Origin of the sequence: Empedobacter sp. GD03797 (genome assembly GCF_029842105.1) — a bacterium.
GTDB classification, from domain to species: domain Bacteria; phylum Bacteroidota; class Bacteroidia; order Flavobacteriales; family Weeksellaceae; genus Empedobacter; species Empedobacter falsenii_C.
Genome location: NZ_JAOCFS010000001.1, coordinates 227,615 through 285,285, shown reverse-complemented (window position 1 = coordinate 285,285; position 57,671 = coordinate 227,615). Strand labels below are relative to the sequence as shown.

Sequence of the window (57,671 nt, the reverse complement as noted above, 5' to 3'; positions counted from 1 at the left end):
TTTTTCCAAACTTTTTTTCATCACCGATATGCATCACATGCAATGTTTACGATGTCAAGAGCTTGGGAAAAAATCTTTCACGTTTTAGCGTGGATTTTTCAAGGTTCATCTTATCTAAGTCCCTACACATACGGGGTTATGCACAGACATCACCACGCGTATGCCGACACAGAAAAAGATCCACATTCGCCACAATATGATCCAAATTTCTTTGCGATGATGTGGAGAACTCGTATTGTTTACAATGAAATCGATCACGATAAAACACAAGTTTTAGAAAAATTCAAAAAAGGCGTTCCTTCTTGGCGTTCTTGGGATAGATTTGCAGGAAATAATGCTGTACGTTTAGCTTGGGTAATCATTTACATATTAATTTATGTTGCTGTTGATGCACCACTATGGACGTATTTTGTATTCATCCCGATGCAAGTTTTAATGAGCCCTCTACATGGTGTAATCATCAACTGGTTTTCACACAAATTAGGTTATCGCAATTACGATGTTGGAGATACTTCGACAAACTTAATGCCGATTGACTGGTTAATGTGGGGAGAATGTTTACATAACAATCACCATAAATTTGGTGGACGTCCTAATTTCGCGGTTAAGAAATGGGAATTCGATCCAATGTATCCATGCATTTGGGCAATGAATAAACTGAATATTATTCAGTTCAAAAAAGGTAAATTAGACACCGATTATATGTAAAATGAAAGCGATTCAAATTATTGAATCGCTTTTTTTATTTCTTTTGATAAACAATACTTTCTATATATTTCTTGAAAAAGAATTTATGTTCGACGATTTTCAAATACAACATAAAACTTTGTTTCATTTTAGGTAACTGAGAAATATCCAAACCAATAACAATTCTAAAGAAGCTCAACATCACATTCGTTACACTTTTTTGCCAACCTTTCTGATTTTGTACAAAATCAACATAAAACCACAATCCTCCTATTTTCAAATACGAATTTAATTGGTTAAATAATTCTTCTGCTTTAGGTTGATTAAAATGATCAAACAAAAAAGTTGTCATCACCACATCATATTTTTTATCCGTTTCGAAATCAAAAATATCTGCAACAATAAAATTGATGTTTAAATTCGACGTCTTTTCTTTTTGGGCTAAATCAATCATTTTCGAAGAAAAATCAACATAATCTATGTCCAATTTTAGATTTAATTTTTCTATTTCAGCGATAAATTTTCCTGCTCCTCCTCCAACCCACAAGATTTTATCATTCTCTTTCAAATGTTTCAAAATCACAAAATGAGCCTGATGTTGACGATTCAAAAAAATCAACTGGCTCAACGAATGATAATATGGCGCGATAAAATTGTAGTTCATTATTCGAATAAAATTACGCTTAAAATTCCACAAATTGCTTTCAATAAAATCATTCCATCGATTGCAATTAAATAATATAAAATGGCTTTTGGACGATTGAGTTTAAAGGCAAAAATAGCTAAACAAACAATCGGAATTAACATAAACAAAATGCGGTGAAGCGGCAATCCATACCATATTCCGAAGATTACAAAACTCAAAAATCCTAGAAATATTAAAGGTAAAATAATGCGGTTCAACGTAAAATGATAACCATATTTTACAACAAAGGTTTTTAAGTTTCGGTTACTATCATCTTCATAATCTTTCAAATCAAACAAAATCGCATTCACAACGCAATACATAAAGGTTTGAGAAAATAGAAAATAGAATTTTGCATCAATCACATAATGCGTTTCATTCTTCAACATCAAAAATAAAACAGGTAAAAAAACGGTTGTAATTGCCCAAGTCCAGCCAATTAAAAATGGCTTTAACAACATCGTTTTACGCAACGAAATACCTAATTTGAAATCATAATAGCCAAAAGATAAAACTGTCGTAAAAAATAAGACAGTCAACCATTTCCAAGTTAATATTTCGTAATTCGGTAAACAATTTATCGCTAAAATAATTCCAGAAATTAAAGCGATTACAGCTAAAATAAAGGTATAAATACGAACAGATTTACGATGCGTAATGTAAAACTGAGTTCTGGGATTACTAGATGATTTTAAAGATTTTGGAATTCTGTAGGCGTACAAATAAAACAATACAGTAATGGTGCTAATAAAAGCATAATACGCAATCGAATTAAAAGGTAAACCAATTTTGATATTCGTCTCGATATTGAGCGCAATAGAAAGTAGAATTAAAAAAAAATTGGAAAAAAAAATGTTTACGATAAATCGACTAATCACTTTTTTTTCCATTTTCCTAACAACTTAAACTTTGAAAAACTCTAGAATGACATTTTTATACGTTTCGCCAATCGGAATTTCTTCGTCTTTCAAATATAAGACTTTATTTTGAATTGATATCACTTTTTTTATCGAAACAATATAAGATCGATGAACACGCACAAAAAGTTGATCGGGCAGTTTTTCTAAGATAGATTTCATCGATATTCGAGCTGTAATTCGTTTGCCGTTTTCGAGATGAATTTTTACATAATCGTCCAAACCTTCGATAAAATCAATTTCATCGTAGGCGATTTTATTCAGTTTATAATCAGCTCGAATCGTCAAAAACTCTTTGTCTTCATTCAGTTTTTTATCCACTAAAATCAACACCGCTTTGTTTACTGATTCCTCAAATCTATCGTAATCTATTGGCTTCAACAAATAATCAATCGCCGCAACATTGAAACCATCAACCGCATATTCGGCAAAAGCTGTGGTAAAAATAACGGGAATTTTCTTCTCCATATTTTTGTAAAATTCCATTCCATTTGTACGCGAAATTTGAATATCCAAAAACATCAAATCGATCGGAAATTGATTGATATATTTCTGTGCATCTTTCAAATTGGAGAAAGTTTTCACTAACTCAACATGTTCATTTCTCGAACAATAATTTTCGATGACCATCAATGCCAACGGCTCATCATCTATTGCAATTACTTTAATCATTCAAGAAAATTTTTAGTTCAACACTAAATTTAGATAAATCATTGTAAAGAGCTAATTTATAATGATTTGTATAAAAATATTCTAATCTCTTTTTCGTGTTTTTCAAACCAATTTCACTTTTTTCAGTTTCAGGATTTACCTCTTTCGAAATGGTATTTTCTACGTTCAAAAATAATGTTTGTTGCTCAACTTTTATCGAAATAATAACAGGATCCGAGGCTTCATCAATCACACCATATTTGAACGCATTTTCGATAAAATTAATTAAAATTAATGGCGAAATTCTTAAATCCGCAGGATTTCCTTCAACCTCAAAAATAACAGATTCTTTGTGCGTTAATCTCAATTTTTGCAACTCAATATAATTCTTGATATAATCTAAATCTTGTTGCAATGGCACAAAATCTTTGGAAGAATCTGAAACCACAAATCGCATCATTTTAGATAATTTCATTACCGCATCTGAAGCAGAATCTGACTTTTGAAGCGTTAAAGCATAAATATTATTCAACGTATTGAACAAAAAATGTGGATTAATTTGCGCTCTCAAATAAGCAATTTCCGACAATTGTTTCTCATTTTTCATTTCCTGAAAACGTTTATTTTGTCGAATAAAAAGCGAAACAATCGCCATCATCGAGAACATAATAATTTTCGGGCTCCACATCATAAAATCACGAGGCGGTTTTCGAGGCTCAAAACGATCAAAAGGTGGCTTTTTCGGAGGCATTTTATTAAAATGAAATGCCCATTCTGGAAATTTGTACACCACAAAAAAGAAAATGATGAGAATAATGATGTAGAAAAAATAACGTTTCTGAAAATATAATTTTGGAATTAACACAAAATAATTCACCAAAAAGAACACTAACAACAAGATATTTTCGAAAAGCATTCGCTTGAAAAAACCAGTTTTGAAAATAGATTGATCGCTCGAAAAATTTGGCGCAGCAATAAATGGAATCAATAGAAATATGATTGAAACTATGCTGAAAATAACGATTTCTCTCTTTGTAATTTTTACTTTATTCATTTTCTAATTCAATTGAAACAATAGAAAAATGTTGTCTATTTGGAATCATCAATGTTTTGATATTAGTTTTTAATTCTTCATCCGAAGAAATTAAATAATGATTGTTCACTTCTCCAAAATAAAAATATTGTTTGGTATAAAACGTAAGCGCAACCTTGTGATTTGCGTGATTTTGATTAGATGAATTTAGAATATCCAACTCGAAATCTACAAAATTAAGGTGGGTTTTGTTCAAATTATCTGTGATTTGATACAAATTTCCTTCCAATTGTTCGATATACGGAATCGCCGCCATTCCCACCAAATAATGCAATTGCCCAGCTTTTTTATTTTGGCGCATCAATTCTCGAAAAGTTTCTACTTTATTCGTTTCTTGCTGATAAAGTTGCTCTTGCAAATAATACTCTTTGTACGTCGCATCAAAAACATATTTCTCCCAAATTGACGTTGTCGAAGCATCAATCACTAAACGATAAGCAAACTGAACTTTTTTAATTGTTTTCATCTTTTGGTTTTCTATCAAAAGGAGGCATTCCATCTGGAGGTGGTGGCATTCCTGGTCCTCCGCCCATTGGCTCTTTTGCTTCCTCTATATTTTCTGTAGAAATTACAATATTTGCTTCAATTGTATATCCTTTTTCTAAACTTCCGCTCACTTTTGCCAATTGATTTCCGTCTGTATCATCCGAAAAAACATTATCATTCTCATTGTACGTATAACCTGTCAAACCTTTTGTATAACCATATTCTTTAGCTGAATTTACAATTTTTACAGCAGAATTTTCACCTTCAGGAAAAGCAATTTGCGTTACTTTTAATGATTTTCCTTTCTGATCGTAAATATGAACATGGATATGCGTTGCACGACTTTCGTACCAACCTGGGAAAATAGAATTGAATTCAACATTTCCATTTTCATCGGTTACTTGCCTACCTCTCAAAAATTTATACGATTTATAATCGGTTGGTTGCATTCGCATTCCGCCATATTGCGAATAATTTCCATCTTTATCACAATGCCAAATATCAACAATCGCGCCTATTAATTGTTGGCAACTTTCATCAACATTGGTTACATTAATTTTGATTGTCGCCTCTACTCCTGTTCGATCGCCTTTTATATTTTTTGATAAAAAATCTTCTGGCTTTTTTGTAGGAAATGGACCTTCTGTTTCAGAGGCCCATACTTCACAATCATTTACAACATTAGAGTCTTTGCAACTCATCAACACTTTTGGAACAATTAAACTTGCTCCTAATAATCCTAAACTATTTTTTATAAAATCTTTTCTTTCCATTTTCTTTTAAATTGCAACTTTAATATTGGATGAAATGGTGTATCCAGCACTCAAACTTCCTGAAACAGTTGCTATTTGTAACCCTTCTTTATCATCACTAAAAACATTATCCTTTGCATTATATGTATAACCCGTCAAGCCTTTTGTATAACCATAAGACGAAGCCGAATTCACCGTTGCAACTGCACTACTTGTACCTTCTGGAAAAGCGATTTGTGTCACTTTTATCGAAACGCCATTTGCGTTGTAAATATGCACATGAATATGCGTTGCACGACCTGAATACCATCCCGGAAAAATACTTGTAAATTTCACTTTTCCTTCAGAATCGGTGATTTGTCTACCTCTCAAGAAATTATAGGATTGATAATTGGTTTGTTGCATTTGCGTTCCTCCATATTGAGAATAATTTCCATCTTTGTCGCAATGCCAAATATCAACGATAATTCCTTCTACAGCAGAACAATTATTGCTCGCATTTTGCACCACAATTTCTATCGTCGCATCAACACCCGTTCGGTCGCCTTTTACATCACTTCTCATATAACTCGACGGAGTTTTTGTCGGAAAAGGTCCTTCTGTTTCGGTTGGCCAAACGGTACAAGACTGATTGGTTCCACCTTCTGTTGTTGAAGTCGAAACATCATTTATTGCATCATCGCTCGAACAAGACGATATAACTTTCGGAACAATTAAACTTGCGCCCAATAAACCCAAACTATTTTTGATAAAATCTTTTCTTTTCATTTTGTTATATATTTATAGCATTAGTAATCAATTACCATTAACAAAGAATTTTCGCTCAACGATTCAAATTCGACGTGTTCATCTGACTTAATTTCCAATAAATCTCTCGATTCGATTAAACGATTATGAATCTCAAAAATCCCTGTTAACGAAATAACTAACCAATTTCTTTCAACTTTTTTCATTGGTATTTCTGATTCTCTTCTCAAATCAAATTTTCCTAAAAAGACATTAAACAAATCATGGCGAATAATTTTCTCTAATCTATTTTCTCGTTCAAAATCAATTGGAACAATCATTTTAGCAATTTGCTGTTTTTCTTTCACTAAAAACAACGAATAGAAATACGAATAATCGTTACTGTATTCGCCTTCGATATCGATAATGGTTCCTTTTTCTAAATAATAAATAAACGATTGATTGACTTCAATTTTCCAATTAAAACCATTCATATTCAAGCGAATATTATTCATCAAAGGTAACAAAATCAAATAACCGCTTTCCTTGATCACTTTTTGATAAGTACCTTGACCATTCACAGCAACATCATCAATAAAAGCAAAATCAGAAATAGAATTATCATCATTTAATGCATTAATTCTGATATATTTATTCTCAAATAAATTTCGATTCTCGGCTTTACACAACTTTATCATACTTCATATTATCTTGAAACAAATGTAATTTATCATGTTAATTCAACTAAATTTTAGAGGTTAACCCAAGATTTTTGTAGGTTAATTGAATTATGATTCGATTTTATTTATCTTTAGCAATAGAATTTATACGATCAAACACAACAAAAATGATAAACAAAAAAGTAAACAGCATCGAAGAAGCACTACAAGGTGTCGAAAGCGGAATGACGCTGGCTGTTGGAGGCTTTGGACTTTCTGGAATTCCCGAAAATCTTATTCAAGGTTTAGTGGACAAAAAAATCAATAATCTTACGTGTATCAGTAATAATGCTGGTGTAGATGATTTTGGTTTAGGATTATTATTACAAGGACGACAAATCAAAAAAATGATTTCTTCTTATGTTGGAGAAAATGCAGAATTTGAACGTCAAATGCTTTCGGGTGAATTAGAAGTTGAATTGATTCCGCAAGGAACTTTAGCTACTCGTTTGATGGCTGCTGGTTATGGGATGCCTGCAATTTATACGCCTGCTGGAGTTGGAACTGAAGTCGCTGAAGGAAAAGAAATCAGAAAATTTACCTTTCACGGAATCGAAAAAGAATATTTGTTAGAATATGCTTTCGAGCCTGATTTTGCAATTGTAAAAGCGTGGAAAGGTGATACTGCAGGGAATTTAGTTTTCCGTGGTGCAACTGCAAATTTCAATCATCCGGCTGCTATGTGCGGAAAAATTACAATTGCCGAAGTGGAAGAATTGGTAGAAATTGGAGAATTAGATCCAAATCAAATTCATACGCCTGGCGTTTATGTCAATCGAATTATTCAAGGTGCGAAATACGAAAAACGTATCGAAAATAGAACTGTTCAACCTAAATCATAAGAAAAAATGTTAGATAAAAATGGAATTGCAAAACGTATTGCAAAAGAAGTACAAGACGGATTTTATGTGAATTTAGGGATTGGAATTCCGACGTTGGTTGCCAATTATATTCCCGAAAATGTAAACGTTGTATTACAATCAGAGAATGGATTATTAGGAATGGGACCTTTTCCTGTCGAAGGTGAAGAGGATCCTGATTTTATCAATGCGGGTAAACAAACGATTACAACTTTACCAGGTTCAGTTTTCTTTGATTCGGCAATGAGTTTTGGAATGATTCGCGCACGAAAAATCAATTTAACAATTCTTGGTGCAATGGAAGTTTCGGAAAATGGTGATATTGCCAACTGGAAAATTCCTGGAAAAATGGTGAAAGGAATGGGAGGCGCAATGGATTTGGTTGCTTCGGCTGATAATATTATTGTAGCGATGCAACATGTGAACAAAGCTGGAGAATCTAAACTTCTGAAAGAATGTACACTTCCTTTGACTGGAATAAAATGTGTCAAAAAAATCGTGACTGAATTAGCTGTTTTAGAAGTCTTACCAGAAGGTGGTTTCAAATTATTGGAACGAGCACCTGGAATTTCTGTGGAAGACATCAAAAATGCAACCGAAGGAAAATTAATTATTGAAGGAGAAATTCCAGAAATGATTTTATAAAAAATAAAGATTAGAAAGGAAAGTTGAAAAGCTTTCCTTTTTTTATGCTCGATTTGTTTAACTTTATTCAAATTAATACTTAAAAATCGATGCAAACAAAATTAGTAATCGCTCTACTTTCATTCAATTCTCTTGCTTTTGCACAGCAACCGAATTTAGTGAAATACGTCAATCCTATGATTGGAACAGAAAAAATGGGACACACTTTCCCTGGCGCAACTGTTCCTTTTGGCGCTGTACAATTAAGCCCCGAAACGGATTCTATTCCTTATGCTGTCAATCACAAATACAATCCAAAAGTTTATGATTATTGTGCGGGTTACCGTTTTGAAGATAAAACAATAACTGGATTTAGTCATACACATTTTAATGGAACAGGACATTCTGATTTGGGTGATTTTTTGATTATGCCTACCGTTGGAAAATTAAAACTGAATCCCGGAACTGCTCAAAATCCTGAGAGTGGTTATCGTTCTAGATTTTCACATCAAAATGAAACTGCCGAAGCGGGATATTACAAAGTGAAATTGAATGATTACAATATTTGGGCAGAAATGACCGCTTCTACTCGAGTTGGTTTTCATCAATATACATTTCCAAAATCGGTTGATTCACATATTATTTTGGATTTGAATGCTGGAATTTATAATTACGATGACAAAAATACATGGACATATGTTCGCGTGGTGAATGATACATTGATTACAGGTTATAGACAAACACGTGGTTGGGCAAGAAATAGAACAGTTTATTTTGCGATGACTTTTTCAAAACCATTCAAAAATTATGGACAAAAAAATGAAGACGGACAAGTTGATTATAAAGGCTTTTGGCGTAAATGGAACGAAACGCAGAATTTTCCTTTAATTGAAGGAAAAAAGATCAAAATGTATTTTGATTTTGATACAGAAAAAGATGAAAAAGTAAAGATTAAATTTGCGATTTCTCCAGTCAGTCAAACCAATGCGTTAGAAAATTTGACAACAGAAATTCCACATTGGAATTTTGAACAAGTGCGTAATGAAGCAAAAGAAAATTGGAACAAAGAATTAAATCGAATTCAGATTAAAGCTTCAGAAAATGATAAAATAAATTTCTACACAGCGATGTATCATACCTTCATCAATCCGACAACTTATATGGATGTGAATGGGCAATACAAAGGTTTGGATCAAGAAATTCATCAAGCCAAAGATTTTACAAATTACACCACTTTTTCGCTTTGGGATACCTATCGTGCATTGCATCCGTTGTTCAATATCATTCAGCCAAAACGCAACAATGATATGGTAAAATCGATGATGAAACATTATGAGCAAAATCCAATCAAAATGTTGCCAATTTGGTCGCATTATGCCAACGAAAACTGGTGTATGAGTGGCTACCATTCGGTTACGGTAATTTCAGATGCGATTGTAAAAGGCGTTTACAACGGAGATACAAATGCAGCTTTGGATGCGTGCATTGTCACAGCAAATAAACGTGATTATGAAGGAATTGGCGATTATATCGACAAAGGCTATATTCCAGCAGAGAAAAATGGAACATCAATTTCGAATACGTTAGAATATGCTTTCGATGATTGGTCGATTGCGCAAGCGGCTAAAAAATTGAATCGAATGGATGTATACGAAACATTTATGAAGCGTTCTGAAAATTGGAAAAACAATTACGATTCTTCGGTTGGATTTATGCGTCCTCGTTTAGCGGATGGAAGTTTCAAGAAAGAATTTGATCCATTAAATACACATGGACAAGGTTTTATTGAAGGAAATTCGTGGAATTTTAGCTTTTTTGTTCCTCAAAATCCAAATGGATTAATTGAAGCAATGGGTGGAAAAAAGAAGTTTGGAGCAAAATTGGACGAATTATTTACGATGCATTTACCTGACGAATATTTTGCAGATACAGAAGATATTACGCGTGAAGGTATAATCGGAGGTTATGTTCATGGAAATGAGCCGGCACACCATGTTGCATATTTATATAATTGGGCGGGACAAGCGTGGAAGACTCAAGAAAAAATCAGAATGATTTTGGATATGCAATACAAGCCAACGCCTGATGGTTTGGGCGGAAATGATGATACAGGACAAATGAGTGCGTGGTATATTTTTAGTGCTTTAGGTTTTTATCCCGTTCAACAAGGATCGACAGATTACGCAATTGGAAGTCCGTTAGTTGATCACGCTATATTGAATTTGGAAAATGGAAAACAATTTGAAATTGACGTGAAAAATCAATCGAAGAAGAATGTTTACATCCAAAAAATTGAGTTAAATGGAAAAACTTATTCATCTTTTAATTTGAATCATTTTGACATTGTAAGCGGTGGAAAAATAACGTTCTACATGGGCGATAAACCTAAAAAATAAACGTTAAATATTTTATAATTAAGCAAATATGTTTGACTACTTAAGGAATAATGATTAATTTAAATCAAATTTAAAACCAAGAAAAATGGCTAAAAAGGCAAAAAAAGAAGAAAATCATTTACAAGTTTTAGTGGATAAATTAAAAGATCCAAGACATAAACAATTAGTTCAAACGAATCGTTTAAAGAAAAAACGTCGCAATAACGCAAAAAATTAAGCATAAAAAAAACCACTTCATTAGAAGTGGTTTTTTGTTATATTTAAATTTGATTAATCAATTACTTTTCCAATTAAATCGAATTCGTAAGCTTCGATAATTTCTACATTTACAAAATCACCAACTGGTAAATAGGTATCAATTGCAGAAATCAAAACTTCGTTATCAACGTCTGGTGAATCATATTCTGTACGTCCAATAAAATTCTCTCCTTCTTTGCGATCAATCATTACTCTAAATTGTTTTCCAATTTTTTCTTGATTCAAATCGTATGAAATCTGAGATTGAATTTCCATAATTTCTTCAACACGTTGTTGTTTCACTTCTTCAGGAACATCATCTTCCAAATTATAAGCATGTGTATTTTCTTCATGAGAATATGTAAAACATCCCAAACGATCAAATTTTTGTTCTTGTACCCACGCTTTCATTTCTTGGAAATCCTCTTCCGTTTCACCTGGATAACCGCAAATTAACGTTGTACGAATCGCCATATCTGGAACTTTTGTACGCATTGCAGCTAACAAAGCATTCGTTTTTTCGTGTGTTGTTCCACGACGCATTGATTTTAATAATTTTGTTGAAATATGTTGTAACGGAATATCGATATAATTACAAACTTTTGGTTCTTCACGAATTACATCCAAAACATCTTCTGGGAAACCAGCTGGAAATGCGTAATGCAAACGAATCCATTCGATTCCTTCAATTTTCACTAACTCTTTTAATAAAGTTGCTAATTCACGTTTTTTATAAATATCTAATCCATAATACGTTAAATCTTGCGCAATCAAAATCAATTCTTTCGTTCCATTTTTTGCCAATTTAGTAGCTTCTGTAACTAAATCTTCGATTGGACGAGAAACATTTCCTCCACGCATCAAAGGAATTGCACAGAAAGAGCAAGGGCGATCACAACCTTCTGCAATTTTAAGATAAGCATAATGACGAGGAGTTGTTGTTAAACGTTCTCCAACCAATTCGTGCTTATAATCTGCTCCTAAAGCTTTTAACAATAACGGTAACTCGCGCGTACCAAAATATTGGTCAACATTTGGAATTTGCTCAATTAAATCTGGTTTGTATCGCTCTGACAAACATCCTGTCACGAAAACTTTTTCCACCAAACCATCTTCCTTACGTTGCACGTAATCTAAAATTGTATCAACACTTTCCTCCTTTGCATTATCAATGAAACCACAAGTATTAATCACCACAATTTCTCCAGATTGTTCATGTACAACCTCTTTCCCATTGGCTTTCAGCTGTCCCATTAACACCTCAGAATCGTATACATTTTTAGAACATCCTAACGTAATTACATTAATTTTCTTTTTTCCAGTCGATTTTGTACGCATTACTCTAATTTAAGTTTGCAAAATTACGAAATATTTGAGAGAACTGACCGAAAAGATTGAATGGAACAAGTATAAATAGTTAAAATAAAAAATTTTAAACCTAAATAACTTTAAATAGAATAGATTTCTACACAACTAACTATTTTAGAAAATTAATCAACTATTACTTTATTATCATTAATAATAATTATTAAAATTAATTTTAACTAATTGATTAACAAAATATAACAAATTATTTATAGTTTAATTTCAACAATAAATGTTAAATTTGAGCTTATTAGTATTTTAAGTTAGATGTCAAAGCAATGCTTTGAAATTAAGAAGGTCAAGAGAAATCTTGACCTTTATTTTTTATATTTAATCGATATGATAATGACTCGGAAAAGCCTTTTTAGGATTTTGTTTAAGAATATTCAACTTGAATTGACTTTCTAAAAATCCGTAACCATAATTGAAAAATTGAATTAAAGTTGTTTGAATTGATAATAAACCAACTACCGCAGAATTGAAACGAATTGTAGAGAAAATAAAAATCAAAAACATATAAATTAACCACAAAACAAATGGAATTTGTAGAATAAATTGATGTTTTGGAAGAATAAAACTCAACAATAGAAATAGAAACGCAACTAAAGTTCCGACAAAAAATAAACTTGGAAACCAAAAAGTAGGTTTGATATAATTAGGATGACGTTGATTAAGAATTGGGCGCGCAACTCCAAATTGATAGACTTGTTTTGCAAATTTCTTTAACGAAGTTCTACGTTTATGAATCACTTTCGAATCTTGAAATAATCGTGTTTCAAAACCATTTTCCCATAAACGCATCGATAAATCTGGATCTTCTCCAACGCGTAAATCCGCAAAACCATCCGTTTTTTCGTACGCTTTTCGAGAAATTCCCATGTTGAAACTGCGCGGCTGAAATTTACCAATTTGCTTTTTTCCACCTCTGATTCCTCCTGTTGTCAAAAAAGAAGTCATCGAAAAAGTAATTGCTTTTTGCAAATCTGTAAACGAATCATCTGCATCATCTGGACCACCAAAAGCATCAACAAAATTGCTTGTCAATTCTTTTTTAACCGATTCAATATAAGTCGAAGGAATAATCGTATCAGAATCTAAGAAAATGAAATAATTTCCATTCGCTTTTTCCATTCCAAAATTTCTAGATTTTCCTGGACCTGAATTTGTTTTGTAATAATAATGAAGATCTAATTGAGTTTCAAATTTAGCACAAACTATATCCAATTTATTTTGAGAACCATCGTCTACAATAATAATTTCGAATAACTTATCCGTTTGTTTCGCTAAACTTGACAATAATTCTGTCAATTCATCTTGACGTTCGTAAACGGCAATAATTATCGAAAGTTGCAAATCTTCTTTTTCCAAAATATATTATTGATTGAATGATTCTTTCAACTCTAATGTCACTTTCTGAATTTCATCTAAACTCTTAAAATGATTCAATTTGAAAGTCGATTTTGATTGTTTCAATTCGTGAACAATTGCCAAAATAGTATCCAATGGACTTTGCTCCTCTCCTTTCGAAGTTTCGTCAAAATTAATTCCGACCAAAGAAACTTCTTCAATCATTCCGAACAACCATTCTTCTAAAAAAGTATTCAAATCAATCGAATCAATAGTATGATTTGCCCATTGATTTTGTTTCGATTTTTCAGCTAAATCTGTATTCGACCAAAAGCAAATTACCTCTAAATTAGAGCCATCTTCGTACTCAAATTCTTCCGAATACGAAATAGCAAAACCTTCTTCAGAAGTTAAAAGATATACTTTTTGATCTTGACAAATTTCTTTTATAAATTGACTCACTTCTCTTAATTTTGATTTTTAGTTTTTTTACTTCCTTCGTACATTTCGTATTGTAAAAAGTCGCATTCTAACTTACCGTTAAACACTTTTACCTTTTTCGAAGGACGCAAACCGACATATTTTTTGGCTTGTAAATCTGATGTGATAAACCACGCCAATGTATTTGGATAACTCGATTTTAACGTGTCACCAATTTGTTTGTAAAATTCTTGGTTATTGTTTTCGATACGCTCATCATAAGGCGGATTGAACACCAATAATACTGGGAATAATTCCTTTTTAGATGTAAAGAAATCTTGATTTCTCACTTCAATGAAATCTTCTAAATCAGCAGATTTTATATTCATCTGCGCGATTTTTACCATCATTGGAGAAATTTCGTATCCAACAATTTTATATTCAGATTCTTTGATTCGATTTAGACGCGTATTACGAATTTGTGTAAACAATGTTTCGTCATAATCTGGCCAATTCTGAAAAGCAAAATGCTTACGATGAATTTGCGGCGGAATATTATTCGCAATCATCGCCGCTTCAATCAACATTGTTCCCGAACCACACATCGGATCAAGGTAATTTCCTTTTCCATCATAACCCGCTTGCAACAACAAACCTGCTGCTAAAACCTCGTTAATTGGAGCTGGACCAGTTTCTTCACGATAACCGCGTTTGTGCAACGATTCTCCCGAAGAATCTAACGACAACGTAATTTTATCGTGCGAAATATGTAAGTTGAAACGTACATCTGGAAAATCTTTATCGATACTTGGACGACGACCATTTTTTTCTTTGAATCGATCTACAATAGCATCTTTTACTTTAAGCGCTGCGTAATGCGAATGCGTAAAATAATCTGAATGTACAGTTGGATCAATCATAAAAGTTTGATCAACATTCAGATAATTTTCCCAATGGAATTTCTTGAATTTCTCGTACAATTGATGATCATTTTTCGCAGAAAACGAAAGAATTGGCTTCTGTATACGAAGTGCAGTACGCAAGCTGTAATTTGCTTTGTACATGAAACCTAAATCGCCATTAAATTCAACCATTCGGTTCTGAATTTTAACATCTGCCGCACCCAACGCTTTTAATTCTTGCGCTAATATTTCTTCGAAACCAAAAAAGGTTTTCGCAATCATTCTGAAATTTTCCAAGGAAATAAAATTTTTACAAAAGTACGGGAAATAAAGGAAATTGAGAAGTTAGAATAAACTATATTTGATTTTTAATATTCACAAATATGAAATTAATCTTTACACTATTATTTTTAGGAAATGTAATGCTTGTTAAAGCTCAGACAAAATTATCTCAGGATAGTGTAAATTATTATGTAAATCAAACAAAAGAAATACTAAATAAGAATTTCAAGATTGAAGATACTTCTACCTTTTTTAAGAATTATACTCCTATTTCAAATGAGCAGCTGACTTCTTTAAATTTTAATGAAATAAAAAAAGCTTTAGACTATTCGGAAAAACTAATTGAATCTAACCCTAATAGAATAGATTATTTTACAACGATTACCTTTATTTATTTTTATATTAATAGCTATGAAAATTTTATAAATACTTCTGATAGATTATTAAAACAAACTAAAAAAAATAACAATATTTGGTATAATCTTAATGATTCAAATAAAACAGATGAAAATATATTGTTAAGAGTTTATTATCCATATATCAAACATATGTTACCTTTTAAGAATAAAGAAAATGAATTTTATGTAAAACAAATTTCAGAACAATTTGATAAATATTTTCCAAATTCATCTGATCGATATTTGTTAAAATCTTGGGTAGAAAATAAATTAGGAAATGGACAATTTGCAATTAAGATTTTAGAAGAAGGTAGAAAAAAATATCCTAATAATCTTGATCTACTCTTTCAGCTATACGAATTCTACTTCTCAACAAAAAATAATGAGAAAATGAATAAACTAAAACAAGAAGTAGCGAATTCTGATAACCAAATATTAAAAAATCAATTTAATGAAATGGTTAAAACCACAAAATAATTAAAAACATTATAAATATCATATTTATAATGCTTTTGTTTAATATAAAACCTCTATTCTTCGTACCTTTCGGCTATTAAAGTTTAATTTTTTAGAATTCGATATAAAATGGAAAAAATCACAGATCGTCTTTCAGCTTTGAGAGAGGTTATGAAACAAAATGGAGTTAGCGCAACAATTATTCCTGGAACAGATCCTCATGGAAGCGAATATTTACCAAATCGTTGGAAAGAGCGTACATGGATTTCAGGTTTCAATGGATCGGCTGGAACTGCAGTTGTTACATTAGAAAAAGCGGCTGTTTGGACAGATTCGAGATATTTTATTCAGGCAGAAGATCAATTAAAAGACACAACTTTTGAGTTGATGAAAATGAGAATGCCAGAAACTCCTTCAATTAATGAATGGATTATTTCTCAATTAAAAGAGGGAGAAGTTGTAGGACTTAATCCTCAAATGTTTGCACACAATGCTTTTGCAGAAAATTTTAATGAGTTTTCATTCAATCAACTTTCAGTAAAAAATATTGATTTAATTGATTTAGCTTGGCAAGATCGTCCTGCTTTACCAGAGAATCCATTCTATATTTATGATGTTAAATTTGCTGGAAAATCTGCTTCAGAAAAAATTTCGGAAGTACGCAATGAGATGAAAAAAGCGAATACAAATGTGTATATCATGAATTCGTTGGATGAAATTGCATGGTTATTTAACATTCGTGGAAATGATGTCAACTATAATCCATTGACCATTTCGTATGCTGTTGTAGATACAGAAAATGCGTATTTATTTATAGATGAAGCAAAAGTAACTCCAGAAACAAAAACTGCTTTAGTAAATGAAGGAATTACAATTCAACCTTATTTAGCGATATATGATTATTTAAAAAATCAGAACGAAAAATCACATGTATTGGTAGATGGAAATCGAATCAATCAGTCATTATACGAAGCAATTTCAGCTTCGTCAACAATTAATTTAGTTGCTTCTCCAGTAACAAACTTAAAATCTGTTAAAAATGAAATCGAGCAAGAAGGTTTCAGAAATGCTATGGTAAAAGATGGTGTTGCTTTAACTAAATTTTTCATGTGGTTAGAAGAAAATATCGAAAATAATATTAACGAAGTTACAGTCGACGAGCAATTGAAATTTTTCCGTTTGCAACAGGAAAATTGTAAAGGTGCAAGTTTCGGAACAATCTGTGGTTACGCAGACCACGGCGCAATGAACCACTACTCTGCTTCACCTGAAACTGCTTATACATTAGGATGTAAAGAAATGTTGTTAATCGATTCTGGAGCTCAGTTTTTGGAAGGAACAACAGATATTACGCGTACATTGATGTTAGGAGAACCAACGGCGCAACAAAAAACAGATTATACTTTAGTTCTAAAAGGAAATATTGGTTTATCGGAAGCTATTTTTCCTGTTAATTCTCGTGGTTCTTTATTAGATGTTTTGTCGCGTAAAGCACTTTGGGATAATGGTTTCAATTATGGTCACGGAACTGGTCACGGAGTTGGTCATTTCTTATGTGTGCACGAAGGTCCCCAAAGTATTCGTTTAGAGGAGAATTTAACGCCACTTAAAGCTGGAATGGTGCTTTCTAACGAGCCTGGTTTGTATCGCGATGGAGAATACGGAATTAGAATCGAGAATCTAATGATTGTTCAACCAGCGATGTCTACTCAATTTGGTGATTTCTTGAAGTTTGAAATTATTACAGTTTCCCCAATTGAGAAAAATTTGATTGATGTTAATTTAATGACAAACGAAGAAATTTCTTGGTTAAATAACTATCATCAATTTGTTTTCGAGAAAATTTCTCCATTCTTAGACGAAAAAGAAACGGCTTGGTTGAAAGAAAAATGTGAAGCGATTTCTAAATAAATCAATTTTATTCAACAAAAATTCATTCTGAACTTGTTTCAAAATTAGAAATAAAAATATAGAAGCTAAAAATAAATTCTGCCTTACAAAAAAAATCCTATTCACTTTCGAATAGGATTTTTTATTTCACATAAAATTTGTATTATTGCAACATATTTGCATTAAGAAATGAAAAGACGAAATACACCAACCAAACAAGCGGTTATTGATTTGTTCAATTCGTGTACGACTGCATTAAATCAGGAACAAATTGAAACGCAATTGCAAGGAAAAATGGACAGAGCAACGATTTATCGTATTCTGAATAATTTTTGCGAAGACGGAATGATGCATAAAGTTGTGGGAGATGATGGCGTAAATTATTTTGCGATGTGCAAGACGTGTTGTGAGCATACACAGCATCACCACGATCATTTTCATTTTCGTTGCACGACTTGTAATCAACTTATTTGCTTAAAAGAAGAAATAAAAATTAATTTACCCGAAGGATTTTCGATGCAAGATTGCAATTGCGTCATCACAGGAACTTGCCCAAATTGCCAAAAATAACAACAATGGATTTACAATGGTTTGTAAAATGGTTTAACTCGCCATATTATCATATTTTATACAAGAACAGAAGTCTTACAGAAGCTGAAGATTTTATTCAAAAAATCACGAATTATTTACAACTTCCACAAAAAGCAAAAGTATTAGATTTAGCATGTGGAAAGGGGCGACACGCTATTACGTTGAATAAATTAGGTTTTGATGTTTTAGGTATCGATTTATCTGAAGAAAGTATCAAGTACGCCAAACAATTTGAAAATGAATATTTAAAATTTGAAAAACATGATATGCGCGAGGTGTATCATCCAAACGAATTTGATGCAGTTTTCAATCTTTTTACAAGTTTTGGTTATTTTGAGAATTATGAAGATAATTTTAAAGTTTTTGAAGCTGTAAAACAACAAATCAAATCGCACGGAATCTTTGTTTTGGATTATCTGAATGCAGAAAAAGTAGTTTCGACAATGATTCCTTATGAAGAAAAACTGATTGATGGTATTTTATTCAAAATCACAAAATCTGTCGAAAATGGTTTTATCAAAAAAGAAATAGATTTCAGAGATAAAGGTGAAATATTTCATTTTGAAGAATTTGTTCGTTTAATTTATTTCAACGATTTCAAAAAAATATACGAAACAGAAGGTTTTATTTTAGATAAAGTATTTGGAAATTATAATCTTGATGCTTTTGATGAACAAACTTCTGACCGATTAATTTTAGTTTTAAACAAATGAAAGAAAGTTTAATCTTAATTTCAAGTGTGTTAATTGGAGTTTTATTTTCTCGAATATTACTCAAAAATAAACACAACTCAAAACTGCTGCTAACCTTTAGTGGTGCGTATTTCTTGGCGATGACTGTTTTAGAAATCTTACCTCAAGTCTATGGACATCCATCTGAAAATCATAGCGATCATTCGATTGGATTGTTTGTTTTATTAGGTGTTGTTGTGCAATATATTTTAGAAACGATCAGTAAAGGCGTTGAGCACGGACATATTCATTTGCACAAAAAAGAGCAATTTCCTTTCGGAATTTTTGGAGGATTATTTTTGCATTCAATTATCGAAGGAATTCCTGTTGCGAACGCAGAATCTCACAATTTTATGTGGGCAATTTTTGTTCATAATATTCCGGTTTCGATGATTTTATTTAGCGCATTATGTCAACATACAGAATCTAACGCAAAACGTTTTCTGTTTATGACTTTGTTTGCTCTAGCTGCTCCAATGGGATATTTCTTAGGAAAACATACGATTATTTCTAATTATTCTTTGGAAATGAGCGCAATTGTTTCGGGAATATTTTTACATATTTCAACCGTAATTTTGTTCGAAAGTAATGAAGGGCACAAATTTAATCTGAAAAAATTCGGTTCTATCTTAGTAGGGTTTATTCTCGCTTATCTCACCGTTTCTATGCATGTGCATTCACATTAAAAATATAAAAGCAACTTATTAAAGTTGCTTTTTTTCATTTTAATCGTTTATATTTAGATAATTAACATCAAAATATGCGATTAATTATATTCTTCATTTTTCTAATAAGTATTATTAGTTGTAAAAATTCGTTTGATAAAGAAATAAAGGAACATTTACAAGGCGATTGGTCAAAAGAATTTTATGACAAAACAAATAATGACCCAAACAAATTACCATCAATCTTTTTCAATATAAATAACATATATAAATTCTCATCAGATACTATTTATGACTCGAATCATTTTTCAATTTATAATGAAAAAACAAATGATTTTGAATATTTGGGTTACAAGACTAACTTTAAAATTAAAAATTCTGTAGTTTCTTGGTATAATACTGCGAGTAAAAAAAATATTGAATTTGGTAAAGTTGAAAAATTATCAAAAGATACCATTTACTTTGCGCATTTTATGTTAGTTCGCGACAAAGTAAAGCAGCAATTCAACAATGCTTTTGATGCTATTATTGTTACAAGTAGTGGCTGTTATGGTTCTTGTCCAATATATAATTATAGGTTAGAATCTAATGGTGATATAATTTATGCTGGAGAAAAATTTACGCAAATAAACGGAGTTTATGCTGGACAAATTAATAAAGAATATTTCAATTATTTTAAAAACAAGTTAAATCAGATAGACCTTTATCAAACAGATGATCAATATACTAATAATACAACTGATGGATATTTTGAAGAAATTGTTTTTATAAAAAATAATAAAATCACTAAAAGAATTTCATTTTATATAAATGATGGTCCTCCAAAAGTAAAACAATTATTAGACATTTTGCGTGCTATGCATTATTATATTGAGGATAAAAAACCATATCATTATAAAGATTATTTTTCTATTATAAATCCATTTACAAATGCTAAAGAAGTTAATTTAGAAGAATTTAGTGATTACCAATCATTTTATTTATGGACAGAATTAATGAAACATCCTTCAAAACCATTTCAGTTTAAACAAAAAACGTTCAAAATAAATAAATTTATATCTAAATTTTGGGATTCTAAGTATGAAGAATTTTCTCCTAAATCATTACAAACAATTGAAACAGATGGTCAACAATTTCAAATAAAATTTAAAGACTCTCCTATCCAATATTATGATTTAGGATATAATTTTTTAGAAAATAATGATTTAACATATGAATAAAAAAGAAGTTCAATTTTGAACTTCTTTTTTGTTTATTATAACATTTTTCGATGATCTAAAACTAAAATTTCTCCATTCGAAACAAATTTCCATTTTTGATCTTTCTTACATTCAGAATTTGGTGTTGCAGATTTTATATCAAATTCAACTTCTTTGTTTTTCATCGAAATTGAAGTATGATAATCGCATTCGCCAAGTTTTACATTAGTTGAAACATTATCATTTGCCAATAAATCCGTTTCTGGGATAGATTTTATTACTTCATTTATAATATTCAAATCTAATTCATTGTAAATCAAATCAAAATTATCTGTGACTAAATTTGTCGATAATCGAAACGAATTTGCTTCAACATCTGTCCTAATCGCAGTATTTTTGGTATTCAAATCTAATTCTTCGATACGTTTTGGACAATCCAAATAATCTGGAATTTTTTGTGCTTGTTTACTTTGTAAATCTTTCTGAAAAGCTTTAAGTTCAGAAAATAATTGTTTTTTTTCGGGTGAAGCTTCTTTAAATTCTGTTGTTTCTGTTAATTCTTGTTGAGTAAGCTTTTTGATTTCAGGTTTATTTTCTGAACAATTAAATAAAAGAAATAAAGTAAAAAATGAGTAAAAATAATGTTTCATAAGCAAGAGTTTTTGGTCTTACAATTTTACGAAATATTATTCTCAATTTCAATTATTTAACGTCTGAATTTTAAATTTTATATAAATGATAAATTGAAAAACATTAATTAAGATTATTTATATTTTTCTAAATCCAAACCAAGAATATCTCCAACTTTAGAAAATTCTTCATTTATCTTAGCATTCAAAATTAGTTGTTCATTTGTTATTGGATGATTAAATACCAATTGATGAGCATGAAGCATCATTCCTTTCAATCCAAAATTTTCTAACCACAATTTATTTTGTTTGTTACATCCATGCGGACGACTTCCCAAAATTGGGTGAAAAATATGACGAAAATGCTTACGTAATTGATGCATACGACCAGTTTCGGGAATTGCTTCTACCAAACAATAACGCGAAGTCGGATGATTGTTATATTCTAAATCAATTTCTGCGGTTTGCAAACGATGAAAATAGGTAATTGCATTTTGCTTTACACCATCGTCATTCGTCAAATCATAGTCTATCGTCATTTCTTCAGGCGCCCAACCACGCAAAATAGCCAAGTATTTTTTCTCAACTTCGCGTGTTGCAAAACGATCATTCATAATTTTTAAACTTTCTTTATCTAAAGCAAAAAGTAAAACTCCTGAAGTTTTGCGATCCAAACGATGAATAGGATAAACATGTTGCCCACCGATTTGATTGCGTAATTCTTGAACCGCAAAAACAGATGCATCACGCGCATAAAAAGATTTGTGAACCAACAATCCGCTCGGTTTGTTAATAGCAATAATATATTCGTCTTGATAAAGAATTTCTAACATTTGGCAAAAATAGAAAGTTATTTTCGGTTAGAAAATAGAACAGTCTTATATTTATTGCTTAATAAAATTGAATGAAAAAAGGATTGATTATTGGAAAAGGTTGGTTGGGATCAAGATTAGAAAAGTATTTAGGAAAGCAATTTTTGATCGAAACCACGAAACGAATTTCGGATGCAGAAAATTGTTTTTCAATCGATTTTGATAATTATAAATCTGAGAAAATATCAACGAATTATGACTTTGTTATTGTGACAATTCCATTTGGAAGAAGAAATAATTTAGAAGATTTACAACAACGGTTTCAGCACTTGATTGACTTTTTAGGAGATTATAACAATCAACTTATTTTGTTAAGTTCAACAGCTATTTATCTTGAAAATAATGAAATTATTTCTGAAAATTCAATTGAAACTATTTATTTAAATAATCCTTTTTATTCAATTGAAAATCAATTAAAAGAAAAATTTAATCAATTGATTATTTTACGCTTAGGCGGATTAATGGGAGACGATAGATTTCTTTCTAAATATATAGATTTAAATAGTCAAAATCTATCTCAAATGGTGAATCATATACATTATCTAGATATTTGCCAAGTGATTGAAAAATTGATTAATTCAAATAAAAATTCATCCATTTATAATGTCGTTACACCAGAACATCCTACCAAAGAAGAAGTGTTAGAATATCAATTAAACAAGAAAATTATTTCCGCTACAAATCGAGAAGGAAAAATAATTTCAAGTCAAAAAATACAAGATGAATTTAATTATGAATTCATTTATCCAAATCCTATTTATTTTTAAGGAAAACTAATTTCTTCTCTTTCGTTCTTTTGCTTTAAACACAAAAAAGAAAATTATTATTGATAAAACAGTAATTAATATTGTATCCCAATTTTTCTGAAAGAATTTTTTTAACGAACTTTCTTCATTACTATTAGATGATGAATAAGATTTTATTGATTTTGATTCCTCTATTCTTCTGTCAATTAATTCGTTTGAAAATCCGTATTGTTTGGCTATTTCATAAACATCTTTTGCTTCCTTCTCTCCTAATAATAAAAGAATATTACCATAATCAAATAATAATTGAGCCATTATTTCATCTTTTGGTTGAATAAAGGAACGTCTTTCATTCAATTGAAAATAAAGCTGATTTTTTAGACTATTCAAATCTTCTTTACTTAATGTTGAAACTGGAAAATCTTCATTTCCAAAATCTCTATTAATCAAACTTTCACTTGATAATTGTAATTGTTTCAACCTAATTTTTAGAATATTTTGATGAATCCATTCTGATTTATTATGCGAATCTGGATTTAAAACCAAAGCTTTAGAAATCCATTTTAAAGCATTTTCATTATCACCAATCAGTTCATAAGCCGTTCCAATATTAGAAGCTGTAGAATATCTGTTTGGATATTTTTTCTCAACTTCTAAATACAAATCTATCGCTTGTTGATATTTTCTTTGCAAAATCAAAATCAAACCTTTATCACTAAGTAAATCAGCGTCAGGTTTTACAGCAAACAAACTATCAATTTTCTTTAAATCATTATCCAAATTCTCTGTATAAAACGTGTGTCCATGCGGAATATTACCTTCTCTATCTTCATAAATATAAGAATCTGTAGAAAGTATTTTACTCTCTCCATTTAAACAAGCTAAAGAAAATGTAGAAGCAGTAAGAGAAATCAGAACAAATAGACTTTTTAAATATTTCATTTTTTGGAATTAATGCTTAAAAATAACAAAAAAAGCTGCTCTTACGAACAGCTTTTTAGAATTTATCTTAAATCTATTGATTAAGCGTGAATTGGGCGATTGTCTGTAGCAGCTAAAGCAGCTTCTTTGATCGCTTCTGAAAATGTTGGGTGAGCATGAGACATTCTTGTTAAATCCTCTGCAGATGCACGGAATTCCATTGCTACAACTCCTTCTGCAATTAAATCTGCAGCACGAGCACCAATAATATGCATTCCTAAGATTTCATCTGTGTTTTTATCAGCTAAAATTTTAGCAAAACCATCTGTATCCATAGATGCACGAGCACGTCCTAAAGCTTTGAATGGGAAAGAACCAACTTTGTATTCTACTCCTTCTTCTTTTAATTGCTCTTCTGTTTTACCAACTCCTGCAACTTCTGGCCAAGTATAAACAACACCAGGAATTAAGTTATAGTTGATATGAGGTTTTTGACCTGCTAATTGCTCAGCAACTAAAACACCTTCTTCTTCTGCTTTGTGTGCTAACATTGCACCAGCAACAACGTCACCGATAGCATAAATGTTAGAAACATTCGTTTGTAAGTGATCGTTTGTTTTGATACGACCTCTTTCGTCGACCTCTACTCCTACGTTTTCTAAACCTAAAGATCCTGTGAAAGCACGACGACCAACAGCTACTAAAGCGTAATCTCCGTTAATTTCAATTTCTTCTCCTTTTTTAGAAGTTGCTTTTAATGTAACATCGTTTCCGTTATTTACAACAGAAGTTACACCTGTAGAAGTGTGGAATTTCATTCCTTGTTTTTTCAATACTTTTGTCAATTCTTTAGACAAAGCACCGTCCATTCCTGGAATAACGCGGTCTGCATATTCTACAACTGTTACTTGAGAACCTAAACGTAAGTAAACAGATCCTAACTCTAATCCGATAACACCACCACCGATAACGATTAAGTGTTTTGGAACTTCTGTTAAAGCTAATGCTTCTGTAGAAGTGATGATACGAGTTTTATCTGTTGGCGCAAATGGTAATTCAGATGAAACTGATCCTGTTGCAATAATTGTATTTTTAGCTTCAATTTCTTGAGTAGAACCGTCTTTAGCAGTTACAACAATATGAGTTGCGTCTTTAAAAGCACCTGTTCCTTCTAAAACATCAATATTATTTTTACTCATCAAGTATTTGATACCAGCTACGTTAGTATCTACAACACCTACCTTGCGAGCAATCATTTGAGTGAAGTTTACCTTTGGAGCATCGATTTCGATTCCGTGCTCTTTAAAGTGATTTACAGCATCGTAATAGTGGTGAGAAGAATCTAATAAAGCTTTTGACGGAATACATCCTACGTTAAGACATGTACCTCCTAAACTTTCTTTCTCGATAATTGCTGTTTTAAATCCTAATTGCGCTGCGCGAATAGCTGCAACATATCCTCCAGGTCCAGCACCAATTACGGCTACATCATAAGAACTCATATAGTTTTATTTTGATTTATTATTATAATTAATTTAAACTCTACAAATATAACCAATATCGAATAGATTTTCGTTATAAAATTGTAATGAATTTTGTTAGGAAATTGGGAAAAGTATTGATACAATTATTATAGTTTTCAGTTCTTAATTTTTTTAAAAAAACTTATAAATTTTTACCGATCTGATAAAGTATGTTTATACGGCAATGAATTCAGGAAGTTTTTCCATTCTATTAAAATGTCAATAAAATCTAATAGAGGAATATTTATAAACCCACCATTAGTATCATGAAATGCAACTTTTGCTGAAGGAGAACTAATTATTATTATTTCTTCTGCACTTCCTTGAACAACATAGTTAGTTACAACATTATTCATAACATAATCAGGATTAATATCATATATCATTTCATCCACTAATTCTGGTCCTAAAAATTCAATATATTCCTTTAGATTCTGAGCTATTTCCGATTTATCTGTATTAATAATAATTGGATTTTTTTTATTTCCACTATCATTAATAACATTAAATTGTATTCCGTAATCTACCGCTTTAGACATAGTTGTAGTTTTTTTTAAAAAACAAAACCTCAGAATGAATCCGAGATTTAATTTTGAATTTAATAATTGATATCCATATTGTAATTGGTGGATTCCCATGTTCCTTGTAACATTTGTATGAGTGCGTCTATTACTTTGATTAACTCTGACGTTGGAAAGGGATATCTACCATAAAATCGTTTGAAATCTTTATCTTCTGTAGGAATGGTTTGCAGCTCTGCTACAGAAATATATGCTCCTTTACTTTGTAAAGCTGTTTTAACATTTTGCAAAACTTGTAACATAGTTTGTTCATCAGATTGATTTACTAAATCATCGTGCCACATTAATACTAAATAGCCATTTATGTCGTCTTGTAAACTTTCCAAAATTTCTTGTTTATTAGAAAAAATATATTGTGACTTTTTTGCTTCCTGATAAATGTAACAAAATGCTAACTGGATATAAACTTCATTAATCTCAAAACCTTTTCCTTCTTTATAGTCTATGAATGTTCGTGCCATAATTTTAATAATTTATTTTAATTAAATAAGTGCTAATCAATAATAGGTTTCAAATACGACTTCTTATTAACAAATTATCATTTATAATATATTGCGTATGATCACTTCCTAATAAATTAATAACTTCGACAAACACCGAATATTTCAAAATTTTAGATTTCTCGATTACTATTTATATTCATAATGCTAAGACATTTTAGTGCCATTTAGTGGTGGCGTAAGTAAAAAATCTCTCCAACCAATCACGATTTCTTTGAAATCTTGGGTAGGCAACTCCGAAACAAAATCATAATCTGAATTATAAAATTCTACAACATTATTATATATATGAATATTTATTGTTTCACTACCATTTATTATTTTTTCACTTGGATTAGCCATCGCTTCATCAAAATCTAGTAATAGTAATTCATTAATTTTTGGAGCCGTCCAGTCATTTAAAAAAGTGGTTAACTCTCCATTATTGGTACTTATCGATTTATAAATTTCTTTACCTGTTTCAAAATCGAAAACTTTATTTTCGAATCTTATTTGATATTTATCAATTATATTTTGGTTCATATTTTACTTTATACATTCTTTCCATTCTACTTTTGAAATAGATTCAACCAAAAAAGTTTCATAACTCCCTCTACATTCTTTCATAAAACTATAGTTAACAATCAAATATACCAATAAAAACAATCAATACCCATTATTGTAATAACTACAATTCTACAAATTACCTCCCACTTTCGTTCGTGTTTTCTTCGACCGTTCTTCGACGAGAATGCCGTTTTTCCGAAGATTCGTCGAACAATGGTCGAACGATGGTCGAACAAGCTAAAAATCGACCAAAAACACGAATCTTATCTACCTATGATGAATAGAGGTTTAGCGAGGTTTTTATTTTACTACAATACTATTATTGAATAAAAAGCAACCGGACAAAAGTGGACAAATGTGGACAGAAGCGGACAAATGCGGACACAAAATGGAGTTTTTGTAAATGATGTTGTTTCTATTGCTAACTTTATGAATATTAAAAATAAAAACTTCCAGTTATGGCAGAAATTAAAAAAGGAATCCTTGGTGGATTCTCAGGAAAAGTGGGAACTGTAGTAGGCGTTAATTGGCGGGGTAGGGACATTATCAATAGTTTACCAAAAAAATCGAAAAGACGATCTACTGATTTTTAGTAAATTAAATTCCAGTAGTGGTTGGTATTAATGGTTCAATTTCTTTGAAATAAGGATGATCTTTAAAAAAATCTGGAAACCACTTCACAAATTTATCATCTGTAATTAATCTGATTTCATCTGTTGATTGGTATTTATCTTCAACAGTATAGGCCCCATATCCTGGTTTAGGATTTATCCTATAATTAAAAATAAACACCAAATTTTCATATCCTAAACTATTGGTGTCATCATAAAATTTCTTATTTACAGTTATTAATTCACCACTTACTAGATCAAAGCCGCAATGCATTATTACCCTATTTCTTGAATCAAAAACATCTGTACCTTTATATGATAATGTCTTATCATAACCAAATGCCTCATAATCCCACGCCATAAAACCATTTACATTTTTTTTATTTTCATAAATCATACAGCTTATTTTTTCTGAAATACTGGAATATTTAGACAAAATTGCATTTTTATCCTGATTATCATCAAGAAAATAGGTTACCATCTTAGAAGAGGTTCCATCTTTTCTATTAATATGTAATTCTTCCATTTTCAAAATGCCATCTACAAATGTTTTTATTCTATATTCTTTCATTGTACCCAACTGCTGTTGAGAAATAGGTTTATTAAACCAATCAGTATATTTTATTTCTGTACTCATAGTTTTATTATTTTACAAATTCTATCCATTCTTCTAATAACTGTTTTAGATTTATCAAGGATATTTGATGCTTAAAAATTCCGCCACCATCATAAACAATTGCATTATTTGCAGAAAATTCAATCCAAGTACTAGAATTCTGGTCAAATAGATAGTCTTCTTCATCATTTGTACAAACAATAGCATACTCAATTTCTTCTAATAAAGTCTCAGCTTCGTCACTAGCCGCAGTTTGTAATAGATGAGACAATATTATTGAACCTTCTATATTAGTATTTCCATCACATGAATAAAAAATACTATTATTATTGTTTCTAATTTTTGAAAATCGTAAACTATATTTTTCTTTTATAGCCATTGTTTCAGTTAAAACTTCATTGTTGTAAATAATCTCGCCAGGCTTCTACAATTTCTTTAAAATCCAATGTTGGTAATTATTCAACTTTAAATCAATCAAATATAACCAAAAAACCCTTCACTTTTCAGTGAAGGGTTTTTCTATATTCTAAATTCGTAAATCTAATTTCTAACTTATGTTTACCAGTTCATCAAAACAGAACCCCATGTAAATCCAGCTCCAAAAGCAGTCATCATTACTAAGTCTCCTTTTTTGATTTTACCTTCTTTTTTTGCTTCACTCAATGCAATCGGAATAGACGCTGCCGTTGTATTTCCGTAACGCATAATGTTGTTGTAAACTTTTTCGTCTGGCAATCCCAATTGTTTTTGTACAAATTGAGAAATACGCAAATTCGCTTGATGCGGAATAAATAAATCTAAATCTTCTGGCTTTTTATTCGCAGCCGATAAAGCTTCGATAATTGATTCAGGAAAACGAGTTACCGCATGTTTGAAAACATAGTTCCCATTCATATATGGATAAATTTCTTTTTTAGTTAAAGTGTTTCCTTCTTTCAATAATTCGTCCGACCAACCTGTTTTTGTTCCTGGGAAAGTAACTGCTAATTCTTCCGCAAATTCTCCTTCAGAATGTAAATTAGTCGATAAAATTCCACGTCCTTCTTCTTCCGATGCCGAAACAATTACCGCTCCTGCTCCATCTCCAAAAATTACTGAAACACCACGACCTTCATCCGACATATCCAATCCGAATGAATGCACTTCTGCTCCAATCACCAAAATATTTTTGTAAACTCCAGCCTTAATAAAAGCATCGGCAGTTGATAACGCATATACAAAACCAGAACATTGGTTGCGAATATCCATTGCCCCAATCGTACGACAACCTAACTCTTTTTGTACCAACACACCATTTCCAGGGAAATAGTAATCGGGAGATAAAGTAGCAAATAAGATAAAATCGATATCTTGAGCAGTGATTCCTGCATCTTCTAACGCATTTTTAGCCGCAATAACACCCAAATCTGTAGACGAAATCTTAGAATCTGGCTCGATATGTCTTCTTTCGACAATCCCTGTACGTTCCTGAATCCATTCGTCATTGGTGTCCATCACCTCAGCTAAATCAAAGTTTGTAACAACTCTTTCGGGAACATAATGCCCAACACCTGTAATAATAGAGTGTATCATGTGATTATGGTTTACTTTTCAATTGAAGCAAAGATATTAAATGATAAGCATTCTTTAAAACAAATACGTCTTTTTGACAATAAATTATTTAGAAAATCTTGTTTTTAATATTCCGTTCATAATGATAGAAAGTACCATTACCCCTGTAGCAATGTAAAATATAGGATTCATATGTTCTGAATCTCCAAAAATAAGACTTGCCAAAATGATGCCATAAACGGGTTCTAAATTTACGTTCAGCATCAACGTAAAAGCACTTACATGTTTCAGCAAATCAACTGATTCTATTTGTGCAAAAGCTGTAAAAATGACACCAAGCAACGTCAACCATCCTAAGTTTGACCAACTTATATTTACAACTTCGGAAATAGCTTCTGGTTGAAAAAGAATCATTACCACCGAAAGTGTGATCACTCCACCAATCATTTCGTATAAAGTAACTTTAGTTGGTTTGATTGATTTTGGTAATCTCGAATTAAGAACTGCAAACAATGCAGAAAGAAAACTACACAAAATACCGATGATAATTCCCAATTTATAATCCTCTGGCGATGCATTAAAAATAACAGCTACACAAGCAGAAACAATTATGGCAAGAATAATTTCGAGCAGATTAATTTTTCGTTTAAAGAAAATAGGTTCTAAAATCGCACTGAAAAGGGCACCCATCGATAATGTACTCAACGCAATTGAAATATTAGAAAGTTTGATTGACAAATAAAATGTAAACCAATGTATTCCGACAATTCCACCGATAGCAAGTAATCTCAATAATTCATTTTTGGTCACTTTGAAATCCATTTTTCTGAATTTCATGTAAATAAAAACCGCAATAGCCGCAATAAGAACACGATACCAAACCATTGGCAATGCACTCATTGTAACTAATTTTCCGAAAACTCCTGTAAATCCCCAAAGAAGTACGAGAAACTGCAACCGAAGTTGAACCTTTGAAATCATTCTAAGCCTTTTTCGCAAAAGTAGAGTTTAATTCTATATTGCTAAAACGATTTAATTGATTTAATTGATTTAATTGATTTAATCTGTAAATAATTTTGTATAAGTTCTAATGTTAAATTAACATCAAATAATTATTACTCAAACTTTAATTGTTATTCTTAGTTGTATTTTCGAAACTTCAAAATTTATCGATGGATTTTAGTATTTTTTTACAACCAGATGCATTAGTTGCATTATTTACATTAACAATGTTAGAAATCGTTTTAGGGATTGATAATATTGTTTTTATCTCTATTTTGTCAGGAAAATTGCCTGCACATCAGCAAAAGAAAGCGCAACAACTTGGTTTATTTTTAGCCATGTTTACACGTGTAATCCTTTTATTCTCGTTAAGTTGGGTGATGAGTCTTACCACTCCTCTATTCAATATCGGCGAATGGATTGGCATTACTTCAACCGAATGGTTAGAAAAATTAGCAATCTCTGGTCGAGATTTAATTTTATTAATCGGAGGATTATTCTTGATTTATAAGTCTACTGTAGAAATTCACCACAAAATAGAAGGTGTTGAAGAAACTGAAGGAAAAGTGAAAGTACATTCTTTTGCAGGAACTATTGTACAAATCTTAATTTTAGACATTGTTTTCTCATTAGATTCTGTGATTACAGCAGTTGGTATGGCAGAACATATCGAAGTTATGATTGCGGCTGTAATTATTGCTGTTGCAGTTATGATGCTTTCAGCAAGTGCGGTTTCTAAATTTGTGAACGATCATCCAACGGTTAAAATGTTAGCTTTATCATTCTTATTATTAATCGGTGTTTCGTTATTAGCAGAAGGATTTGATCAACACATTTCGAAAGGATACATTTATTTCGCTATGGGGTTCTCTGTTTTAGTCGAATTCTTGAATTTGAAAATGAAGAAAAAGCATTCGAATCCAGGAATTGTCCGAAATATGGTTGGCGACGCAGAAGAACAAAACAAAAATTTATAACTAACTTTAAGGTCTCAATTATGAGACCTTTTTTATTTAAGAAAAAATCAATGCAAAATATAAAATTAATCGTGACAGATATGGACGGAACTTTGTTGCGTTCTGATCATTCATTAAGTCCAGAATTCAATAAAATTTACGAAGAATTAAAAGAAAACAACATCACATTTGTGCCTGCAAGTGGTCGTCAATACTATAGTATCATTTCTTATTTTGAAAATATAAAAGATGAATTGGCAATTATTGCTGAAAACGGAACTTATGTTACCTACAAAGGCGAAGAAATTTTTGTTGACGAATTAGATTGGTCTGTTGTAAAAGAAATCGTAGAAGAAGTGCGTAAAATAGAAGGCGCAAATATCGTTTTGGCTGGCAAAAATGCCGCTTATGTGGAATCGAAAGATGAAACTTTTTTAGAATATTTTAAAAATTATTACGATAAAAATATTTGGGTTGATGATTTAACTAAAATCGAAAATGAACAATTTATTAAAATTGCAGTAAATCACGCTGATGGAACAGAATTTAATGTATTTCCAAAATTAGTTGATTTTGAAAAATATGGATTAAAAGTTGTGGTTTCTGGCGAAGTTTGGTTAGATGTTATGAATAAAAAATCGAACAAAGGAGTTGCATTACAAGCTTTGATGAATAAATTGGATATTTCTTCTGAAGAAATCATTGTTTTTGGGGATTTTATGAATGATTTGGAGATGTTACATTTGGCAAAATATAGTTTTGCAATGGAAAATGCGCATCAAAATGTAAAAGAAATAGCGAATTTTAAAGCGCCTTCTAACGATGAAGATGGTGTAATTCAAGTTATTAAGCAATATTTACAACAATTAAAAACCGTAAATACTTAATAATCTGATAAATAACATCAATCATTTAACATTTCAAATCAGATTAAATTATTAATTTCGCACAAAACCTAAACAATCAATGTTCACTATCAACAAACATCTAAAAAGTGTTCTTGCAATTGGAACTTTACTTTTTGTTTTTTCTTGTAAAAACGAAAATAATCCAATTCAAAATCAAACAACAACTTCTTCTGAGCCAAAAGAAATTTTGCAGAATGATGTTGATTCTATTTATACGGTAAAAGTTGATTCATCAGCTTTGCAATTAGATACTATTGCAAAAGAAGAAAAGCAAAATCCTATTGATTCGACAAAACAATATGTTTACCTAACTTTTGATGATGGTCCATATAAAGGAAGTAAAAATATCAATAAAATATTAACCGAAGAAAATGTAAAAGGAACGGTTTTCTTAGTTGGTTTTAATGCTTTTACAAAAGATTTGAAACAACATGTAGAAGATTATAAAGCTAATCCAAATGTAGAAATTGCTAACCATACTTTTTCGCATGCTCGCAACAAATACAAAGCTTTTTACAGTGTTCCAGAACATGTTTACGAAGATATTCGCAAAAATGAGGTGGTATTAGATATACATTCTCGTTGGGTGCGTTTGCCTGCGCGTAACACATGGCGTTTGAACAAACGTAAAAAAGACGATCCAGTAAAAAATGCAATTCCAGCAGCTGATTTATTGGCTAAAAATCAATATTATATTTACGGTTGGGATTATGAATGGGAAAGAAGTGGAAAAAAATCTGCAAATCATCAACTTTCTTCGCCTGAAAAAATTTACGAAGGAATTGTACATCGTTTGGATCAAAATAAAACATTCGAAAAAAATCATTTGGTAATTTTAATGCACGATGATATGTTTAATGAAGATTATAACGCAGAAAAATTAAGACAATTAATTGTTTTATTGAAACGTAATCCGAAAATTGTAATCGAAGGAATTTCTGGCTATCCAACCAGGATTAGCTAGATAAAATATTAAGATAAAAAAATCCACTTCAAATGAAGTGGATTTTTTTATTAAATAAACTCTATCGTTGTTTCTATCTCGTGACCTTTTTCTAGCACTTTGTGCACAGGACAAGAATTTGCAACTTTCAGTAATCTTGCTTGTTGTTTCTCATCGAAATCGCCTTCTATGATAACATGACGTTGAAAAGTGATTGGCTCAGTTGTAATCATATCAAAATTGACATCTACCTCAACTTTTTTGTAAGCAAATTCTTTGTGATTCATATACATTTGCAAAGTAATCGAAGTACAAGAAGCCAATGCAGCTCCCAATAATTCGCTTGGTTTTGCAGCCGTATCTAAACCTCCTTTATCTAAAGGTTCATCTACATTAAATTCGTGTTTTCCTGCTTTAATATTCGAAATATAATTTTTATCCGTCGAAGTTGACGTTACATTAATATCACTCATTATCAATTTATTTTTCGTTTTCTTTTACTTTAGATTTTTGTTGTGCTTGCGGAATTGGAACATAATCGTCATCACCAGGAACTTTAGGAAAACGATGATTAATCCAATTTTCCTTCGCCGTTTCAATCGTTTCTCTTGAAGAACTTACAAAATTCCAAAAGATAAAATGTTCTTCTGGTAATTCTTCTCCTCCAAAAATATAAACGGTAGAACCTGCCGCAATTTCGAACTCACACAAAGTAGCTTCTTTCGCTACTAATAATTGTTTTGTTCCGTAAGTCTCTCCTCCATCTTTGATAGAACCTTCTAATACATACAAAGCAGATTCTCCATACAAATCTTTACCTAAAGAAACTTTGAAATCATTTTTAGCTTTAATCTCAATAAAATATAAAGGAGAATAAACAGGTACGCCAGAAGTATGTTCACCAAACTTACCTGCAATCAATTTATAATCTGCATTTTCGTCTGACCAATTTGGTAATTTATCTGCTTCAACGTGAACAAAACTTGGTTCCATATTTTCTAATTCTTTTGGCAAAGCCACCCAAATTTGTAATCCATGCAATGTTTTTTCAGTTGTACGTAAATATTCGGGAGTTCGCTCAGAATGTACAACACCTTTACCGGCAGTCATCCAATTCACAGCTCCAGGCTGAATTTCTAATTCAGTTCCCAAACTATCGCGATGCATAATCGCTCCTTCAAATAAATAAGTCAAAGTTGATAAACCAATATGTGGGTGCGGTCCAACATCAAGATTTTGATAATCTTTCATTTTTGTTGGTCCCATATGGTCGATAAATACAAATGGTCCGACATGTCTTTTTTGACGAAATGGTAACAATCTACCTACCAAAAAATTTCCTATATCAGCAGCTTTTTCTTCTAAAATTAATCCAACGTTAGACATAATTAGTTTAGTTTTTTAATTGATGTAAAATTAGTTTTAACTATTAATTTAAAACTTGATTTAAGTTAATAAATAAAAAAAGGCTAACCAAAAGGTTAGCCAATTATAACTTAATCTTAACGATTTCTAGTAATCGTAATTATTTTGTGTTTCTCCTCCAAAATTCCAAGCAATACCGAAACGTAATGTGTTTTCTAAAGCATTGTTTGTATCTGACATTGGAATTAAATAAGACGCATTAAATGCAAACGCATTGTATTTCAGTCCTAAACCTAATGTCAAATGTTGACGATCTCCTTTCATTGGACTTTCGTGAAAATAACCTGCACGAATAAATAAAGCATCATTATAAGAATACTCTGCACCTACAGAATACATAATTTCTTTTAACTCCTCTTTTCCTCCTCCAGGAGCATCTCCAAATGAACTAAAAATTCCAGACATTACTCCTTTATTAGGAATATATCCTGTACCAGGAATTGGATTTCCATTTTCATCTTTCTCATATGTTGGAGTTGGAACTAATAATTTAGAAAATTCTGTTGTAATTCCTACTTTATTGTAATCATCAAATTTGAAATCATATCCAACACCTAAACGTAATGTTGTTGGTAAATATGATGCATTATCTTCTGAGTTTGAATAATCTAATTTTGGACCAATATTAGAGATTTGGAAACCTCCACGTAATTTACCTTCAAAATTGTTGGTATCCATTGTTTCTGATTGATAATAACCTGCTAAATCAACTGCAAATGTATTTGCTGGCTGAACTGTACCATCGCTTACTCCATTGAATAAATCTGAACGAATGAAACGACCAGTTACCGCCATCGAGTAGTTATCAGTTAAACGTAAACCATATGATAAATCGATAGAGAATTCATTTGGTTTTGCTTTTCCCATCGAAACAATATCAGTTCCTTGTAATTGGTTAAGTTCTATTTCTCCCATATTGAAATAATAGATACTTGCTCCTAATGTACTACGCTCATCTTGTCCTAAGAAAGTGTAATAAGTTGCATTTAATAAGAAAACATCATTCACCAAAGATCCCATATATGGAGTATAAGTAAATGCTACTCCTGAATAATCTGGTGCAAAAGCATATTTTGCCGCATTCCAGTATTGTGAATAATTATCTGTTGATGTGGCTACACCTTGATCTCCTAAACCACCTGCACGTGCATCTGGAGAAATTCTTAAAAATGGAGCTCCAGTTAAAATTGGATTAGATTTTGTATAATCGTTCCCAGTATCATTTCCTCCTGTATCTTGAGCAAACGTAAATCCTGATGCTAAAATCAATAAGCTTGCGGTAATTTTTTTCATTCGTGTTATATTGATTATATTTTTTCTTTTTATTTATTATTTTAATATGACAAGTTTTTCAACTGCTGCGGCTGATCCTTTACAAACTGTATCATCAACACCTTTTACATTGACCTTGTAAATATAAACACCTTTTCCTATTTTATCGCCAAAATCGTCCAAACCATCCCATTCTATTGCATATTTACCTGTTCGATATCCTTCTCTAAAAGGTTCTGCCGAAACAGTTTTTCGGATTGTTTTGACTAATTTTCCTGAAATTGTAAATATCTGAACCATTACATCTAACTCAGAATCACAATTATGTTCAAAATGGAAAAACGTATTCTTAGTAAATGGATTTGGCCAGTTTAACAATTTATCAATATGCAATTGTCCTGTTCCATTTTCCATTACTACAAAGTCTAACGTTGCAGTATTCGAATTATTGTTGATATCCCAAAATTTTAAATTCACAGTATGTTGACCAAGTTCAAGATTTTTTAATTGATACATTACTTGTCCTTTCTGGTAATCCTCGAAATTCTTATTTACACAAGGATTTGCATCACCTCCATCATAATATTCATTCAACACATAAGCATCTTGTACTTTTCCATCAAGGGTTGCTACAATATCGTGCCCAATACTTGATCCTGTTGCATTGATACCCGAATTATCAGTTAAACACCCTACCAAATAAGGCGAACGATCTGTAATTCCTCCATTCGCAAAATGAAGATTATTCATATATAATTTTCCTTGCGGACGCTCATCATCATTCAATCCTTCTTCGTTAATTCCTTCAATCGTAATTGTTTTTAAAGTCGATGCATCTTTACCATCTTTCTCATCCCAAGCATAAAATTTTATTTTACGATTTCCTAGCTCATAATTGATATCTTTCGGAACATAAAATTGAATCGTAAATTCGCCGTTTTCTACTTTTCCTGTTCCTTTATAAATTGTTTTATTTTCTATTTCGAAAGTTTTTCCAGCCCAATCAGACTCCGATAAAATGGTTTTCGTTTCAGGTTTTTCATACAAACTAATCGCAATTTTCCCATTGAAATTATTATCAATTGTAGTGTTAGATAATTGATTTACTTTACCTGTAATCGTTATAAAATCTAACGCTTGCATCTTACCCCCTGCAAGAGCATCTACATCTTTTTTATTTTTGATGCTGATGATTTCAATATCTTGTTGCGGACGATGAATTGACAACATTGGATCTCCAAGAATACTTACACTTTTATTATTTGTGTGACCTGCAGAATGTTTAATTTTCGCTTGATTAAGTGCTTTTCCAATTGTTTGATTTTCTTCTAATATATCTTTCTTAAAAAATTCTTCAATCAAAAAATTATTCATAGAATCTCCATAACCAGTTCCAATCGGACGATTAGTCGTAATCATAGATAACGCTCCACCATTTGCATTTTTCAACATAGCTTCTCCAGCAGAATTATATTGCGGTAAATCCCAAATTGTAAAATCACACGTCACAGTTGTAACAATAGGTAAACGTGAATAGGCTGCATTAAAATTAGATAAATTTGTTAATTCTTCTGCTGTTATAATTCGTTCTTGCGCCCAACTACGAGGACCACCATGACCATAATACATTAAGAAGTTTGAACCTAATTCGATTCCATTCAGAATTGCTTGATTTACGGTTGGGTATCGAACTCCAGCAGAAGTACTTTCGGGTTGATGAGCTCCTGAATATATTTTATTAATCGTATAAATTTGATTCTCAGGCTTAGAAAATTCGGTATCAATTTTGGCATTTAAACCTGGAGTATTTACATTATTATCATTATCCGTAACAGCAACAATTTTTGTTCGCCAATCGCCATACGATGTTCCTTTTCCTTGAACTTTATCGTAATATGAAATTATTTTATCAACCAAAACCTTTGCTTCAGCAGAGTTAGAAGCAGAAATTCGTCCTACAGCTATTTCAAACCAATTGGCATCGTAACTATAAACTCCATCTACACTATTCGATAACATTTCGACATTATCAGATAGCATTGCAAAATAATCGTCGGTTGCAATCGCACCATCAATATTAAGAGAAGGTTCGTCTGTAAAAGTTGGAAGATAATTTGTAAAATCTTTTACTCTGTTTTTCGGATCATAGGTTGTTGCTCCAAACAAAACGCCATATTCTAAATTTGGACTTGACCCATCTTTTAAGAATTTAAAGAAATCACGAATCGCAATAGGATCTTGACTCCCAGAAGAAAAATCGTTGTAAACTTGTTCCGTTGTAACAACTGCAACATTTATTTTATCATGATTTTTTCTGAAATCTGCTAATCGTTGAGCATCTGCTAAATATTTTGGATGCGTAACAATTATATAATTTATATCAGTTAAACTACGAATATCTTGATTTGCTACTTTCCCTACATATTTTGCATCTATAAAAGCATTTTCATCCTTAAAAGCGACAAACTGATTCAGATGATTTGTACTAAATTTATACAAATTACTTTGTGGAACAATTGAAGAAATTGAATGAATATCAGAAACATTCCAAACAGAAACATTTGCAGCATTATTCAATGAAAAAGCATTCACACTTCCATTATTAATATCTTCTAAAAACTGAAAAGTGAATTGCTCATTGTTATAGGTTAAACCATCTTTGAAACGCAATTGTAAATAATCTAAATATGCTAATCCAGAAGGATTTGTTCCGCTAGAAGAAACCGCAATATCGATCGTATTAGAACTTAATGAAATTGTTTTATCTTGAACACTTCTATCAAATAAAGAGTTTCCTAAAGAATGAGTAAAAGTTTGTCCATTTACATTGACGTTATAAGAAGTATTGTTTGCACTTTTTCCAACCACCGCATAACGCAAATAGGCTTCTCCACCATTTACAGTATTCGCTTTGAACGTTTTCTTGAAACCTCCATTTAAACCAATATTTTCTCCAACCCAAATTTGCCCAAGACCATTTAAGTTAATCGAATCTTTTTCATGAAACTGTAAATTATCAAAAGTCGAAAAAGTTTTTACAGGACTTGCAGTAAGCGTTTGCTCACCTACTCGCTTGCCATCTTCTCCATTAAAACTGATAAAATAGTAAGCAAAATCATCATATAAATTATAGCGAACTTTTGCATCTTGTAATGTTGTCGTATTATTTCTATACCATTGATGTGGACCTTTCGCATAAAACAAAACATAATCTGAATTATCAAAAGAATTGTCTTCTCCTCCAACAAATTTTATTGGAATTTCATTCAAAGCGCCAGTTCTATCTTCCGTCAAATTTTCCATCAAACGCCCTTCACCATTTCCATAGATTTTTAGCGATTTTGGATTAAAATTAGTCGGAATTCCATTTTTAGTAAAGAAACTTTTATCTAATTTGAAAACGCCATCTTTCGAAACTTTTATTTTGTACCAATCTCCCGTTTTCAAAACACTTGTAGTCGAATTATCAATTAATTTTCGAGAAGATATTTTTCGAGATTGTATTGATTTCAGAACAATTGAGAAAGATTCTATTTTTAAAATCTTTTCATTTTTTTTGACAAATGGTACAACTTTAACAATCAGTTTTTGCTGACCATTTTTATCAATAATATTATATGAAGAAAAATTAATTTTATCTGTAATCGAAGAGGTATTCAAATCAGCCAATTCATTCTGTACTTCTCTAAATTGAACATTTGACAATTCAACTTCTTGATTTGTAGAATTTAACTCAACGACAAATTCTGGAAGAAAATATCCTCCAACAAAATAATTATCTTTATTCGAAAAAAACGGCACATTTACCTTATTTCCATTCGTTAAAGAAATTGTTTGATTATTCTCCCAATTTATTTTGTAATTTTGACTAAACAATTGAGGAAATTGAAGCAAAGTTGCAACTAAAATAAAATATTTCTTCATGTCTGAATAACGCTATTTTGACAAATATATTTTCAATCGTAAAATAAAAAAATAATTCTTACGTTTGATACAAGAAATAAAGCATTTTTTCGTTGTAAGATTAATGTCAAATGCTTTTATTTGCATTAAATTTAATTTTCGAAAACCAGAAATATTCTATGAAAATGAATAAAGGACGTATTTTTTCTCTTGCCCTTGCAGCTGTTACTATGAGTGTATTCATGGGTTGTGCAAGCAGTTCAGGAAAGAAAAAAGGAGGTGGAACAAAAAATTTCACAAGTCGTACAGGATGGAAACCAAACGATAGTAAAGGTTGGTTTTTTTCAGGTAAAAAGAAAGAAAACATCAAAGCATGGCCTGGAATGGTTTTCATCGAAGGTGGATCTTTTACGATGGGAATTACGAAAGATGACGTGTTACACGATTGGAATAATTCTCCTGTTCGTATGCAAGTAAAATCTTTCTTCATTGGTGAAACTGAGGTTACAAATTATGAATACAAAGAATACTTAACTTGGTTGAAAGTTGTTTTCCCTCCAGAAGACACGCAATACAAGGATATTTATAATGGAGCATTACCAGATGAAACGGTTTTTAACAATCAATTATCCCGTGATGATTTCTCTACAGAAAATTATTTATTTTCGCCAGAATTCAGCTATTACCCAGTAGTTGGTATTTCTTGGTTACAAGCCGTTAATTATTGTGATTGGTTAACAGACCGTGCTGTTGAAAAATCTTTAATGAACAAAGGAATCTTATCAAAAGATTATTACAATAACGAGGAGTATAATTACGGAAATAAAACATTTAGTGCTGAACAATATAAGTTAGGCGATACAAATGTAAACGAAGCGATTGATTCGACTAAAATTATGAAAGCGAATCAAATCAAAACGCAAAATACTCGTATCTTAAAAGCAAATCGTGCAACTGGTTCAGACGAAGTACAACCTTTCCGTTTACCTACAGAAGCCGAGTGGGAATATGCAGCATTAGCTTTACCTGGAAATCGTGAATACAACGAATACAAAGGAAAAGATGTTGCTCAAAATAACTTGAGAGTTACAAAAGGTGCTCAAAGAGGACAATATTTAGATAACTTCAAACAAGGACGTGGAGATTACTCTGGTATTGGAGGATTTGGAAACGATGGTTCTGCAATTACAAGTGATGTGCGTAAATATCCATCAAATGATTTTGGTCTTTATGGAATGTTAGGAAACGTTGCTGAATGGGTTTCTGATGTTTATCGTCCAATTATTGACGAAGAAGCAAACGATTTCAACTACTACCGTGGAAATATTTTAAAAACAAAAATTGACAACGGAGCAGGTGGTTTTGAAAAATATGACGAAACAAATGTTGAATATGATACATTAGACAACGGACGTTTAGTTTATAGAGGATTACCAGGTGCTTACAAAAAACAAACAGAATACGATTTAACAAATTATCGTGATGGTGACCCTAATTCTTCTTTATCACCACGTACTGAGGAAGGTAAATCTGCTGATCAAGCGACAGAAGATATGTACAACGCTCCTCAACGTAAATTTAGGGTAGATGAAAAAGGTCGAGTAATCTTAGAAAAAGATTCTTCTAAACGTACTTCTGACATCTCTGATGAAACACGTGTTGTAAAAGGTGGTTCTTGGAAAGACCCTATTTACTGGATAGATCCAGGACAAAGACGCTACTTACACCAAGCAAGTGCAACAAACTGGATTGGTTTCCGTGTAGCACAAGAATACTCTGGTAGTTTCGAATCAAAACGTAAACGTAGAGGATAATAATCCTTTTCAAAATATTTTAAATCTCGGTGATTAATTTCATCGAGATTTTTTATTTTTACATTATGAAAACAGCAGAAATATTCGATCAATTTCTTAAATCGAAAATCGTTACGACTGATACACGCAACATCTCACAAAATTGTATCTTTTTTGCTTTAAAAGGAGCTAATTTTAATGGAAATACTTTCGCTCAAGAAGCGATTAATCAAGGAGCTGTAATGGCAATTGTTGACGAAAAAGAATTTGAAAATACATCTCAAAATATTTTTTTGGTTAATGACGCTTTAGAAACTCTACAAGATTTAGCGAGAACTTATCGTAATTACCTTAAAATACCATTTATTGGATTGACTGGTTCTAATGGGAAAACAACGACAAAAGAATTGATTTCAGCTGTTTTAAAAGAGAAATTCAAAACGCATTATACTTTCGGAAATCTGAATAATCACATTGGAGTTCCTTTGACAATTCTTTCTATTCCAGAAGATACAGAAATGGCTGTGATCGAAATGGGAGCGAATCATCAAAAAGAAATCGAATTATTAGCTTCTATTTCTCAACCAGATTATGGATATATCACTAATTTTGGTAAAGCTCATTTAGAAGGTTTCGGAGGAATTGAAGGTGTGATTAAAGGGAAATCTGAATTGTATGATTTTTTGAGAGCAAATAACAGAACTGCTTTTGTCAATTTTAATGATCCAATTCAAGTTGAAAAAACTGAGGATATTAATCGAATTACATTTTCTGATCAACATAATGCTAATGTTCAAATCGAATTGATAGAAAGTGAAACTGAATATTTGGCGGTTAAATACCAAGATTTAAAAATTCAATCACATTTAACAGGAAACTATAATTTTAGCAATATTTCGTGTGCAATTGCAATTGGACAACATTTCGGGATTGACGCAAAATCTATTCAAAACGGAATCGAAAATTATTTTCCATCAAATAATCGTTCACAAATTATCAATAAAGAAAATTACAAAATTGTGATGGATGCTTACAACGCAAACCCAAGTAGTATGGAAGCTTCGTTAAATAATTTTGCAAAATTTGAAGGTTCTAAAACAATTATTATTGGTGATATGTTCGAGCTTGGAGAAGAATCCAAAGCTGAGCATCAACGTATTTTAGATTTAGCTGAAAGTTTAGATTTTGATCAAATTTTTATTTTAGGACATAATTTTGGCGAAACAATTACGAATAATCCAAAAGTTCAAAAATTTGAAAACCGCGTTGCCTTTGAAGAATATTTGAAAGAAAATCCAATCAAAACTCAAAATATTTTGATAAAAGGTTCTCATGGCATGAGACTTGATTTATTAGAAAATATTTAAAATCAACACACTGATTATCTGATGAATAAATCAAGTTTATTTTTTATTTTAATTTCTTTTTTCACATATCATTCTCTTCAAGCACAATCTGTAATTGAATGGAAAAAAGATGTAAAACTTAATTACGAAAACTTTAAAAAGAAACCTATTCAAACAAAGGTTCCTCAAGGATTTTTAGATTCAAAATTAGGTTGGCAAATTGCAGAATCTACTGGAGAACTTCCTGAACTTTGGGTTACCAATAAATTTGACGAAAGTAATTCGTGGCTATCTATGCAACATGCAGAAATTTTAAAAGAAATGCAGTTGCAATTTGACTTGTCTGAATTATATGCGCGAAAAATCAGAAAAGATTTTAAAGATTTACAAGCCAAAAAAGTCATGGATAGAGATTCTTATCGAGCAAAATTTTTGTCAGGCTCTAAGAATTTTCAGAAAAAATTGAAATCGATAGGTGGAGTCTCTTTAAACCAACCAGATTTATATAAATTATTGAATAATCAAATTCAAGATTCATTGGTGATTTATCAGAATTACAGTAAGTAAAAGAAGCTCTAAACTTAACTATTTATTAATTTTAGATGTCTTTTTTATATTTACATTTGTAACCTTTTCAAGATAAAATATATGAAACAGATTTCTACAATTTTGTTATATAATACAAGGCTTCCACTTGTTGAGCAACTAAATTTAAATAATTTCAATTTAAAAATTTTGAAAAACGTTTCTATATTCAAAAAATAATTATTAAATAATAAATGAGAGAATTAAGATATTTTTCGTATCTTAATTCTCTTTTTAAATTCATACTGTATGAAAAAAATAATTTTACATCTTAGTATTTTTTTAGTAGGTTCTAACCTTTTTGCTCAAGCGCCTGCTAATTATTACAACAATGCAACTGGTAGCGGTTTCGTATTAAAAACTCAACTGTATAATATAATAAAAGGTCATTCAACAAAAAGTTACGATGCTTTAAAAGGATTATATAGACAAACTGACTCTGATAATGGATTTCAAGATAAGTATTATGAAAAAGATAATACCATTTTAGACATCTATTCTGAAATTGCAACAGCTAAAGATCCATATAATTTTACACCTGGTCAAAAAGAATGTGGAAATTACAAGAATGAAGGAGATTGTTACAATAGAGAACACTTAATCCCTCAGAGTGTTTTTAGTGAGAATTCGCCTATGGTTTCAGATCCATATCATATTTGGCCAACTGATGGTAAAGTAAATGGTATGAGAAGTAACTATCCTCATGGTGTTGTTGGTAATGCAACATACACATCACTAAATGGCTCTAAATTAGGAAGTAACTTAAATTCAGGATACTCTGCAGGATATTCTGGAACAGTTTTCGAGCCAATTGATGAGTTCAAAGGGGATATCGCTCGTGCTTATTTTTATTTTGCTACGCGCTATCAAGAAAATGGTATTCAAAGTTGGACCTATGCTATGTTTAATAAAACAAAAGATAAAGTTTTTACAGATACTTTCTTGAAAATATTAATGACTTGGCACTTAAATGATCCTGTTTCTGATCGCGAAAAAGACATTAATAATTTAGTATACAGATACCAAGGAAATAGAAATCCATTTATTGATCATCCTGAATATGCTGAAAAAATTTGGGGTTCGGATTTAGGAACTGGAGATTTCGAATATCAAAAACGTGATGATGTTTCAGTTTACAACGCAACAAATCGTTCGATTAAAGTTAAACTTGAAAATAATTCGAAATCAATTCAAAAAGTTTCTGTTTTTAATTTCAATGGACAATTAATTAATGAAGTTTCAAATTCATCTAATCAAAAAGAAGTTGAAGTTAATTTCAAAACTCCAGGTGTTTATATTATAATCCGCAAAACGAAAAGTACAGAATTTCAAAACGAAATGTATAATAAAATCACAAATATTAAAGCCGTTTAAGTATGATTTAAACGGCTTTTAATATAGATTTAATTCAACTTATACAACATCATATCGGTATACTTGGCAGAATGATTAAGCGTTGTGTTGATACAAACCGTTGTAGAGCCACTAAATGGATTTACTTCAGCAATTGAGGTTCTGTCTTCCATCCATTGACAAAGTTCAACGATTTGGCTTTTATTAGACGTAAAGTATAAGTAATTTGTATTCACTAATACGTCCAAAACATTCAAATAATCCTTTAATTTCCAATAATTATTACTATTGTAAGTTGAGCAATCAGTACTCAAATATGGTGGATCAACTAAGAAAACTACATCTTTCAAATCTTTATAGTGATCAAACAAATCTTTATAATCTTGATGAACGATTTCTACCCCATTCAAGTAGTCATCAGTCACATAATTACTTTGTCGTACATTGTTATAAAAGGTTTGTTTTGCTAAATCATTGTAATTAGTAACATACTTTGCACTAAATAATAATGAACTGGATAAAGTAATATAATCAACATATCCCAATCTACATTCTTCATCTTTAATCAATTCTAATAGTTTCAATTTATACGGTTCAGGTATTAATTTATCTTTAGGCAATCCGTTTGTAATTGCTCTAATTTTATCAAGTAATACATTCGTTTGAGCAACTGCTGTTAATCGTTTGCTGAAATCATCATAATCATTATATATAACTTTTGCATTAGGTTTTAGTTGTTTTACAGTATGACTTAGAATACCACTACCTCCAAATAAATCAACATAAGTTGCATTATCTGAACTATTTACTAAAACTTCCTTTATATGGCTTAAAAATTTTCTCTTTTGCCCTTGAAAAGGCAATGGACTTTGTGTGTAATTTTTCATTTTTTACTCTAATTATTAATATATTTGCATCTCTCACATTCATCAAAATATAAACGCATCAAAGGATCAGAAGACTTATGTCCTCCGACGACCTTTGATGCGTCAGTTTAAAATGAATGTGAGAGTTTTTTTTAAATGTCGGAGGATACTTTTACCTCCTTTTCTTTTATAGTGCAGCGTTAAAGCTTTTTAGAATAACGGGACACTCTACCGAATTTTATTCGATAAATTATTCTACTTCAAAACCATCTACAATAGTCTTACAATAAGCTGTAACATGATCGATAGTTGCGCCTAAATTTGGAATTGATTTCGAAATTTTGAAATCTAATTGACCAATCTCCGCAAAATAACTTCCTGTTATCAACTTGTCGTTTGACTCTGCTTTAGCAGACACATAGAAACTGATTACTTTTGGTTTCTGACCATTTTCATAATTAAATGAGTAAATTGCTTGATGCGTTTCTGAAATGCTTTCTGAAAGTATTTCTGTGATTGAACGCTGCACTAATTCGAATTGATTTGTTTCCATTGTTATTTGATATAATTTAAATTTTGTGTTTCTACTATTTTACCTGCCTGAACATAATAAACTGTTGAATATTGTTCAAATTTTTGATTTCCTGTTGTTCCGTCTCGCATTGAAAAAACGCCTTCCATCGCTCGGAAATACCAACCGTCCGTGATATTATCCACTCTCGTTGAATTAGTTGTTTTATAACCAACATAATTAGCATATTGCGCGTTATTTGGATGCGTGCCATTATAATATTCCCAACATATGTACACATTTGTATAACTATACTTATACACCCAATAGATATACGGAAAATACTCGTCAGGCATATGTCGCTTTGAATCTACATTTACATTGTTTTCAATAAATGTTTTTAAATCATTTTTGACTGTATTGTAATCTCTTGTTGTAATGTTAGTTTTCAATAACGTTGATCGCGACCAACTTTCCGATGTATAATAAACAGGTACTAAACCACGAACAGAATCAAGCTGAAACAATGGCGCTCCTGATTCATTGTACATATTAAAAATCCATTTAGAGCCGTCATATCCACGTTCAAAACCTAAAATTCCATTGCTATGGTAACCACGTTCAAACCCGCCGTGAGACATTATCCAACGTGCGCGATATCTATTATTGAAATCGGCTCCTGCGAAAAGAAAAATTGAATCATCATTGTTATCTCTTATACCTGAAAGACCTCCAGTTCCATTAGCTCCTTGACCAACCAACACAACTCCAGTTGCAATCACATTATTATCGACAGTTGTCCCTAAAAAACTTGTAACCTTATTAATTCTCTCTAAAGTTGAATTAAGCTGATTAATTGCTCCTGTGTTTGTATTAATTCCTGAACGTAGCTTTTCATTTACAGCGACAATTAAAGCAATGTTTTGATCGTAATAAGCTTTGAATTTGGCACGAAAAATATCGCCTACAATCGGACTATCAACTGAAATGTTAACCAATAACGGCGTGATGTAATTATATAAGTCGTTATATGAATTTGTAAAGTTTGTTGTTGAGATTCCATTGTTAATCGCTAAACTATAATTGCTTGTGTATTCACTCTTAATACGATTCCACTCATTCGCTACTTGTTGTTTTTCAGATGGAGATAAAATGTTATCATTTGCAATTGATGTTAGTTGTGTTAATGCATTTTCTGCTTTTCTTTTAACTTCATTTATTGCGTTATCCACATCCTCGGGCGCTGGCGTCCAATCTGTGGCTTTGTTGCCTTGTTCGATTTTAACATCATCTACCCAATAAGTGCCATACGTACTAAATGGGTAAAATCCCAACCCCAAGTCTACTCTTACAGTATTTTCTGGTAGGGTATAAGTTAACAAAAAGTTTTCACCATCCATTTGCGTAGTAATAACACTCTCTGCACCCTTGACTCCAGCCGAATTGTATGGGTTTATAAAGGCTCTCATAATTGGGATATTAGTTCTTCCTGATATTGTTATTTCCCTGCCTTTGGTATGGAACGTAGTAGCAAATACGTCCGTTGGATTGCTAACAACTGTAATCTTATTACCTTCTATACTTAAATTTTCAGTTTTGGCACTCCATCTTCCACCGGATATCCCACCTAACATTCCCATCCTAAACAAATTCCTCCCACCAATCTGAATGTTATTGACCAATCCTTGAGCATGAGCTTTAGCCGCTTCCATCTTAGCAGTCGCATCGGCTATCGCTCGTGCTTCTTCTTCATCAATAACTCCATCAGCATATGCATTGGCTGCAATTTTCGCCAAATTAGCCTGAGCTTCTGCATAAGCTTTCGCCGCAGCTAAATTATCTTGCATTTGCTGGATACGCTCTTGCTCCTCTGCTGTTACAACACCATCGGCATAAGCTTCCAATTGAACGCGCAACAAATTATCTTGTGCAGCAGCATAAACTTTAGCAGCTTCAGCCTTAGCAGTAGCATCGTCGATTGCTCTTTGTTCAGCAGCTGTAACCTTGCCGTCAGCATAGGCTTGTGTTTGAATACGTTTTACTTCGTCTTGTGCGTCTGCATATGCTTTAGAAGCGTTAATGCTATCTGTTTTGGATTGCAGAATGTTAGCTTCCACATCCTCGGGCGCTGGCGTCCAATCTGTGGCTTTGTTGCCTTGTTCGATTTTAACATCATCTACCCAATAAGTGCCATACGTACTAAATGGGTAAAATCCCAACCCCAAGTCTACTCTTACAGTATTTTCTGGTAGGGTATAAGTTAACAAAAAGTTTTCACCATCCATTTGCGTAGTAATAACACTCTCTGCACCCTTGACTCCAGCCGAATTGTATGGGTTTATAAAGGCTCTCATAATTGGGATATTAGTTCTTCCTGATATTGTTATTTCCCTGCCTTTGGTATGGAACGTAGTAGCAAATACGTCCGTTGGATTGCTAACAACTGTAATCTTATTACCTTCTATACTTAAATTTTCAGTTTTGGCACTCCATCTTCCACCGGATATCCCACCTAACATTCCCATCCTAAACAAATTCCTCCCACCAATCTGAATGTTATTAACCAATCCTTGTGCATGGGATTTCGCTGCTTCCATTTTCGCAGTCGCATCAGCTATCGCTCGCGCTTCTTCCTCGTCAACAATACCATCAGCATAAGCAGCAGCTGCAATTTTCGCTAAATTAGCTTGCGCATCTGCATACGCTTTTGCAGCAGCTAAATTGTCTTGCATTTGCTGGATACGTTGTTGCTCCTCAGCTGTTATTTGACCGTCAGCGTACGCTTCCAATTGAACACGAAGTAAATTATCTTGTGCCGCAGCATAAATTTTAGCAGCTTCAGCTTTGGCAGTCGCATCGTCAATTGCTCGTTGTTCAGCAGCTGTAACTTTACCATCGGCATAAGCTTCGGTTTGAATTCTCTTCAATTCGTCTTGAGCATCAGAATATGCTTTTGATGCATTTATACTGTCAGTTTTGGATTGATCAATATTAATTTGAATTTGCGAAAAAGCAGGAGAATCTGATGTGAATTCAATTTTACCAACAACTTTTCGATTATCAATATCAATAAACAAATCACCGTTTTGTCCTAATATTTTACCTGAAGTAATTTCGCCACCATTGATCGTTGAGAATCCGTAAGATGTTTTAATCTTTCGAAATCCTTCCATTATTGAAGAGAGATATCCATATTCAAAATGATAGAAATTTGGATCAGCATCAAATTTTATTTGTTCAGTAGTAATTAAAAAACTGGCTTGATTTCCTTCTCGTTGACATCTTAAATAAATATAATTAAATACAGCTGAGATATTATTGATTTGTGTTGCTAAAATATTCCAAACTCTTTCAGAATCTGCAATAGTAAAATGTACCATTTGCCCTGACGTATTACGAATTGTTGAATTATCAACAATATTCATCTGTACATCTTGTACTTGAAACTGTTGACTTCTTGCACCAACAGACAACATTTTTGTATCAATAGATAATGGTTTGATTTTATCCGTATCAAAATAACCATCGGTGTCAAAAATATTATCTTGAATTTCTCTTGTAAATTGATAATTACGTCGAATGTTACGATCAACTTTTTGTTGATGAGTAATCACTTGATTTGCCCATCGCTGATCATCTAAATACTCGCGAACAATACGAGAAACTTGTACTTCATCTGCTAAATCAAAACTTACATCATATTGATCTTGCAAGTTCTTTGTCAATCCAATTACTCTGATATCAGCATCTAAATTAAAATCTGCATCCATCATTTTGATAGTTTTTCCTAAAACAATGTCTATGTTTTGAGCCTCAAAGTAGAATGGATCAGATACCACATTATATTGTAAACGAGGTAAACAATTCGCTGTTAAATATTCTTCTGAGCGTCGTTTTAATTCTGCTTCAGCTTCTGTGACATATTGTAGAGGCATGATAATATCTGTTAAGACATATTCATCACCAACAGCTGGACGCATTAACTCGCTTGGAACTGTAATCGCTTTTTCTTGTTCTGCAGGTTGTAATTCAAAAGTTTTAGTATTGAAATTAAAACCATGTTTTTTGACTTCTAATGTATATCCAGCTAATTGACCTGTATTAAACGTAACTTTTACAGTTGTATTTGGAATCAATACATCAGACGAATTCAAATCGAATTCCAATCCATCATCTGTAAATTGAAGAAAGTTATCAGTATTTATTGCCGTTACTTTTCCTTTTCTATTTGGGTAAACATCGTCAAACATTTCGGTATGCTCTATAATTCCAAATTTATCCACGTTTGCTTCCAAATAAGGAACATCCATTTTTAGACGCTTGCTATAATTACGGTACTCACTTGAAATATTCTTTTCAGAACCGTAAGCGAATAAACGAGTAACAATGTTTGATGAATCCACGCGTGAACGATACAATGATCTAAGCCCCTTTCGAGTTCCATATTGCAACGTTAGACCTGAAAACTCTTTCTTTGTCGTAAAATGAATTGTTTTGTCTTTATCAATCCAAAATTCATTTTCAAATTCATCAGCAAGCATTGTTAATGCTGTTAAAAGATTATGAGCAGAGAAAGAAAAATTCTTCGTTTCTGTATCATCTACAATTCCAAGTTTCCAATTATTTTGGACACGATTTGCATTTTGAATAATCAATTCTAATACACGATGCGCGTCTCCCATTATCGAAAAATCAGAAATAGTAAGTGCATTAGATGAGTCAGGAAAAAGCAATTGTATTTTTCCTAACTCATACTTAATGCTCTCAAATTGCAAGGTATAATTGAATTGAATTGAACTTATTTTTTCTTCTTCAGGCGCAAGGTTTAAAACAAAACTTTGCCCATAGATTTCGACATAATCACCAATTAAAAACTCAACTGATTCAGAAAGAGTAAAACTCATATTTACAACTTCTTCACCCATAATTTGAGCTGTATAAGTTCCTTCAGCTACAACTGAAGCAATAGTTTGATTATTTCTTTTTATATTATAATACATTTGATTTTACTTGAATGGTTAAATCGAATTTTACAAACACTTTAACTACGTTTTTAAGGCGTTTTAAAGAGTGTTTAAAATTGTTTCCTGACTTATAGAAAAAATCATAAGTCATATCGTGATCATCAATGAACAACTGCTGCCAATTTGGTTTTGAAATCTCTTTGAAAAAAGCATTATATTTCGTCCAGAATTCAACATTATCATTTGCCATAATTGCACATTGTAATACAACTTCATTGTCTTTAAAAAATACTTTTCCTAAATGATACTCGTTCCCATTTTGATCGTTCCAATCAAAATTTAATGGTTCTTTACGTTCAGGATAAGACAATAACTTTTCACGACCTGTTAAAATTGCAAGCCCGTAAGAAGCTTTCAAATCTTGATTGTTTATTTTATCAGCCATAATTTCTATTAAGGAATTCCACCACTACGACCACCATCATCAGCCATTTTCTTCAATAATTCTTTTATTTTAGCTAATTCTGACAATGATAATTCGGTATTATTTGCAGTACGTTTTGTATTATTTTCGATAGCACCTAGAACTTCAATCATTCTACTTGTTGCAGCTAATTGCTGAGCAGCACCATTTTTCAGAATATTATTTGTTTCTAATTGTGTTAGTCTTAAACCACCAAATTGACCAGCCAACAAATCTGCTTGTTCAGCTGATATTCCCTCTATAGCTCCTTTCAATGAATTTGCAGAGGAAACAGAACCTGTCATATTTATGCCTGCTTGGTTCATCATGTCCATGTATTGTTGCGCATCTTGTGCAAGCTTCAAATACATTTCTTGCCATTGTTTACGTTCTTCTTCAGATAAAACACCATCGCCCATCATTTCATAAAGTAAATCCTGAAGCTTTTGCATTTCAGGCTCAAGAACTTTGGCAGACATACCAGCTAATATTGCATTACGAAGGAAACCTTCAATATCATCAGCGAAATCAGCGAAAGACTTTTTACCCGATTTAATCCCTTCAATAATTGAATCTGCAATAGATTGAGAAGTCGTACCTGTTACAGCGTTTTTCAAATCTATTTCCAATTGACGTAAAGCATCGTCGATAGAACCATACTCTTCTTTCAATTTCTTCAATTGTTCATAGGCTTCTTTTGCATCACCTGTTAAAGGTTTCATCGCGTTTAACTTTTCAAGTTTAGCAAATAGTTCATCTGTTATCTGAGTGTTTTTATCTATTCCAAGTAAATTAGCTACTGAATCATAATGATCAACTACTTTGGTTTTTTTAGCAAAACCAAGAAAACCTCCTTTCTTTTTAAAGGTTTTATCATATAGAGAATCGGAACCAAGTAAACGTTTCCAAACATTGTTCATATCATCCATAACTGAAGCTTTATTTTTCTTCAAAGCCTCCATTTCTTCACGGATATTTTGAACACGAGAGACATAAAGATCATTTATTCGAGTTTCAATCAATTCACGATCCCGTAAAGTTTTATTGTATTCTAACTGTTGAGCAATGATTTCAGCTTGCCATTTTTTAAGTTCTTCAATTGCTTTTCTACGAGATTCTCGAGCTGCTTTTCCCATTGAGAATAACTTACCTATCCATTTCACTAATGCAGCTATAAGCGCGACAATACCATCCCAAATAGATTTCATAAAGGCATTCACAACTTTACCAACATCATCTGCTAATTCAGAAATGGTTTTCATGATCTGAGAAAGCTCTTCGTTAGAATCTGCAAAAGCATCTGCTAACGCACCAGATATTTGAGATACAATTTGAAATCCTTCAACAACTTTTTGCATTTTTTCCAACTGAATTAACTCCAGTTCTTGATTGACAGATTCCAAATTAGCAACCTCTTGTGCAACTAATTCATTTTGCTTTCCTTGATATTTTGCGATTTCAGCTTTTATCTTTTTCTTTTTTTCAAGTGCAATATTTTCGCGAGTTTCTAACTCTGAGCGACCTTTTACATTTTTAGCACGTTCTAACTCGGAATCAATAAAGTTTTTTTGATCTTCATCTAAATAATCTTTAGCTTCTTTATAATATTCATCAAGAGAAGCAATGCGTACATCAAGTTCTTTCTGAGAAATCCCAGTTAAATCAGAAGATAGATTTCGCCATATATCCAATGATTCGTTATATTCTGATTTTACAGCATTAATCTTTGCTTTCTTTTGTTTTTCAAGCTCTTGAAGTTTTGCGGTACTAATTTCTGTATCTGATATTTTTTCTAATTCCTTTTTGGTAGACAAATAATCTGCATCTATTTGTTTAATTTTATCTTGATATGTTAAAGTAGCTTCATAAGCTGCCAAATATTTTTGATTTTCAGAATCTTCACTTTCTTTTTTTGATCTTGTTTGTAAATCTTCAAGTGCTTTTAAACGATTATTCTCTACATTACTTCGTTGATCAAGTGGTTTGGTTAATATTTTATCCATTTCATCTTGAAGTCGACTTACAAAATCTAAGAAACCATTCATTTGATTTTGATATTGCTTTGTAACCTCTTCAGCTCCAACTTTAGTTTTTAACTGTTCAAAAGCAATAAAAATTTCTTTCTCTTTTTCAAGTTGTTTCAGTAATGCATCTGTACCTTGTGCATAAGTAACATTAGAAGTTTCAGTTTTTTCAAGAGTATCGATTTTGATGAGAACCTGAGAACCAAGTTTCGCTTTTCTAGCTTCCTCTCGTAGTTTTGTGTATTTATCTTTTATATCTTCTATTTCGCGTGCATTTTGCTCTAAAGTTTGTTTATGAACATCACGTTCTGTATCAGCAATATCTTGTAATACACTAAGCTGTTCGTCTTTTAAACGTTTCGCATCTTCAATAGCTTTTTTTTGAGCTGCTTCATTCTTTTTAAGAGCTTCTTCCGATTTTTCGTCACGTTTTTTCAATACACTTGCTTCAAATACTGCTTTGGCTTGCGTCCATTTTTCGTGCTCAGCTTTATCATTTTTATAGAATGCAATCTTTTTATTGAGAATAGATCGTTCTAATGATTCTGTATTTTTACCACGTGCTTTGGCTATCTCTAATTGTTTTTCAGCAGCTTCTATTTCAGCAGACACACCTTTATCTGTTACTATTTTTAATTTATCTGCCGCTTCACTTGCTTTACCCATTAAATCCATTGATGTATTAAGCAATTTGTTTCCATCAACTTGCTGTTTGTACATATCTGCAACATACTTAATGGTTACCTGATCATAACCTTGTGCTTTCAACGCTTTCAGCGCTTGTTCTTTCGTTGGATAGTTTAAGAAGTTTAAAATCTCTTCATTAGATATATTTGTTTTTAATTTCTTTTTACCTCCAAAAAAGTTATTGGTAGAAACATCCCATTTTTCAATCGTTTGATTGATTTTTTCATACCAGGCCAAGTCTCCAGTTGAAAGAGCTGTAATTTGCTCAAGTAAAACTTTTTGTTTTTCTAAACTTAAAATATAGGCAGCATCAGCTTGCGCTTTAATCTGCATATAATTTACATATTCAGGTGCTCGAGCAATAATTTTTGATTCGAGTTCTGCATAATCTTTTACAGTTCCAAGCGTATCGCCAAGTTCCTTGTTAAACTCATTTACAGCTTGTTTTTTCTGACGTTCAGATAAAGTTGTGTCTTTATTTTGTTTAACTAAATACTGAAGGAGTGATATTTTTTTTGCATATAAATCATTAGCTTTTTTACCAACTTCAATATTGCTTTCCAATTCATCTGAAGTTAAACCAATCGCTTTTTTTACTTCATCCCAATTAGCAATCAAAGCTCCAAGCAATAAAATAAAAGCACCAACCCCTGTTGCCGCCAAAGCAATACGAAACGCTTTCAATGCGCCTGTTGAATTTCCAACGACTATAGTATATAAACGTTGTAAAGCAATTTGTCCTGTTGTTACAACGGAATCAGATCGCTTCAATTCAATTTGAATTTGTTGCAAACCTTGTAGAATAGCCATTACAGAAGTTACTTTAGCAATTGTTTGCTGTACATTTTCATTTTCTGAACCAAACAAAGCAGCTGCTCCTTGAGCCATAGAAAACCCTGCTGTGATTGCAGTAGTTGCACGTACCAAAGTATCAAGATTAGCCGAGACACTTGCACTTGAATTTACTTCTTGATTAACACCATTTAAAGCTGTTCGAATCTCAGTAGCACGCGAGCTTAATGCTTGATATTCCTCAGAACCTTGTTGATTTTCTAACCGTAAACGAGCCATTTGTTGAATTAAATTCTCCAATTCTGTTTGCAATTGAACAGTAGTTTCTTTTTGCTCAACGATTTTATTTCCAAACTCATCAAAACCATTTCTACCTGCATTTTTAACTGCTTTGATAGAATTTTCTAGGTTTTCAATATTTTGATTTAGTGCTTGAACCTTTGCTGGATCAGTTTCTGTAGATAATTGTGCTTGAAATTCTGCTAAAGCATCTTTCATTTGATCGATACTATTTCCAGTAGCGTCATAAATAGCAGGAGAACGTCCTAACATTTCGTTTGCTTCGTTGATATCATTTGCAAGTGCAGCAAATTCTTCTGAAGCTGGATCAATGTCTGCCAATTTATTTGATACAAAATCAATCACAACACCCAACTGATCCATTTCATTTTCTGCAGCATTTATATGCTCAGATAAAACTTCTAATTCTTCAGGAGTTGCGAAATTTGGTGTAAAAGTTTTATCAGATATTTGATCAATCAATTTACCTGCTTCAACTAATTTGTTATTCGCAACTTCAAGTTGTGCCTGATCCATAAACTCAACACCTTGATTCGCTGAATCTATAATGTTTTGAATAGCTTTCTCAGCCTGTTGAATTTGATATTCATACACCTTTAATTGTGTAGGATCAAAAGTATTTGCGACCTGTTCTTTTAGCCAAACCAAAGCTTCTGCGTGTCGCTTTATTGCATTTGATTGAGCTTCTGTCAACTTAGCATTTTCGCTCAATGTTCCATTACCAGTTAATTGAGCTTGTACAAATTCGTTAAATTTTCTTTTTGTATTTTCTAGTGACTTATCCAACTGATCAGATGAAGTCATCATTTTCTGAAACTCTTGCATTAATTCTTCTGAATTAATCGCAATACCTAATTCTATTGGGTCTAAATCACTCATGTTTTTTTTGTTCTATTCAGCACCTAGCCAATTTGCCAAATCCTCATCGGATTCGAATTCTTCTTTTCCTTTCTTTTTGTAAGATGTTTTTGGTGCATCAGCAATCATTAACTGTAATGCAGCAAAACTTGTATTGTAGATGATTTCATTGTATGACCAACCTGTTTCTTTTGCTACCATCCAAACAAAACCTGCAACGCTATGGAAGCTTTCGCTTGTTAACTCGTCGTCTCCTTCTGACTCAGATTCATCGGCATCGTTATTCGTGTCGCCTCCGTTAATCTGATAGTATTGATAAAATCCTGAATCCCTCCATAAACAATAACCAATTGAAACAATGAAAATAATTCTGTTGCTTGAAGTCCTCCACGAAGCCAATAAGCTACAAATGGAACTAAAAACTTCAACCAACGATTATTTAAAATTGATTCAGCGATTATCTTACTTACTGCTTTATCATGAAGTTGGATGATTTCAAACCCTGAAGGAATTGTCATTTCTTCAGTTGATTTGATTTGCATTTG

General features: G+C 31.7%; 53 protein-coding genes (2 of these 53 running past the window's edge). 19 read left to right on the top strand and 34 right to left on the bottom strand.

Features of this window, described 5'->3' with window-relative positions; translation table 11 throughout:
• Positions 1-708, top strand: partial view of an acyl-CoA desaturase gene (locus tag N5D90_RS01615; protein WP_038331764.1) — the 3' portion only. 48 nt of this gene lie to the left of the window's left edge; only the last 708 of its 756 coding nucleotides appear in the window; its start codon lies beyond the left edge, outside the window; the stop codon is at positions 706-708.
• A 34-nt stretch (positions 709-742) separates the two neighbouring features.
• Here N5D90_RS01615 and N5D90_RS01610 read toward each other — a convergent pair whose 3' ends face one another.
• From N5D90_RS01610 to N5D90_RS01575, 8 genes are read right to left on the bottom strand one after another with little or no spacing between them, the layout of a single operon-like run.
• Positions 743-1,351: a class I SAM-dependent methyltransferase gene (locus tag N5D90_RS01610; RefSeq protein WP_280061358.1), complete on the bottom strand. Its 609-nt coding sequence runs from the start codon at positions 1,349-1,351 to the stop codon at positions 743-745.
• Positions 1,351-2,262: a hypothetical protein gene (locus N5D90_RS01605; protein ID WP_280061357.1), complete on the bottom strand. Its 912-nt coding sequence runs from the start codon at positions 2,260-2,262 to the stop codon at positions 1,351-1,353. The genes N5D90_RS01610 and N5D90_RS01605 overlap by 1 nt, the downstream gene beginning before the upstream one ends.
• A 12-nt stretch (positions 2,263-2,274) precedes the next feature.
• Positions 2,275-2,961 carry a LytTR family DNA-binding domain-containing protein gene (locus N5D90_RS01600; protein WP_280061356.1) on the bottom strand — a complete coding sequence of 229 codons (687 nt, stop codon included), beginning with the start codon at positions 2,959-2,961 and terminating at the stop codon, positions 2,275-2,277.
• Entirely contained in the window at positions 2,954-3,994 is a 1,041-nt protein-coding gene (locus N5D90_RS01595; RefSeq protein ID WP_280061355.1) for a sensor histidine kinase, read from the bottom strand. Before N5D90_RS01595 ends, N5D90_RS01600 begins: the two co-directional genes overlap by 8 nt.
• Entirely contained in the window at positions 3,987-4,499 is a 513-nt protein-coding gene (locus tag N5D90_RS01590) for a hypothetical protein (RefSeq protein ID WP_280061354.1), read from the bottom strand. The genes N5D90_RS01595 and N5D90_RS01590 overlap by 8 nt, the downstream gene beginning before the upstream one ends.
• On the bottom strand, positions 4,486-5,292 hold the full coding sequence (locus tag N5D90_RS01585) for an intradiol ring-cleavage dioxygenase (protein WP_280061353.1): 807 nt from the start codon (positions 5,290-5,292) through the stop codon (positions 4,486-4,488). Before N5D90_RS01585 ends, N5D90_RS01590 begins: the two co-directional genes overlap by 14 nt.
• 6 nt (positions 5,293-5,298) lie before the next feature.
• A complete protein-coding gene (locus N5D90_RS01580) occupies positions 5,299-6,039 on the bottom strand; it encodes an intradiol ring-cleavage dioxygenase (RefSeq protein WP_280061352.1) in 741 nt (246 codons plus the stop codon).
• Positions 6,040-6,059: 20 nt separating this feature from the next.
• The gene (locus N5D90_RS01575) at positions 6,060-6,695 is read right to left on the bottom strand and encodes a hypothetical protein (RefSeq protein ID WP_180904552.1); all 636 of its coding nucleotides are present in this window, start codon (positions 6,693-6,695) and stop codon (positions 6,060-6,062) included.
• Positions 6,696-6,844: 149 nt separating this feature from the next.
• Here N5D90_RS01575 and N5D90_RS01570 point away from each other — a divergent pair, with 149 nt between their 5' ends.
• The 4 genes from N5D90_RS01570 (at position 6,845) to N5D90_RS01555 (ending at position 10,813) form a co-directional block, all read left to right on the top strand.
• Positions 6,845-7,558, top strand: coding sequence for a CoA transferase subunit A (locus tag N5D90_RS01570; protein WP_125350281.1), 714 nt, complete (start codon positions 6,845-6,847; stop codon positions 7,556-7,558).
• A 6-nt stretch (positions 7,559-7,564) separates the two neighbouring features.
• Positions 7,565-8,221, top strand: coding sequence for a 3-oxoacid CoA-transferase subunit B (locus N5D90_RS01565; protein ID WP_125350280.1), 657 nt, complete (start codon positions 7,565-7,567; stop codon positions 8,219-8,221).
• An 89-nt stretch (positions 8,222-8,310) separates the two neighbouring features.
• Positions 8,311-10,596, top strand: a complete 2,286-nt coding sequence (locus N5D90_RS01560; RefSeq protein WP_280061351.1) for a GH92 family glycosyl hydrolase — start codon at positions 8,311-8,313, stop codon at positions 10,594-10,596.
• An 85-nt stretch (positions 10,597-10,681) separates the two neighbouring features.
• Positions 10,682-10,813 (top strand): hypothetical protein, encoded by a 132-nt coding sequence (locus N5D90_RS01555; RefSeq protein WP_280061350.1) that lies wholly within the window; start codon positions 10,682-10,684, stop codon positions 10,811-10,813.
• 53 nt (positions 10,814-10,866) lie between these two features.
• On the opposite strand, the gene rimO is transcribed toward N5D90_RS01555, so the two are convergent.
• From rimO to N5D90_RS01535, 4 genes are all read right to left on the bottom strand, one after another.
• The gene (rimO, locus tag N5D90_RS01550; RefSeq protein WP_115000726.1) at positions 10,867-12,171 is read right to left on the bottom strand and encodes a 30S ribosomal protein S12 methylthiotransferase RimO; all 1,305 of its coding nucleotides are present in this window, start codon (positions 12,169-12,171) and stop codon (positions 10,867-10,869) included.
• 357 nt (positions 12,172-12,528) lie between these two features.
• A complete protein-coding gene (locus N5D90_RS01545) occupies positions 12,529-13,566 on the bottom strand; it encodes a glycosyltransferase family 2 protein (protein WP_280061349.1) in 1,038 nt (345 codons plus the stop codon).
• A 6-nt stretch (positions 13,567-13,572) separates the two neighbouring features.
• Positions 13,573-14,007, bottom strand: coding sequence for a DUF2750 domain-containing protein (locus N5D90_RS01540; RefSeq protein WP_280061348.1), 435 nt, complete (start codon positions 14,005-14,007; stop codon positions 13,573-13,575).
• Between the two features lie 5 nt (positions 14,008-14,012).
• Positions 14,013-15,170, bottom strand: a complete 1,158-nt coding sequence (locus tag N5D90_RS01535) for a class I SAM-dependent RNA methyltransferase (protein WP_221855924.1) — start codon at positions 15,168-15,170, stop codon at positions 14,013-14,015.
• An 80-nt stretch (positions 15,171-15,250) separates the two neighbouring features.
• On the opposite strand from N5D90_RS01535, the gene N5D90_RS01530 reads away from it, so the two are divergent.
• The 6 genes from N5D90_RS01530 to N5D90_RS01505 all read left to right on the top strand — a co-directional run bounded on the left by N5D90_RS01530 (position 15,251) and on the right by N5D90_RS01505 (position 21,100).
• Complete coding sequence (locus N5D90_RS01530) at positions 15,251-16,024, top strand: hypothetical protein (RefSeq protein ID WP_280061347.1); 774 nt, start codon at positions 15,251-15,253, stop codon at positions 16,022-16,024.
• Positions 16,025-16,132: 108 nt separating this feature from the next.
• Positions 16,133-17,914, top strand: coding sequence for an aminopeptidase P family protein (locus N5D90_RS01525; protein ID WP_280061346.1), 1,782 nt, complete (start codon positions 16,133-16,135; stop codon positions 17,912-17,914).
• Positions 17,915-18,082: 168 nt separating this feature from the next.
• The gene (locus tag N5D90_RS01520; RefSeq protein WP_115000737.1) at positions 18,083-18,463 is read left to right on the top strand and encodes a Fur family transcriptional regulator; all 381 of its coding nucleotides are present in this window, start codon (positions 18,083-18,085) and stop codon (positions 18,461-18,463) included.
• Positions 18,464-18,468: 5 nt separating this feature from the next.
• Positions 18,469-19,197 carry a bifunctional 2-polyprenyl-6-hydroxyphenol methylase/3-demethylubiquinol 3-O-methyltransferase UbiG gene (locus N5D90_RS01515; protein ID WP_280061345.1) on the top strand — a complete coding sequence of 243 codons (729 nt, stop codon included), beginning with the start codon at positions 18,469-18,471 and terminating at the stop codon, positions 19,195-19,197.
• Positions 19,194-19,901, top strand: a complete 708-nt coding sequence (locus N5D90_RS01510) for a ZIP family metal transporter (protein WP_280061344.1) — start codon at positions 19,194-19,196, stop codon at positions 19,899-19,901. Before N5D90_RS01515 ends, N5D90_RS01510 begins: the two co-directional genes overlap by 4 nt.
• Before the next feature lie 74 nt (positions 19,902-19,975).
• Entirely contained in the window at positions 19,976-21,100 is a 1,125-nt protein-coding gene (locus N5D90_RS01505) for a DUF6438 domain-containing protein (RefSeq protein WP_280061343.1), read from the top strand.
• A 35-nt stretch (positions 21,101-21,135) separates the two neighbouring features.
• Here N5D90_RS01505 and N5D90_RS01500 read toward each other — a convergent pair whose 3' ends face one another.
• Both N5D90_RS01500 and N5D90_RS01495 read right to left on the bottom strand, forming a co-directional pair.
• Positions 21,136-21,729: a hypothetical protein gene (locus N5D90_RS01500; protein ID WP_280061342.1), complete on the bottom strand. Its 594-nt coding sequence runs from the start codon at positions 21,727-21,729 to the stop codon at positions 21,136-21,138.
• A gap of 113 nt (positions 21,730-21,842) precedes the next feature.
• Positions 21,843-22,541, bottom strand: a complete 699-nt coding sequence (locus N5D90_RS01495; protein ID WP_280061341.1) for a pseudouridine synthase — start codon at positions 22,539-22,541, stop codon at positions 21,843-21,845.
• 71 nt (positions 22,542-22,612) lie between these two features.
• On the opposite strand from N5D90_RS01495, the gene N5D90_RS01490 reads away from it, so the two are divergent.
• Complete coding sequence (locus tag N5D90_RS01490; RefSeq protein WP_280061340.1) at positions 22,613-23,347, top strand: hypothetical protein; 735 nt, start codon at positions 22,613-22,615, stop codon at positions 23,345-23,347.
• 6 nt (positions 23,348-23,353) lie between these two features.
• Here N5D90_RS01490 and N5D90_RS01485 read toward each other — a convergent pair whose 3' ends face one another.
• The 9 genes from N5D90_RS01485 to N5D90_RS01445 form a co-directional block, all read right to left on the bottom strand.
• Positions 23,354-24,268, bottom strand: a complete 915-nt coding sequence (locus N5D90_RS01485; protein ID WP_280061339.1) for a tetratricopeptide repeat protein — start codon at positions 24,266-24,268, stop codon at positions 23,354-23,356.
• 80 nt (positions 24,269-24,348) lie between these two features.
• On the bottom strand, positions 24,349-25,749 hold the full coding sequence (lpdA, locus tag N5D90_RS01480) for a dihydrolipoyl dehydrogenase (RefSeq protein WP_038331480.1): 1,401 nt from the start codon (positions 25,747-25,749) through the stop codon (positions 24,349-24,351).
• 173 nt (positions 25,750-25,922) lie between these two features.
• Positions 25,923-26,309: a hypothetical protein gene (locus tag N5D90_RS01475; RefSeq protein ID WP_280061338.1), complete on the bottom strand. Its 387-nt coding sequence runs from the start codon at positions 26,307-26,309 to the stop codon at positions 25,923-25,925.
• 59 nt (positions 26,310-26,368) lie between these two features.
• A complete protein-coding gene (locus tag N5D90_RS01470) occupies positions 26,369-26,812 on the bottom strand; it encodes a hypothetical protein (protein ID WP_280061337.1) in 444 nt (147 codons plus the stop codon).
• A 186-nt stretch (positions 26,813-26,998) separates the two neighbouring features.
• On the bottom strand, positions 26,999-27,373 hold the full coding sequence (locus N5D90_RS01465; protein ID WP_280061336.1) for a hypothetical protein: 375 nt from the start codon (positions 27,371-27,373) through the stop codon (positions 26,999-27,001).
• Between the two features lie 621 nt (positions 27,374-27,994).
• Complete coding sequence (locus tag N5D90_RS01460; RefSeq protein ID WP_280061335.1) at positions 27,995-28,645, bottom strand: hypothetical protein; 651 nt, start codon at positions 28,643-28,645, stop codon at positions 27,995-27,997.
• A gap of 7 nt (positions 28,646-28,652) precedes the next feature.
• Positions 28,653-29,003 carry a hypothetical protein gene (locus N5D90_RS01455; protein ID WP_280061334.1) on the bottom strand — a complete coding sequence of 117 codons (351 nt, stop codon included), beginning with the start codon at positions 29,001-29,003 and terminating at the stop codon, positions 28,653-28,655.
• A gap of 179 nt (positions 29,004-29,182) precedes the next feature.
• Positions 29,183-30,196: a beta-ketoacyl-ACP synthase III gene (locus N5D90_RS01450; RefSeq protein ID WP_280061333.1), complete on the bottom strand. Its 1,014-nt coding sequence runs from the start codon at positions 30,194-30,196 to the stop codon at positions 29,183-29,185.
• Positions 30,197-30,280: 84 nt separating this feature from the next.
• Complete coding sequence (locus N5D90_RS01445; protein ID WP_115000757.1) at positions 30,281-31,156, bottom strand: DMT family transporter; 876 nt, start codon at positions 31,154-31,156, stop codon at positions 30,281-30,283.
• 191 nt (positions 31,157-31,347) lie between these two features.
• Here N5D90_RS01445 and N5D90_RS01440 point away from each other — a divergent pair, with 191 nt between their 5' ends.
• From N5D90_RS01440 to N5D90_RS01430, 3 genes are all read left to right on the top strand, one after another.
• Positions 31,348-32,154 (top strand): TerC family protein, encoded by an 807-nt coding sequence (locus N5D90_RS01440; RefSeq protein ID WP_038331456.1) that lies wholly within the window; start codon positions 31,348-31,350, stop codon positions 32,152-32,154.
• 50 nt (positions 32,155-32,204) lie between these two features.
• Positions 32,205-33,020, top strand: a complete 816-nt coding sequence (locus tag N5D90_RS01435; RefSeq protein WP_280061332.1) for an HAD family hydrolase — start codon at positions 32,205-32,207, stop codon at positions 33,018-33,020.
• A gap of 79 nt (positions 33,021-33,099) precedes the next feature.
• Entirely contained in the window at positions 33,100-34,005 is a 906-nt protein-coding gene (locus N5D90_RS01430; RefSeq protein ID WP_280061331.1) for a polysaccharide deacetylase family protein, read from the top strand.
• A 50-nt stretch (positions 34,006-34,055) separates the two neighbouring features.
• Here the strand turns inward: N5D90_RS01430 and N5D90_RS01425 are convergent, their stop codons facing one another.
• The 4 genes from N5D90_RS01425 to porU form a co-directional block, all read right to left on the bottom strand.
• A complete protein-coding gene (locus tag N5D90_RS01425) occupies positions 34,056-34,457 on the bottom strand; it encodes an OsmC family protein (protein WP_280061330.1) in 402 nt (133 codons plus the stop codon).
• A gap of 7 nt (positions 34,458-34,464) precedes the next feature.
• Positions 34,465-35,370 (bottom strand): pirin family protein, encoded by a 906-nt coding sequence (locus tag N5D90_RS01420; protein ID WP_280061329.1) that lies wholly within the window; start codon positions 35,368-35,370, stop codon positions 34,465-34,467.
• A 126-nt stretch (positions 35,371-35,496) separates the two neighbouring features.
• Positions 35,497-36,702 carry a type IX secretion system outer membrane channel protein PorV gene (gene porV, locus N5D90_RS01415; protein ID WP_038331444.1) on the bottom strand — a complete coding sequence of 402 codons (1,206 nt, stop codon included), beginning with the start codon at positions 36,700-36,702 and terminating at the stop codon, positions 35,497-35,499.
• 36 nt (positions 36,703-36,738) lie between these two features.
• Positions 36,739-40,605, bottom strand: a complete 3,867-nt coding sequence (gene porU, locus N5D90_RS01410; protein ID WP_280061328.1) for a type IX secretion system sortase PorU — start codon at positions 40,603-40,605, stop codon at positions 36,739-36,741.
• A gap of 164 nt (positions 40,606-40,769) precedes the next feature.
• On the opposite strand from porU, the gene gldJ reads away from it, so the two are divergent.
• From gldJ to N5D90_RS01390, 4 genes are all read left to right on the top strand, one after another.
• Positions 40,770-42,398, top strand: a complete 1,629-nt coding sequence (gldJ, locus tag N5D90_RS01405) for a gliding motility lipoprotein GldJ (RefSeq protein ID WP_280061396.1) — start codon at positions 40,770-40,772, stop codon at positions 42,396-42,398.
• A 65-nt stretch (positions 42,399-42,463) separates the two neighbouring features.
• Positions 42,464-43,744 (top strand): UDP-N-acetylmuramoyl-tripeptide--D-alanyl-D-alanine ligase, encoded by a 1,281-nt coding sequence (murF, locus tag N5D90_RS01400; RefSeq protein WP_280061327.1) that lies wholly within the window; start codon positions 42,464-42,466, stop codon positions 43,742-43,744.
• 21 nt (positions 43,745-43,765) lie between these two features.
• Entirely contained in the window at positions 43,766-44,290 is a 525-nt protein-coding gene (locus tag N5D90_RS01395; protein WP_038331434.1) for a hypothetical protein, read from the top strand.
• Between the two features lie 267 nt (positions 44,291-44,557).
• Positions 44,558-45,682, top strand: a complete 1,125-nt coding sequence (locus N5D90_RS01390; RefSeq protein WP_280061326.1) for an endonuclease — start codon at positions 44,558-44,560, stop codon at positions 45,680-45,682.
• 29 nt (positions 45,683-45,711) lie between these two features.
• On the opposite strand, the gene N5D90_RS01385 is transcribed toward N5D90_RS01390, so the two are convergent.
• From N5D90_RS01385 to N5D90_RS01355, 7 genes are all read right to left on the bottom strand, one after another.
• Positions 45,712-46,548, bottom strand: a complete 837-nt coding sequence (locus N5D90_RS01385; RefSeq protein WP_280061325.1) for a DNA adenine methylase — start codon at positions 46,546-46,548, stop codon at positions 45,712-45,714.
• Positions 46,549-46,777: 229 nt separating this feature from the next.
• Positions 46,778-47,080: a hypothetical protein gene (locus N5D90_RS01380; RefSeq protein WP_280061324.1), complete on the bottom strand. Its 303-nt coding sequence runs from the start codon at positions 47,078-47,080 to the stop codon at positions 46,778-46,780.
• Between the two features lie 2 nt (positions 47,081-47,082).
• Positions 47,083-52,038, bottom strand: a complete 4,956-nt coding sequence (locus N5D90_RS01375; RefSeq protein ID WP_280061323.1) for a phage tail protein — start codon at positions 52,036-52,038, stop codon at positions 47,083-47,085.
• On the bottom strand, positions 52,028-52,447 hold the full coding sequence (locus N5D90_RS01370) for a hypothetical protein (RefSeq protein WP_280061322.1): 420 nt from the start codon (positions 52,445-52,447) through the stop codon (positions 52,028-52,030). Before N5D90_RS01370 ends, N5D90_RS01375 begins: the two co-directional genes overlap by 11 nt.
• Before the next feature lie 8 nt (positions 52,448-52,455).
• Entirely contained in the window at positions 52,456-57,147 is a 4,692-nt protein-coding gene (locus N5D90_RS01365; protein WP_280061321.1) for a hypothetical protein, read from the bottom strand.
• A gap of 12 nt (positions 57,148-57,159) precedes the next feature.
• On the bottom strand, positions 57,160-57,327 hold the full coding sequence (locus N5D90_RS01360; RefSeq protein WP_280061320.1) for a hypothetical protein: 168 nt from the start codon (positions 57,325-57,327) through the stop codon (positions 57,160-57,162).
• A gap of 38 nt (positions 57,328-57,365) precedes the next feature.
• Positions 57,366-57,671, bottom strand: partial view of a hypothetical protein gene (locus tag N5D90_RS01355; protein WP_280061319.1) — the 3' portion only. It continues 168 nt past the right edge of the window; 306 of the gene's 474 nt are visible here — the last part of the coding sequence; the start codon falls outside the window, past its right edge; the stop codon is at positions 57,366-57,368.

Excerpts from the sequence above, each read along its gene's own strand:
- N5D90_RS01610 (WP_280061358.1), bottom strand. The coding sequence starts at position 1,351 with ATGAACTACAATTTTATCGCGCCATATTATCATTCGTTGAGCCAGTTG.
- N5D90_RS01605 (WP_280061357.1), bottom strand. The coding sequence starts at position 2,262 with ATGGAAAAAAAAGTGATTAGTCGATTTATCGTAAACATTTTTTTTTCC.
- N5D90_RS01600 (WP_280061356.1), bottom strand. The coding sequence starts at position 2,961 with ATGATTAAAGTAATTGCAATAGATGATGAGCCGTTGGCATTGATGGTC.
- N5D90_RS01595 (WP_280061355.1), bottom strand. The coding sequence starts at position 3,994 with ATGAATAAAGTAAAAATTACAAAGAGAGAAATCGTTATTTTCAGCATA.
- N5D90_RS01590 (WP_280061354.1), bottom strand. The coding sequence starts at position 4,499 with ATGAAAACAATTAAAAAAGTTCAGTTTGCTTATCGTTTAGTGATTGAT.
- N5D90_RS01585 (WP_280061353.1), bottom strand. The coding sequence starts at position 5,292 with ATGGAAAGAAAAGATTTTATAAAAAATAGTTTAGGATTATTAGGAGCA.
- N5D90_RS01580 (WP_280061352.1), bottom strand. The coding sequence starts at position 6,039 with ATGAAAAGAAAAGATTTTATCAAAAATAGTTTGGGTTTATTGGGCGCA.
- N5D90_RS01575 (WP_180904552.1), bottom strand. The coding sequence starts at position 6,695 with ATGATAAAGTTGTGTAAAGCCGAGAATCGAAATTTATTTGAGAATAAA.
- N5D90_RS01570 (WP_125350281.1), top strand. The coding sequence starts at position 6,845 with ATGATAAACAAAAAAGTAAACAGCATCGAAGAAGCACTACAAGGTGTC.
- N5D90_RS01565 (WP_125350280.1), top strand. The coding sequence starts at position 7,565 with ATGTTAGATAAAAATGGAATTGCAAAACGTATTGCAAAAGAAGTACAA.
- N5D90_RS01560 (WP_280061351.1), top strand. The coding sequence starts at position 8,311 with ATGCAAACAAAATTAGTAATCGCTCTACTTTCATTCAATTCTCTTGCT.
- N5D90_RS01555 (WP_280061350.1), top strand. The coding sequence starts at position 10,682 with ATGGCTAAAAAGGCAAAAAAAGAAGAAAATCATTTACAAGTTTTAGTG.
- rimO (WP_115000726.1), bottom strand. The coding sequence starts at position 12,171 with ATGCGTACAAAATCGACTGGAAAAAAGAAAATTAATGTAATTACGTTA.
- N5D90_RS01530 (WP_280061347.1), top strand. The coding sequence starts at position 15,251 with ATGAAATTAATCTTTACACTATTATTTTTAGGAAATGTAATGCTTGTT.
- N5D90_RS01525 (WP_280061346.1), top strand. The coding sequence starts at position 16,133 with ATGGAAAAAATCACAGATCGTCTTTCAGCTTTGAGAGAGGTTATGAAA.
- N5D90_RS01520 (WP_115000737.1), top strand. The coding sequence starts at position 18,083 with ATGAAAAGACGAAATACACCAACCAAACAAGCGGTTATTGATTTGTTC.
- N5D90_RS01515 (WP_280061345.1), top strand. The coding sequence starts at position 18,469 with ATGGATTTACAATGGTTTGTAAAATGGTTTAACTCGCCATATTATCAT.
- N5D90_RS01510 (WP_280061344.1), top strand. The coding sequence starts at position 19,194 with ATGAAAGAAAGTTTAATCTTAATTTCAAGTGTGTTAATTGGAGTTTTA.
- N5D90_RS01505 (WP_280061343.1), top strand. The coding sequence starts at position 19,976 with ATGCGATTAATTATATTCTTCATTTTTCTAATAAGTATTATTAGTTGT.
- N5D90_RS01500 (WP_280061342.1), bottom strand. The coding sequence starts at position 21,729 with ATGAAACATTATTTTTACTCATTTTTTACTTTATTTCTTTTATTTAAT.
- N5D90_RS01495 (WP_280061341.1), bottom strand. The coding sequence starts at position 22,541 with ATGTTAGAAATTCTTTATCAAGACGAATATATTATTGCTATTAACAAA.
- N5D90_RS01490 (WP_280061340.1), top strand. The coding sequence starts at position 22,613 with ATGAAAAAAGGATTGATTATTGGAAAAGGTTGGTTGGGATCAAGATTA.
- N5D90_RS01485 (WP_280061339.1), bottom strand. The coding sequence starts at position 24,268 with ATGAAATATTTAAAAAGTCTATTTGTTCTGATTTCTCTTACTGCTTCT.
- lpdA (WP_038331480.1), bottom strand. The coding sequence starts at position 25,749 with ATGAGTTCTTATGATGTAGCCGTAATTGGTGCTGGACCTGGAGGATAT.
- N5D90_RS01475 (WP_280061338.1), bottom strand. The coding sequence starts at position 26,309 with ATGTCTAAAGCGGTAGATTACGGAATACAATTTAATGTTATTAATGAT.
- N5D90_RS01470 (WP_280061337.1), bottom strand. The coding sequence starts at position 26,812 with ATGGCACGAACATTCATAGACTATAAAGAAGGAAAAGGTTTTGAGATT.
- N5D90_RS01465 (WP_280061336.1), bottom strand. The coding sequence starts at position 27,373 with ATGAACCAAAATATAATTGATAAATATCAAATAAGATTCGAAAATAAA.
- N5D90_RS01460 (WP_280061335.1), bottom strand. The coding sequence starts at position 28,645 with ATGAGTACAGAAATAAAATATACTGATTGGTTTAATAAACCTATTTCT.
- N5D90_RS01455 (WP_280061334.1), bottom strand. The coding sequence starts at position 29,003 with ATGGCTATAAAAGAAAAATATAGTTTACGATTTTCAAAAATTAGAAAC.
- N5D90_RS01450 (WP_280061333.1), bottom strand. The coding sequence starts at position 30,196 with ATGATACACTCTATTATTACAGGTGTTGGGCATTATGTTCCCGAAAGA.
- N5D90_RS01445 (WP_115000757.1), bottom strand. The coding sequence starts at position 31,156 with ATGATTTCAAAGGTTCAACTTCGGTTGCAGTTTCTCGTACTTCTTTGG.
- N5D90_RS01440 (WP_038331456.1), top strand. The coding sequence starts at position 31,348 with ATGGATTTTAGTATTTTTTTACAACCAGATGCATTAGTTGCATTATTT.
- N5D90_RS01435 (WP_280061332.1), top strand. The coding sequence starts at position 32,205 with ATGCAAAATATAAAATTAATCGTGACAGATATGGACGGAACTTTGTTG.
- N5D90_RS01430 (WP_280061331.1), top strand. The coding sequence starts at position 33,100 with ATGTTCACTATCAACAAACATCTAAAAAGTGTTCTTGCAATTGGAACT.
- N5D90_RS01425 (WP_280061330.1), bottom strand. The coding sequence starts at position 34,457 with ATGAGTGATATTAATGTAACGTCAACTTCGACGGATAAAAATTATATT.
- N5D90_RS01420 (WP_280061329.1), bottom strand. The coding sequence starts at position 35,370 with ATGTCTAACGTTGGATTAATTTTAGAAGAAAAAGCTGCTGATATAGGA.
- porV (WP_038331444.1), bottom strand. The coding sequence starts at position 36,702 with ATGAAAAAAATTACCGCAAGCTTATTGATTTTAGCATCAGGATTTACG.
- porU (WP_280061328.1), bottom strand. The coding sequence starts at position 40,605 with ATGAAGAAATATTTTATTTTAGTTGCAACTTTGCTTCAATTTCCTCAA.
- gldJ (WP_280061396.1), top strand. The coding sequence starts at position 40,770 with ATGAATAAAGGACGTATTTTTTCTCTTGCCCTTGCAGCTGTTACTATG.
- murF (WP_280061327.1), top strand. The coding sequence starts at position 42,464 with ATGAAAACAGCAGAAATATTCGATCAATTTCTTAAATCGAAAATCGTT.
- N5D90_RS01395 (WP_038331434.1), top strand. The coding sequence starts at position 43,766 with ATGAATAAATCAAGTTTATTTTTTATTTTAATTTCTTTTTTCACATAT.
- N5D90_RS01390 (WP_280061326.1), top strand. The coding sequence starts at position 44,558 with ATGAAAAAAATAATTTTACATCTTAGTATTTTTTTAGTAGGTTCTAAC.
- N5D90_RS01385 (WP_280061325.1), bottom strand. The coding sequence starts at position 46,548 with ATGAAAAATTACACACAAAGTCCATTGCCTTTTCAAGGGCAAAAGAGA.
- N5D90_RS01380 (WP_280061324.1), bottom strand. The coding sequence starts at position 47,080 with ATGGAAACAAATCAATTCGAATTAGTGCAGCGTTCAATCACAGAAATA.
- N5D90_RS01375 (WP_280061323.1), bottom strand. The coding sequence starts at position 52,038 with ATGTATTATAATATAAAAAGAAATAATCAAACTATTGCTTCAGTTGTA.
- N5D90_RS01370 (WP_280061322.1), bottom strand. The coding sequence starts at position 52,447 with ATGGCTGATAAAATAAACAATCAAGATTTGAAAGCTTCTTACGGGCTT.
- N5D90_RS01365 (WP_280061321.1), bottom strand. The coding sequence starts at position 57,147 with ATGAGTGATTTAGACCCAATAGAATTAGGTATTGCGATTAATTCAGAA.
- N5D90_RS01360 (WP_280061320.1), bottom strand. The coding sequence starts at position 57,327 with ATGGTAGCAAAAGAAACAGGTTGGTCATACAATGAAATCATCTACAAT.